Source organism: Methylobacterium phyllostachyos (assembly GCF_900103445.1).
Lineage (GTDB): Bacteria > Pseudomonadota > Alphaproteobacteria > Rhizobiales > Beijerinckiaceae > Methylobacterium > Methylobacterium phyllostachyos.
This window is the reverse complement of sequence record NZ_FNHS01000009.1, coordinates 67310-121355: the sequence shown is the minus strand read 5'-3', so window position 1 is coordinate 121355 and position 54046 is coordinate 67310. Positions and strand designations below refer to the sequence as shown.

Below are 54046 nucleotides of genomic sequence, written 5' to 3'. Positions count from 1 at the left end.
GGACGCCTGCCCTGCGCCGCACCGTCTTGCATCCCGGCCGGCGGCGGGACACATCCCCGGACCTACGCGCCTTGCACCACACGCCGAGGCCCGGACCTGACGGGAGACACGATGTCGGAGATCGGCCACGGCCTGTTCGCTCACTCGACCGGGGCGCCCGTCGCCGAAATCCGGCCCCGGCGCTTCAGCGTACACGGGCAGGAGATCACGGATCCCTATGCCTGGCTGAAGGCCGAGAACTGGCAGACGGTTCTCAAGGACCCGGCCGCGCTCCCTGAGGACATCGCCGCCTACCTGGAGGCCGAGAATGCTTTCGCGGAGGCAGCCTTCGCCGGGACTGCGGACCTGCGCCAGCGGCTGGCCGCCGAGATGCGCGGGCGGATTCAGGAGGATGAGAGCGACGTCCCGGAGCCCGACGGGCCCTTCGCCTACTACACGCGCCATCGGGAGGGCGGGCAGCACCTGCTGATCTGCCGGCGGCCGGCGACGGCACCGGATGTACCCGAATCGCGCCCGGACCCGGACGAGACGATCCTGATCGACGGCGACCGCGAGAGTGAGGGACTGCCCTTCTTCGAGATTGCCGCCGCGGTCCATTCCGACGACCATACGCGCCTCGCCTGGAGCGCCGACACCAAGGGGTCGGAACTCCACACGATTCGGGTGCGCGACATCGCCACCGGCCTCGACCGCGACGACCGGGTCGAGGCGACCTCCGGCGAGGCGGTCTGGGCCGCGGACGGGGAGAGCTTCTGGTACGTGGCGCTCGACGCCAATCACCGCCCCGCCAAGGTCATGCGCCACCGCCTGGGCACTCCGCAGAGCGCGGACGAGACGGTCTATACCGAGCCCGATGCCGGCTACTTCGTCCATATCGGCAAGACCCAGTCCGGCGCCTTCCTCGACGTCACGGCGAGCGACCACGAGACCTCCGAGGTCCGCCTGCTCGACCGGCACGCGGAGGCGGCCCCCTTGCGCCTCGTACATCCGCGGGAGCCGCTGCTGATCTACGGGGTGGAGCACCGGGGCGACCGGCTGTTCATCCGCACCAACGCGGATGGCGCCGAGGATTTCAAGATCGTCACCGCGCCCCTCGACGATCCGGGCCGCGCCAACTGGACCGACCTCGTGCCCCATCGGCCGGGGGTGATGATCCGCCACCTGCACCTGCTCGCCGATCATTTGGTCCGGCTGGAGATCGAGAACGCGAGGCCGCGGATCGTCGTGCGCGACATCGAGGGTGGCAGCGAGCACAGCGTGGCGTTCGAGGAGGAGGCCTATTCCCTCGGCTTGGGCACCGGCTACGCCTTCGACACGGCGACGATCCGCTTCGTCTACTCGTCGATGACGACCCCGTCGGAAACCTGGGACTATGATTGCGCGAGCCGGGCGCGATCGCTGCGCAAGCGGCAGGCGGTGCCGAGCGGCCACGATCCGGCCGCGTACGTGACGCGGCGGCTCTTCGCGGCAGCGCCAGACGGCGAGCAGGTGCCGATCTCCCTGCTGCACCGGCGCGATCTGCCCCTCGACGGCAGCGCGCCACTGCTGCTCTACGGCTATGGGTCCTACGGCACGCTGATGCCGGCGTCGTTCCGGACCAACCCGCTGAGCCTCGTCGACCGCGGCTTCGTCTATGCCATCGCGCATATCCGCGGCGGCACCGAGAAGGGCTGGCGCTGGTACCTCGACGGCAAGCGCGAGAAGAAGCCCAACACCTTCACGGATTTCATCGCCTGCGCGCGGTCGCTGATCGCGGCGCGCTACACCGCCGAGAAGCGCATCGTCGCCTATGGCGGCTCGGCGGGCGGCATGCTGATGGGAGCGGTGGCCAACATGGCCCCCGAGCTGTTCGCCGGGATCGTGGCCGACGTGCCCTTCGTCGACGTGCTCAACACGATGATGGATGCGGAGCTGCCGCTCACCCCGCCGGAATGGCCCGAATGGGGCAATCCGGCGGAGAGCGAGACCGCCTTCCGCACGATTCTGTCCTATTCCCCGTACGACAACGTCGCGGCGAAGGATTACCCGGCGATCCTGGCGCTCGGCGGCCTCACCGATCCGCGGGTGACCTACTGGGAGCCGGCCAAATGGGTCGCGCGGCTGCGCGCCACCATGACGGGGGGGGGCCCGGTTCTCCTGCGGATCAACATGGAAGCCGGCCACGGCGGCGCCGCCGGACGGTTCGACCGGCTGGAGGAGGTGGCGTTGATCTATGCGTTCGCGCTGATGGCGGTGGGAAAGGCGTAGGCGCCGCCGTCTTTTTGAGCGTAGCGAAGCAACCCAAATGCGCCACGCGACCGAAGTCGCGCTACCCTGGGTCGCTACGCTCGCGATGACGGGGCGGGCTGCATCAAGCCTGGGCCTACATGAGAGGCCCGACGGAAATGCTTCCGTTCAGGGCTGCCCCTCGGCCGGCGCCGGTGGTTGAGCCGCCCCCTCCCCCGGAACCCGTACCCGGCGCGCCGCCTCCTCGCCGGCGGCCTTCTCCGCAGCAGCTTTCTCCGCGGCGGCCTTGTCGGCTGCTGCCTTCAGCGCCGCAGCCCGCGCCTTGTCCATCTCGATCCGGGCGCGCCGCCGCTGCCGCTCCACCTGATCGGCCTCCGTCAGCTCGATCGTCTCCAGCTCACGCTGGAGCACGAAGGCGGCGAGCCCGTTCGACAGGGTGCCGACATCGAGCACCTGCTCGGGGGCGGCGAGCGGCCCAGCAAGGCCAAGCTGGATCGTCGGCGGACCGGCACTCCAACCCCGGGGCACGGGGCCGCCCCTCAGCGTCCCGCGCGCGTCGAGGCGGGCGTTTCGCAGGTCGTAGCCGATCGTGCCGGCCCAGCGGGCGGGCCCGAAATCGATGTCGAGGGGGCCGGCCCGCAGAATCCCGCCCACGATCGTGGCGGCGGCGCGCGCGGGCCCGGCGGCCTGGGCGGCCGCCTTGCCCAGCTCTTCCGCGACCAGGGCCTGAAGGCGCCCCTCACGCAGCGGGTCGTCGATCTCCACCGCCCGAGCGAGGGCACGTCCCGCCGCCCCCGGATCGGCCGCCGGGATGCGCAGATCCTTGAGGGTCAGCGTGCCGCTGCCCGAAAGGCCGTCGCCGAGACCCGACAGCGTCTCGGCCGCGGTGGAGAAGCGCAGATCGGCATCCAGGCGACCGCCGATCGGACCACCGCCGAGCGCGGCGATCGCCACGTCTTCCAGATTGCCGGAGCCCGAGATCGCCGCACCAGCGCCGGCCCGGGTGATCGTGGCCGAGCCCGCGATCCGCCCGCCGCCGAGCTTGGCCGTCAGGTCGCGCAGGGTCAGGCTGGAATCCGACAGGCCGAGGGCTACCGCCGCGTCCGTACCCAAAAGGCCGCGTCCGAGATCCAGCTTGGCGATCCGGGCGTCGAGGGTGATGGCCAGGGGATGGGCAGGCGCCCCGAACCGTCCGTTCTCCTGCGGCGGGAGCAGGAGAGCCTCCGTCAATTGCGGCAGCGACAGCCGGTCGAGGGTGAGGCGACCGCGCAGGACGCCGCCTGGCACGTGCAGCAGCGTGCCGTTGACGGTGGAGCCCGCGATCTGCCCGGTGAGCGCGGCAGCGCTGGCGCCCGCCTCCTGAGAGAGCGTAACGGTCAGGTCAGCGGGCCATGCACCGGGCTGCAGGCGCGCGGCGCCGGCCAGAATCAGGAACGGCGCGAGGTCCGCCGTATCGGCCCGGATCACGCCGCCGGTCGGCAGCGCATCGGCATCGATCGGGATCGGCCGGGCCGTCGCCACACGCAACCCGGCCACGGCCCCGTTGGCGGTGACGGTCAGCGCCGCTCCATCTGGCCGCTCGGCACTCAGGTGTAGTTCGGCGGGCTGCTGCAGGCCCGGGATGTCGGTCCGCCCGAACCACGTTCCGGCCCGGGCCGTGCTCAGCGCGGCCGTGCCGCCTTCAATGCGTGTCCCGCGGCTCGCCAGCGTCAGATCGAGGGTGCCGCCGCCGGCGCTGCCCTTCGCCTGCGTCCGCAGGGCCTCGGCGGCGCCCCCCGCCCGGTCGAGGGTGACGGCAAGGTCGAGGGGGGCATCCTTCAGAAAGGCCGGCAACAGGCGCAGCTCGCCGACCCAGACCCGTTCGAGCAGGCCGAGCAGCGGCGCCGCCACGGGGGCCTTCAGGCGGCCCGAGACGCGCCCGGTGCCGTCCGCGCCGATCCGGCCGGACAGCGTGGCGCTCGCCCCCGCGAGGTCGGTCACCGCGAGGCTGTCGACCACGACGCTGGCGCCGTCGGTCTGGATGCTGGCCGCGATGGTGCCGTTTCCGGAGCCGACGGTCCCGAACCGGACGTCCCGGGCTTCCAGGGTGAGGGCGAAGTCGAGGTCGCGCAGCGTCCCGAGGGCCGTTCCGAGGGGCGGGAGAGCCGCGATGTCGATGCTGTCCGCACGGATCTGCGCGTTGAACCGGCCCCGCGCGCCCGCCTCGGCCACCGTGTAGCGGGCATTCCCGGTAATCCGGGCGCTGCCGAGTCCGACGCGGAGGTTGCGCAGCGACAGGCTCGTGGGATCGGCGGAGAGGTCGGCAGACGCCTCGATCCGGCGCCCGTCGAGCAGCGCAATCAGCGGCCCCTCCACGCCCAGGCGGCGCAGGTAGCGGCCCAGCGCGTCCGAATCGGGGGCGGTGAGCGCTACAGGGCCGGTCAGGCGGAACGGCGCCGTCTCGACCTGCCCGCTGACGCTCAGGGTCGAGTCCGCCGGGCCGGTGACCGAGAGACGCCGCAGCAGCAGGCCGCCCGCCCGCTCCAGGGTGCCGGTGAGCACGAAGTTCGACCACTCGTCGCCCCCGAGCACGGCACTGCCCACCGCGAGGTCGAGGTCGAGCATCGCCGGCAGATTGCCGCCCCAGTTGGGCAGGCCCCGGGCGATCAGGTTCTGCCCCTCGGGCGACATCAGGAAAGCGTCGAGATCGAGGCGGCGGGCCTCCAGGCTCAGGCCGGCGCGCCACTGGCGCAGATCGAGCCGGCCGGTCCCGCCGAGGCGGAGGGTGCGTCCCCCGGGATCGACGGCGAGGTCCACCCCCTCGAACCGCACCTGCGCCCCGCGGGCCTTGAACGCCCCGCTCAGCGAGAACGGCAGGTAGGCTCCAGCAGCCTGAGTCGGGGGACCGACGACGAGGCGAGCGTTGCCCTCGGATTCCACCTGGACGGCCCCGCCGCCCTCCTGGGGGACGAGCCCGAACCGCGCATCCGCCTCGAACCGGGGATGGGCATCGCCGCCCCCCGAGATCTTGACAGCGAGCCGCCCATCCGGCCCCGGCGTGCCGCTGACCGCCCGGAACGGGACGCCGCCGCTTGAGCCTTCCACGCGCCAGGGTCCGACCAAAGCCGGCGCCTGGAGGGTCAGATCCTGGGCGTAGAACTGATCGGTCCGGCCTGTCGCTGGGACCTGGGTGGTCACGAGGAATTGCTGGACGTGCAGCGCCTCGATGGCGAAGTCGCGCCCGCGCAGGGAGGCGCCGAGATCGGACGGCAGCTTCAGGGCGTCGGGACCGGCGAGTGGAAGCTTGACCTCGGCCCGGCCGATCCGGGTCTCTGTGAAGCGGAACTCGCCCTTCAGGAGCGGCGCCAGCGCAACCTCGGCCTTGACGAACCGGGCATCGAGGGTCGGGCGCTCCGGGTCGGTGCCGAGATGCAGGCGATCGACGCGCAGCCGCGGCGAAGGAAGGAGCCGGACCTCGATCCGCCCGTCGGTCCGGGCTGGAACGCCGAGCGACCGGGTGATCGCCCGGTCGACCAGGGCGCGATAGGCCTGCCAATCCACGAAGGGCGGGACGGCGAGCGCCGCCACGAGAACCAGGATGACGGCGCCCGCCAGCGCGGTCAGAAGATCACGCAATGGTCCCGTTCCGCACTCGTGTCCGCGCGGGACACCCCCCCGCGTGCCCCCGCGGGCAAACCGTCAGGGCCATAGCACGATAAGGGGCTGGGGGCGCCAGCGGAGATCACGCGCGGGCGCGGGCTGCTTGGCGGGGGAGCCGTACTGAATGCCGGAATCGGTCCGGCTTTGGTCTACCTGTCTCGGTAAAGTCTTGCGCCGGTACCGGACTGCCCCATCAGTTGTAGATTTCGTTTCAAGTTCAATTGAAAAACGAAAGCAGTTTCGCGAAGCGGCGTTGGAACCGGCGTGCTACGCTATGGCAACGGGCAGTGGATTGCTGACAGGGACGGATTGTCCTGCCGATAGGACAAGCCATGTGGCCATGCGCTCGGCTGTCGAATCCTGGGTGTCACGCCACCGTGCAATCTGTCTCTTCGAGCACGCTTGTATCTCATCCGAGCCGGTCAGTCGCGTCAGCCGGCGCTGACGCAACGCATCGGCAGCGAGGAGCGAGCGCGCCAACGCCACGCCGTTCCCATCCACGGCCGCCTGAAGGGAGCTGCCGATGTCTCGGAAGCGGACCGCCTCATGACCAGGGTCACCCTGCAACCAAGTCGCCCAGGACCATTCCCGTCCCGTCTCATCCCCCCTGCGTCCCTTCGCGAGCAGCGGCAGCGCTCGCCAATCCTGGCCGGGGCAAAGAGTACTCAGTAGCCCCGGCGCAACCACGGGGAAGACGCTCTCGATTGGGAACGGCAGTGCGCACGCGCCCTCCACTCCGTTGGCATACGGCAACCAGAGCAGGGCCAGATCGACATCGACACGCGCGGCCTCGGCGGCCTTATCCCAAGTCACGACCTCGATAGACAGGTCCGGAAAGCCGCCGCAGAGGGCGGGCAAGCGGGGCGACAGCCACCAAGCCAGGAGGGGTGTGCTGAGACCAAGCCGAAAGGCGCGCAGTCCTGTTCGCCCGACGATTCGCCGATGCATGCCCGCGAGCGTTCCGAGCAACGGGCCAAGTTCCTGGGCGAGTCGCCCACCCGCCTCGGTCACGCGCAGGCCCGGGTTGAGCCGTTCAAGCAGGGCGACGCCGAAGAAATCCTCCAGGGCTCGGATGCGGTGGCTGACGGCGCTCTGTGTGAGACCCAGTTCATCGCCGGCCAACGTCATGCTGCCGTGTCGCAGCACAGCCTCGAAGGCGAGGAGGCCCGCAAATGGGGGCATGCGCGACGGGATCCGGGACACGCCGCATTAAATCGCTTCATGCGTTGCGGAGCAATACTCATTTGCCGTGATGCTGCTTGCAGCTCATTTCGAGGCCATGCAGTACACTGTTGAGCACGATGCCTGGTCTGGTCGGGCCCGCCTGACTGCGGTCACCCTCGGCTTCGCCGCCGCCCTGACGAATTTTGACGTGACATCGGTCGTAGTCGTCCTGCCGTCGATCGGCACGACGCTCGGCATCCATGCGGCGCAGTGGGCCTGGATTATCGACGCCTACAGCATCGCCTTCACCGCGACCCTCCTCGTCGCGGGTGCCGTCGCCGATCGCTTCGGCAAGCGACACACCCTCCTCGCCGGCAACGTCGGGTTTCTGGTAACATCCCTCGCCTGCGGCCTTGCCTGGAACAGCCTCCTTTTTCTGATCGCCCGCGCCGCACAAGGCGCCACCGCGGCTTTCCTTGTGACCGGGGGTTTCGCGTCGATCGCCACCGCCTTTCCGGCCGCAGAATCGCGGGCTCGCGCCTTCGGTGTCGCCGGTATGGCATCCGGAGTTGCCATGGCGCTGGGGCCGAGCCTCGGCGGCGTCATCGGCGCCGGCCTGGGTTGGCGCTGGATTTTCTTCTTCAACCTGCCGCTGTGCATGCTGATCGCGCTGATGGTGCCGCGCCTCGTGGCAGAAGAGCGCGACGGCACGGACAAGCCGTTGGACTGGCTCGGCATTGCGCTTCTGACCATCGCACTGGCGTTGCTTATCGAAACCATATTGGAAGCCCATGATGCGCCAGTTCCCCTAGCGTTCGGGCTCGGCACCGGGGGTCGGACTTGCTGCATTGTTCGCCATCCGGCAGCGCAGGCAGCCACGGCCGATGCTCGATCCGGCGGTCTTTGCAAGCCGACCCATGATGGGCGTGACAGCCCTGCTCTTCGCCGTCTCGGTCGGCTACTGGGCCGTTCTCGTTTACCTCCCCCTCTTTCTGAGCATTGCCTTCGGCTGGACGGCCGAGACAGCCGGGCTGGCAATGCTGGTGGCCACGCTTCCCATGCTCGCCATGCCTCCGCTCATTGGTAGCCTCGTGCCGCGCCTGGGATGGCGGCGGCTCTTCGCGACGGCACTGGCGCTGATTGCAGTTGGTGGGGCCGCCCTAGCGCTCTCATCGCTTGTCGAGGCCACGACAGCCTGTGCCTGTGCCTTCGCCGGAATGGCGCTGATCGGGATGGGAGCCGCGCTGTCCCACCCACAACTCTCCGGTGCCGTGATTGCCCTCGCGCCGCCGGAGGCGAGCGGCATGGCCTCGGCTCTGACGGTGATCGCCAGACAAGCTGGTTTCGCGCTCGGTGTCGCAGTTCTGGGTGCTCTCACGGCGTCACGTCTCGATGTTACCGGTTTCGCATGGCCTTTCGGAGTTGCTTCGGCTGCGGCGACCATCGGTGTGCTGGCCTGTCTTCTGCTGCCACCCTCATCGAGGGCGAGGAACAGGCCCTGATCGCGGCCTCCTGCGACGACATATTCCTGTCCACCAAGCGTAGATCGCGACCGATCAAACCATCCCCGAACCGACAGCGCGCCCCGAGGTGCGCGCGGATGGGACGGCCCCCACCCCACACCCTCCGGTCGCATCCCGCCCGAACCACCTCGACGCCGTTCGCGATTTGGTCCAGGGAAGCGGGATGCAGAACCGCCCGCATGCGCAGCCCGCCGGGGACGGCGCTCCGTCCTCCTCCATCGCCGCCCGCGCCATGGGCGCACTCCGCCGCGACGCCGCCGGCTACCTGGACGGCCTCAACCCGGAGCAGCGCCGCGCCGTCGAGACCACGGAGGGTCCGGTCCTCGTGCTGGCTGGGGCCGGCACCGGCAAGACCCGGGTGCTCACCACCCGCATCGCTCACCTGATCGCCACGAACCGGGCGCGGCCCTTCGATATCCTGGCGGTGACCTTCACCAACAAGGCCGCCCGGGAGATGAAGCACCGGATCGGCGCCCTGATCGGCCCCGCCGGCGAGGGTATGCCCTGGCTCGGCACCTTCCACGCCATCGGCACCAAGATCCTGCGCCGCCATGCCGAGCTAGTCGGGCTGAAATCCGACTTCACCATCCTCGGCACCGACGACCAGCTCCGGCTGATGAAGCAGGTGATCGCCGACCAGAACGTGGACGAGAAGCGCTGGCCTGCCCGGGCGCTCGCCTCCGCCATCGACGGCTGGAAGAACCGCGGCCTCGGCCCCGAGCAGGTGCCCCCGGGCGAGGCTTCGGCCTTCGCGTTCGGCAAGGGCGGGACGCTCTACACCGCCTATGAGGCGCGGCTGGCGACGCTGAACGCCGTCGATTTCGGAGATCTTCTGCTGCTGTGCCTTAAGCTGTGGCGCGAGAATCCCGATGTGCTTGCCAACTATCAGGACCGCTTCCGCTACATCCTGGTGGACGAGTACCAAGATACCAACGTCGCCCAGTACCTCTGGCTAAGATTGCTGGCACAATCCCGAAAAAACATCGCCTGCGTGGGTGACGACGACCAATCGATCTATGGCTGGCGCGGCGCCGAGGTCGACAACATCCTGCGCTTCGAGCACGATTTTCCTGGCGCGGTGGTGGTGCGCCTGGAGCGCAACTACCGCTCCACCGGCCACATCCTGGCGGCCGCCTCCGGCCTGATCGCGAAGAACGAGAGCCGGCTCGGCAAGACCCTGCGTACCGACGACGAGCCGGGCGAGCGCGTCACCGTCACGGGCGCCTGGGATTCCGAGGAGGAGGCGCGGATGCTCGCCGAGTCGATCGAATCCCTCCAGTCCAAGCAGCATCCCCTGTCCGAGATCGCCGTGCTGGTGCGGATCTCCGCCCAGATGCGCGAGATCGAGGATCGCTTCGTCCAGCTCGGGCTGCCCTATCGGGTCATCGGCGGCCCGCGCTTTTACGAGCGGGCCGAGATCCGCGACGCGTTGGCGTATCTGCGTGCCACCGTGAACGTCAGCGACGACCTCGCCTTCGAGCGGATCGTGAACACCCCGAAGCGCGGCCTCGGCGACGCGACGCTCCAGCAGCTCCACACCTACGGACGCGCCAACCGGCTGCCCCTGCGGATCGCCGCCGAGCGCCTGTGCGAGACCGACGAGCTGAAGCCCCGGGTCCGCTCCACCCTGCGGGCACTGACCGAGAGCTTTTCCCGCTGGGCGCGCCTCGCGGAATCGCAGCCCCACAGCGAGGTGGCGCAGACCATCCTCGAGGAGTCCGGCTACACCGAGATGTGGCAGAAGGACCGCTCGGCCGACGCCGCCGGGCGCCTGGAGAACCTGAAGGAATTCGTCCGCTCCATGGAGGAATTCCCCGACCTGGCGGCCTTCCTGGAGCACGTCTCTCTGGTCATGGAGGCCTCCGAGACCGAGGGCGCCGACCGGGTCTCGCTCATGACGCTCCACGCCGCCAAGGGGCTGGAATTCGATACCGTGTTCCTCCCCGGCTGGGAGGACGGCCTGTTCCCCAGCCAGCGGGCGCTCGACGAGAGCGGCCGGGCGGGCCTGGAAGAGGAGCGGCGCCTCGCCCATGTCGGGCTGACCCGGGCGCGCAAGCGGGCCAAGCTGTCGTTTGCAGTGAACCGGCGCATCCACGGCCTCTGGTCCTCGACCATCCCGTCCCGGTTCATCGACGAGTTGCCGGAATCGGCCGTCGACGTGGTCGAGGCCCCCGCGCATTTCTCTGCCGGCGCCTCGCGGTTCGACCGAAACCCGACGCCGTTCGGGTCGAGCTACGGCACGCCCGGCTGGCAGCGGGCGCAGGCCAACACGGCGCCCCAGGGCGGCCGCGGATTCAACGCCGCACCGGGCGGGCGTTCGGGCGGACAGCGCGGTGGCCCGCGCCAGATCGAGGGCGAGCTGATCGCCAAGTCCACGGGCGCGCCCTCCGCGTTTGAGAACGGCCAGCGGGTCTTCCACACCAAGTTCGGCCCCGGAACGATCGCCGGCGTGGACGGCAACAAGCTGACCGTTGACTTCGACAAGGCCGGCCGGAAGATGGTCCTCGACAGCTTCATCCAGGCCGGGTGAGGCGCGTCCCGCCGATCAAGCCCAGACGTTTCAGGGCGGCAGGATCGGCGGCTTCGCCCCTGCGGGCGGGGAGGATCGTGCCGGATGCCGCGTCATCGCGCTTCCCCCATCCCGAGCCCGATGCCAGCCCTGATGCATCCGCGCCAGCACGGCGCCTTTTTCCGAACCGGCCGAGTCCATCGTCACCCCCTGGTCACACCCTGCGCGCAATCGTGGGGCACGAATCACGCTGGTGCGGCAGTTGCATTGCGTATTCGGCCGCGCACGGCATGTCGTGACGCTCTCCACAGGCGGACGAGCGCGGCGCGGAACCTTTGGGAAGGGGCCCGTATTAGTTCCGCAAAACGAGTAGATCCGGGAGCAAATAGGTAAACGGCAGTTCAGCGACAAATCCAGGTTGGCAAGTCCCGTTGGAGTGTACATCCATGAAGAGACGCCGCGCACGCCTTGAATTGGTTGAAGACCGCACGTCCCGCATTCACCGCACACGCTTCGACGAAGAACGCAACCTCAGCCCGATCCAGCCCCTCACCGAACGCCAAGCCGAGTATCTCGACGCCCTCGCCCGCTCCCCGCAGGTCATCGTCCTGGGGCCTGCCGGCACCGGCAAGACCTTCATCGCCGGGACCCGTGCCGCGGATCAGCTCCGCCAGCGCCGTATCGCCAAAGTGGTCATCACCCGCCCGAACGTGCCCTCGGGCCGCTCGCTCGGCTTCTTCCCCGGAACCCTCGAAGAGAAGATCGCCCCCTGGGTCGCTCCGCTGACCGAGGCCATGAAGGAGCGGATGGGCGCCGCCGCCTTCGAGATCGCGCTCAAGGCCGGCGATATCGAGATCGTCCCGTTCGAAGTGATGCGCGGGCGCACCTTCAAGAACTGCCTCGTGATCCTCGACGAGGCACAGAACACCACCACCGCCGAGATCAAGATGTTCCTGACCCGGATCGGCGACGATTGCCAGGTCATCATCAATGGCGACGTCTCGCAGACCGACCTGCGCGAGACCTCAGGGCTCCGCACCGTGATGCACCTCGTCAAAAGCCGGATGATGCCGATACCGGTGGTTGAGTTTACCCGGAACGACATTGTCCGCTCCGGCATCTGCGCCGAATGGGTGAAGGCGTTCGAGGAAACGAATCTCTAAGTTAGAAGTTGATGGCGGCGGGCCCTCGACGGCCCGCCGTGCCGCCCGCGGCACGAGACGACTCTCCGCACCTCCCGTCCGGGAGGATGAACCGGGCCTCATACCCGGCCATCAGAGAATTGGAGTCTCCTCGTGAGGAAACTGACCTTCGCCTTCGCCGTGCTGGCCTCGCTGGGCGGTGCCGCCCTCGTGCAGCCCGCCTCCGCAGCCCCTGCCATGCCGGGTGCCGTCGCGGCCCCCGATGCCGTGACCCAGGTGCGGATGACGCCCATGGAGCGGCGCATGATGCACCATCGGATGGAGCGCCGCATGATGCACCACCGCATGCACCGTCGGATGGAGCGGCGGATGATGCATCACCGCATGCACCGTATGAATCGCATGCACCGCATGTGATTTCGGGGCGGAGCGGGGTCCGATCGGGCCTCGCTTCGCTCCCGACGATCCGGGCGTTGCCCGACTCCTCGAAGATTCCTATCTCGTCAGCTCGAATCGCGCCGTCAGGCGGCCGTCGCGGCAGCCGGCCGATCCGGGAGACCCTGATGCCCCCCTCCAATCGCCTGTTCGATGACCTCGCCCGCCTGATGACCGACGCCGCTGGCGCCGCGCAGGGCGTGCGCCGCGAGGCCGAGACTGTGGTCCGGGCTCAGCTCGAGCGCGTCATCCGCGACCTCGATATTGCCTCCCGGGAAGAACTCGACGTCCTGCGCGATCTCGTGACCAGCCTGCAGGCGCAGAACGAGGCCCTCACGGCCCGTGTCGCGGCCCTGGAGGCGAAAGCCGGCCCGGCCGCCGCGGGGGGCGCGGCCGGCCTCAGCGAGGTGGTCTGAGCCACGGCCTGAGTCCCCGCGGCAACGCCCGGGGCTTTTACACAGGAAGCCGCAGCGATGATCCGGTTTCCTGTTCACCGATTATGGGCTGCACTTTGTGTCGCGAGTCACGGCCGGTTTATAGTGGGCATAGGGTGATTCGGGGGCTGCGGGGCGATGTCCGCGGAGCTTCGACAGTCGATCGCATCACCCCCGGCGCAGATCGGCCGGCTGTTCAAGGTCTCGGAGTGTTCTCGACACTCCGGTTTCGCATCACCGCTCACGGTGGGCCGGACTTTTCGTCCGGGCCGTCCTTTTGGATCGTCATGCCGCTGCTCAACGTCGACTTTCACGATCCGGACAGAAACGAGCATCCGCTCGACGTCGTCGAACGTCTGGCGTCCCTGCGCGATTGGATCTTCGACCGGGCCGAAACCGACGAGATGTCGGTGACGAGCCCAGGCCGCTGGACCGATTACAATGTCGCCTTCACCTGGATCGAGGACGTGGAGGCGCTGCACGTGGCCTGCGCGTTCGATCTCAAGGTTCAAGAGAGGCAGCGGACCGAGGTGATGCGCCTCGTTGCGCTGATCAACGAGCAGCTCTGGGTCGGGCATTTCGACCTGTGGTCGAGCGACAGCGTGGTGATGTTCCGTCACGCGCACCTGCTGACGGGCGGCGCGGTTCCGACCCACCCGCAATGCGCCACCATGATGAAGACCGCGGTGGATGCCTGCGAGCGCTACTATCAGGCCTTCCAGTTCGTGCTCTGGGCCGGCAAGAGCGCCCGCGAGGCGCTGGACGCCGTGCTGTTCGAGACCGAAGGCGAGGCGTGACCGCCCCGGGGGCGAACGCCGCCTCGATGCCCGCCTCGCTGGTCCTGGCCGGGGCCGGCAAGATGGGCGGAGCGATGCTGGCGGGCTGGCTCGCGGCGGGCCTCGATCCGGGCCGCACGACCCTCATCGACCCCGTGCCGAGCCGGGAAATCGTCGATCTGTGCGCGGAACGGGGGCTCGCCCTCAATCCGCCAGCCGCCGAGCCCGGTGCCGTGCTGGTCTTAGGGATCAAGCCGCAGGGGCTCGAAGCGGCGTCCTCCGGCCTCGACCGGCTGATCGGCCGCGACACGCTTGTGGTCTCGATCCTGGCCGGCAAGACCGTCGCGAACCTGCGCGAGCGGCTTCCCCGCGCGCGGGCCGTGGTCCGGGCGATGCCGAACCTACCCGCCAGCATCGGCCGGGGCGCCACGGGCGCCTATGCGAATCCAGAGGTCAGCCCTGAGCAGCGCGCCTCCGCGGACGGCCTGCTGGCGGCGAACGGCACCGTCGCATGGCTTCCCGACGAGGCGCAGATCGACGCTGTGACGGCCCTCTCGGGATCCGGGCCGGCCTATGTTTTCCTCATGGTCGAGGCGCTGGCCGAGGCGGGGATCGCGGCCGGGCTCGACCCGGAGGTGGCACACCGTCTCGCCCGGGCGACAGTTTCGGGGGCTGGCGCGCTCCTCGACGCGAATCCCGCCGAGGCGGCGGAGCTGCGCCGCAACGTGACATCCCCCGGCGGCACGACGGCGGCGGCCCTCGACGTGCTGATGCGCCTGGACGGCCTTGGCGCCCTAATGCGGGAGGCCGTCGTGGCGGCCCGGCGGCGGGCCCAGGAGCTCGCCGGCTGACCTCCGGCCGGCCCCGTGCGGCATGGCCGCGCGAAACCCCTGCCCTTCCGCCACCGACTGCCTACATCAGGTGAGACGACCGACAGGAGCGGGCGACGACCCATGACTGAAAGCAAAGGCCCCGCAAAGCGCCCCCGCAAGGCCGTGAGCCCGGCTCAGGCGAGCAGCGGATCGGAGAGTATCGTGCAGGAGAACGTTGCACCCGAGACTGCCGCTCGGACAGGCGCAGCGCCGAGCGACAGCCCGCCCAAGCTGCCACCCCGGGAGGCCGCCGTCGAGGCGTTGATGCGGCTCGCCGCCGAGCAGCCCTGGAACGACATCGAGATCGGCGACATCGCCCAGGAGGCGGGACTGACGCTCGCCGAACTGCGTGATCTGTTTCCGTCGAAGGGCGCGATCCTCGGCGGGCTGACCCGAATCATCGATCGCAAGGTCCTGGATGGCGACCTCACGGGCCTTGAGGAGGAGCCGACCCGCGAGCGCCTGTTCGACGTGCTGATGCGCCGCCTCGACGCGATGGAACCCTACAAGCCGGCGCTCCGCCGGATCGCCTATGCGCTGCGCGGCGAGCCCCTGTCGATGCTGGCACTGAACGGCGTCATGCTGAACTCCCACCGCTACATGCTGGCGGCGGCGGGGATCGACACCGAGGGTCCGCTCGGCCAGTTCAAGCTCCAGGGCGTCGTGATCGCCTTCGCCCGCGTGACGCAGGTCTGGCTCGACGACGACGATCCGGCGCTCGCCCGGACGATGGCACGGCTCGACAAGGAGATCCGCAACGGCGAGCGCATCATGGAGCGCGCCGAGGATGCCCGGCGGCTTGCGGCTCCCCTGCGGGCCCTGGGTCGATCCCTTCTCGATCGCCGCCCGCGCGCGCGGCGCAGCCGCGACGGCGACGAGACGGATCCCGCCGCCGCGATCTGACGCCACGCGGCGGCCGGCCGCCGCGTGGACTCACACGGTCTGAATGTTACGCAGGAAGCCGTCGACCTCCTGCTTGACGGCAAGCGACTGCTTGGCGAGCTCGGCCGCCGCGCTCAGCACCTGCGCGGCGGCGCTGCCGGTCTCGCCAGCGGCCGCCAGTACCCGCGCGACGTTGGATGAGACGTCCTGCGTCCCCTTCGCGGCTTCGCCGGCATTGCGCGAGATCTCGCTGGTCGCCGCCGTCTGCTCCACCACCGTCGAGGCGATGGCCCCGCTGATCTCGTTCACGCTCGTGATCGTGTGCGCGATCTGCTGCATCGCCGCCGCAGACTGAGCCGTGGCAGCCTGGATTGCCGCGATCAGTCCACCGATCTCGTCGGTCGCCTTGGCGGTCTGGCCAGCCAGCTCCTTCACCTCGGCGGCGACCACCGCGAAGCCGCGCCCCGCCTCGCCGGCCCGGGCCGCCTCGATCGTGGCGTTGAGCGCCAGGAGGTTGGTCTGGGCGGCGATCCCGGAAATCGTCGTCACCACGGCACCGATCTGCTCGGACGCGGCGCGCAGGCTCGCCATGGCGGCCTCGCTCGCCTCGGCCTCGTGGGCCGCAAGACCAGCAGCCTCGTTAGCGCGCAGTACCTGCCGCTCGATTTCTTGGAGTGAGGACACCATCTCCTCGGCGGCGGCCGCCACGGTTTCCACGTTCATGGAAGCGAGGTCGGCGGCCGTGCTGGAGGCGACTGCCTGATTGTTGGCGTCGTCGGCGATCTGCGTCATCGAGCGGGCCGTGGCATCGAGCTCGTTGGTAGCCAGGGTGACGATCTCCAGGGAGGCGGCGACCTTCTGGTCGAAGATCTCGACCAGCTTCTCGCGACGCTCGGCCCGGCTCAGGCGGGCTGCCTGCTCGGCGGCCTGCGCGGCCTCCAGCTCGGCCCGGACGATGGCGTTCTTCCGGAAGATCTCCACGGCCTTGGCCATGGCGCCCAGCTCGCCCGCGGCATCCTGCGAGGGAACGACGAGATCCGTGTCGCCATCGGCGAGGCGCGCCATGGCCTTCACCATGCCGTCGATGGGTCGGATGATGCTGCGCGCGATGATGAAGGCCAGCGCCACGCCGATGACCAGGGCAAGCGCGCCGAGGCCGACCAAGACGCGCCAGGCCTGCAGCGCCATCTCGGCCGCCGAGTCCTTGAGCCGCGTCACCGCCGTCAGAATCCGCTGACGGAGCGCGGCACAATCCGCCGCGATGGCATCCGTATGCGGCTTGATGCCGGTCTCGAACGTCATCTTCGACTTGACCACCGCGTCGTGGTAGCCGCTGAGATCAGCCTCGTAGGTGGCAAGTGCCTCAGCGAGGTCCTTGATCGGCCCGTTGAGGGACTGAAGCACGGCGCGGGCCTGCTGGATCTTGCCCCGGAACTCGTCTCGATAGATCGGGTCGTGGTCGATCATGGTGCGGGCGGCGGCGACGCGCGCGGCCAGGATGGCATTCTCCACGCGGCTGGCCTGCAGCTTCACTGCGTCGCTGCTGCCCTGGTCTATGTTCGAGAGCGTTTTCTCGCGGAGGTGCGTCAGGTTGTTGCCGTCCTTGATGATGCGCAGCCGCGCCGCGTCGAGCTGGGCGCCGGCCTCCGCGAGACGGGCGAGATCAGCCTCCAACGAAGCCGCGCTGCCGACGATGGCGCGATAGAGCTGTTGTCCATTCTCGGTCAGGGCCTTGGCCGTGCGCTGGTTGGCGGTCTCCTCGATCAAACGCCGCAACCCCTGCATGGCGGTGATCTGTGCGGCATCCGGCGCCACGCGGTAAAGCTCGGCTTTGGCGGAGAGTTGGGCGGCGAGGCCGTCCATGGCGATGATTTCCTGAGCGCTCTCCCCCACGAAGCTCAGCGCTTCATATTCCCGGTTGAGCTTGTTCTGTTGGTAACTCGCGAAGGCGCCGATGACAGCGGCGATCACGACGAGCAGGGTAAACCCGGCATAGAGACGGATACGTATTCCGATCTTCACGATAGCCATCCCTCTGGCTGAAGAGATCTTTGCGCGATCAAACTTGGCCAGAAGGCGAGTTGCCCGTGACACTCTTGTGTCAAATCGAGATCGTAACCTTAAGTTATTCGTATTTATACAGTATAGATTGGAGTTTGCGAGTTCTATAGTTCTGGAATATACTCATACGCGGGGCTGCATGAGGGTTGAAGGAAAATTTTCCCGACTAAACGATTGGAGGGAAAAACTTTTTACACCGTCGGAGATACGATGCTCTACAACCTGAGCGAGCCAATTACGGAGCGATTTCGACGTTTCGAGCTTCGCACTTTTCGGCCGCGCGATGATCCGGTCTTCGCCGGAATAGCCGGCTAGGCATCGGTCTCGGGTCCGGACCCGGACTTGATCGACCAATGCTTCACCCGGGTCTTCCGCGCGAGACAGCTGAACCGTATGGAGGCGAATCAGCCCTGTGCGGGCGCCGGGCGATTCGCGACGGGCGCCCACGCGCCAAGTTCGGCACAGGTCATCTCGTCGGCCGGTCCGAAGTACACAGGCAGGGGGCGTGCCTTCAGGAGGCGACGCGTCCGGTCAGGCGGCGCGATCGGCCAGGGCTTCCCGCATCAGCGTGGCCACCATCGCGCTCAGGAGTTGGTCGTGCCGGACGCGCAACGCGTCGGGGATCTGGGCCGGTGCCTCCGGCTTCGGATCGTCGAGTGCATCGCCTGCCAGCACGATGCGCAGCCCCGGGCGCAGGGTCCGGGCTTCGACCGCAAGCTGTGCACAGCACAATCCGCCCTGCAGGCCGGAATCCACCACCATCACGTCCACCGGCAGGCCCAGCGCCAGGACCGTCATGGCGTCGACGCCGCGGTCGCAGGCGGTGACCTGATAACCCAGCCGGCGCACCTGCGCGGCCACCTCGTCGCGCCAGCGCTTGAGGCGGCCGACGACCAGGACCTGTATCCGGTAGCAGCCGCCCTGAGGCAGCTGGCTTGAGGCAGTCCCGACGTCGGCTGTGGACATTCCGCACTCGACTTCGCGATGGCTTTGCGATGCAGCATGCTATGCCGGGTTGCAATCCCGACGCAAGCCTTCAGCCGCGAAGGCGCCGCATTCCGCGCCGTCGTCGCCTAATCGGGCGGCAGTCGGGATTCCTGATCATAGGACGGGCATACGGTTGACGCAGCCGGGGTCCCGCGGGCAACAACCGGGCCGCCCGCGAACCACCACCGCGCGCTGCCGGAGCCCGAGCCGATGTCGTCCGCGAAATCCCCGCCCGTCTCCCCGCTGGCCCCTACCGCTCTGCCGGAGCTGCCCCTCCTGCCGGGGGTGCGAATCGCCACCGCCCAGGCCGGTATCCGCTACAGCGGCCGCACCGATGTGCTCTTCGTGGCGCTTGAGGCCGGGACCCAGGCGGCCGGCGTCTTCACCCGTTCGAAATGCCCGTCCGCACCGGTCGACTGGTGCCGGGAGGCCCTGGCCGATGGTTCGGCGCGGGCGCTGGTCGTCAATTCCGGCAACGCTAACGCCTTCACGGGCCGGCTCGGCCGGGAGGCGGTGGCCCGCACCGTCGAGATCGCCGCGCAGGCGGCGGGCTGCGGCGCCCGCGAGGTCTACGTCGCCTCGACCGGCGTGATCGGCGAGCCGCTGCCGGCCGAGCGCTTCGAGGGCGTGCTGGCCGATTGCGCGGCCCGGGCCACGGACGGCTCGGCAGCCTGGACCGAGGCGGCGCGCGCCATCATGACCACCGACACGTTCCCGAAGCTCGCGACCCGCACGGCCACGATCGACGGCGTGACGGTGACGATCAACGGCATCGCCAAGGGCGCCGGCATGATCGCCCCCGACATGGCGACGATGCTGTCCTTCGTGTTCACCGACGCTGCCCTGCCCCAGGCGGTGCTTCAGGCGCTCCTATCCGCGGGGACGAAGACCAGCTTCAATTGCGTGACGGTCGACGGCGACACCTCCACCTCCGACACGCTGATGCTGTTCGCGACCGGGAAGGCCGGCAACGCGCCGGTGTCGGACCCGGCCGATCCGCGGCTTTCGGGCTTCCGCGACGCCCTGGACAGCCTGCTGATCGAGCTGGCGCAGCTCGTCGCCAAGGATGGCGAGGGCGCGCGCAAGTTCGTCACCGTGCGGGTCACGGGGGCCGAGAGCGATGCGTCCGCCCACCGCATCGCCATGTCGATCGCCAATTCACCGCTGGTGAAGACCGCGGTCGCGGGGGAGGACGCCAATTGGGGCCGGGTCGTGATGGCGGTCGGCAAGGCCGGCGAGCCGGCCGACCGGGACCGGCTGGCCATCTGGTTCGGTGACGTGCGGGTGGCCGTCCAGGGCGCCCGGGATCCGGATTACAGCGAGGCGGCCGCGAGCGCCGTGATGCGCGAGCCGGAGATCGAGATCCGGGTGGATCTCGGCCTGGGCGACGGCCAAGCCCGGGTTTGGACCTGCGACCTGACCAAGGCCTATATCGAGATCAACGGGGATTACCGCTCGTGAGGGCGGCTCTCGCCGGCGCGATCCTGATTCTGGCACTGGCCTCCGGGGTGCGGGCCGACGATGCGTCCTGCCTGCGCAAGATCAGCGTCACCGGCCAGGCGCACGTAAGCCGCACACCGGATTTCGCCCAGGTATCGGTCGGCGTCGACACCAAGGCGCAGGATCCGGCCGAAGCCGTGGATGCCGCCTCGAAGGCCGTCAAGGCGATCCTCGATCAGGCGCACGAGTTCGGCGTCGATGCCGCCGACATTGGCACGGCCTCGCTCTCCCTGGTCGAGGAGACCCAGCAGGTCAGGCGGCCCAACGGCGAGATCGCCGCGGAGCCCGCGGGCTACCGCGCGGTCAACCTGCTCACCATCCGCCTCGCCGACATGAACCGCCTCGGCGAGCTGCTGCGACGGGTCCTCTCGGTCGGAGCCAATAAGATTCACGGTATCAGCTTCGGCATCAAGGACGCCGACAAGGTCACCGAGGAACTGGAGACCGCCGCCGCACGGAACGCGCAGGAGCGTGCGCGTGCGCTGGCGACGGCCGTCGGCGTCAAGCTCGGCGATCTGTGCGCGCTCTCGACGGAGCACGGCCCCTCACCGGTCGCGGCCCAGGCGTTCCGTTTCAGCGGCGCGAGCCGCTTCGACGGCCCGTCCGTTCCGATCGCGGCCGGGATACTCGAGTACCGCGCGGACGTCTCGGCCACCTTCGCGGTGGCACAGTGAACGCGCCCGAGGGGACCCCTCTTCGCCTCCTGTTGGTCGTCGCCGTGGCCCTCGTCGATGTCGATGGCCGCGTGCTGGTGAGCGAGCGCCCGGCGGGCAAGCAGCTCGCCGGATTTTGGGAGTTCCCCGGCGGCAAGGTCGAGCCCGGCGAGCGGCCGGAGGAGACGCTGATCCGGGAACTTGCGGAGGAACTCGGCATCCGGGTCGAGGAGCCGTGCCTCGCGCCCCTGACCTTCGCGAGCCACGCCTATCCGGATTTCCACCTCCTGATGCCGCTCTACGTCTGCCGACGCTGGTCGGGCACGCCCCGCTCAATGGAGGGGCAGGCGCTGAAATGGGTCCGGCCGAAGGCCCTGCGCGACCTCGCCATGCCCCCCGCCGACGCGCCGCTGATCCCGTTCCTGGTCGATCTTCTGGAAGTCTGACTCCGCCCGCCGTGCCGGCCATCCGGTCGCCGTAGCACCCCGTCACAGGGCCAGGATCGTCTCCACCGCCTCCTGTACGGCGAGCGCCTCCGCGAAGGTGGCGAGACGGTGCGGCTCGCCGCGCGCCATCCGGACGACGCCCTCCAGCTGGCGCCGCAGCGTGATGGGGCGCAACCGCTCGTTCGGGATCGCGTCGGGTTCCGGCTCGAAGCGCCCGTCCGAGCCAAGGCGCTCGGCGATGGCCCAGTCGCGCAATCGTACAGCCCCTGCCTCGCCCGCGAGCGTCCACGTGTTGTGGTCATCGGCGTCGGTGTCGCCGACCCGGCCTGTGAGCGTGACAGGGATACCGCCTGCCTTCAGCGTGACGGCGATCGCCCGCTCGGAGCGGCCGGACACCGGGAAATCGATGCGGCCCGCGATCCCCTCCAGGGGACCGAGCAGGCGTCGGGCCAGGAACAGGAAGTGCGAGACCACCTCGCGGGTGAAACCGCCCTCGGCCCGCGCGTCGAGCCAGCGCGCCGCGTCCGCCTGCCAGGGGCGCGGCCAGCGGGCGAACTCCACCGCGATGGTGAGGCGCCGCATCGTCCCGACCGCGCCCTCGGCGATCCAGCGCTCGAGCGTCGCCACCCCAGGCGATGAGGCGAAGGGGAAGTTCACCGCGCCCGCCGCCCCGGCCTGCGCCACGAAGTGGCGCGCCTCGGCGAGGTCGATCGCCAGCGGCTTCTCGCAGAAGACGCTCCGCCCCTCCGCCAGCGCCGCCCGGGCGTAACCCAGATGCGAGGCCGGCGGGGAGGCCACGTAGACGCAAGCGCTGGCCGCCACGACGGCCCCGGCATCGGCGACACGCGGCACCGCCGGGAACGCCGCGCCGATGCGGGCCAGGGCCTCCGGCGCCGGATCCCAGATGGCCGAGACCCGGACGGGAGAATCCGGTGCCCCGTTGATGGCGCCGAGCAGGCGCTCGCCCATGATCCCCGCACCGATGATCCCGAGGGCGAGCGTAGCGTCGGTGGCCGGCATGAGGGATCCCGCGTATCGGACGGGCAGGATGCGCGTCCCGGACCAGCCTTACGGATCCGAACCGATGCGGGAAAGACCACCTGCTGAGTTCAACGCGGACGGGTGCGGCAACGCTCGGCGCGGGGGGAGATCGCGCCGGTCATGAGGGTCGCCGGTTCGGATGGCCCGGGCCAGGCCTCAGGCGGCGACCTGAGGCGCGCGGGCGTGAAGCCAGTCTGTTGCGAGACCGATCTCGGCCTGCGACAGCCCGTGGCCGGCGGGCAGGATCCGGTGCTCCACCTGGGCGCCGGCGGCGATGAGCTGCGCGGCGAGGCGGCGGGCATTCTCGACCGGTACGATCGGGTCCATGGCCCCGGAGAGCATCAGGATCGGCCGCCCCGTGAGGTCGGTGGCGGGGGGCCCTGCGAAGGGCACCATCGGGCGGATCAGCACGGCGCCGGCCAGGGCGTCCGGCCGCAGCATCAGGAGCGCGGCGGCGATGTTGGCGCCGTTCGAGAAGCCCAGCGCGACGGGGGCGGGGAGACCGTAATGCGCGCGCGCCGCCGCCACGAAGGCGGCGAGGTCTTCGGTCCGGCGGCGCAGGTCAGCCTCGTCGAACACACCCTCGGCGAGGCGCCGGAAGAAGCGCGGCATGCCGTTCTCGAGGACCTGCCCGCGTGGTGCGAGGAGCGCGGCCCTCGGAGCGACCAGCCGGCCGAGCGGCAGGAGGTCGTTCTCGTCGCCACCGGTCCCGTGCAGGAGCAGCAGCGGGGGCACATCCTCCGCGCCGGGCTCGAAGCGGTGGACAAAACCGATTGTGTCCTGGGTCATGACGACCTCCTGGTTCGGCGTTGGATGTCCCGCCCCGTGGGGGGGACCGGGGTTCAGGCGACCTTGGGCAGCACCGCCTCGATCTCGGCCCGGTGTGGCTCCAGCCCGGCGGGAAGCTTCAGGGCGGACCCGAGGGCCTCGATCGGCTCGTCCACCGCGAAGCCGGGGGTGTCGGTGGCGATCTCGAACAGCACGCCGCCGGGCTCGCGGAAGTAAATCGAGCGGAAGTACTGACGGTCACGCTGCTCGGTGACGTGGAGGCCCCGGGCGACGAGCGCCTCGCCCATCGCGGCCTGCGCGGCGTCGTCCGCCGCCCGGAACGCGATGTGATGGACGGAACCCGCACCGGGCCGGGCGGGGAGGAAGCCGCCCACCGCCCGCAGGGTCACGAGACCGCCGATCGCCGCGCTGCCCGCGAAGCGGATCAGGTTGCCCTCGCGGCCGGCCGCGTGCAGGCCCAGCACATCCGTGAGGATCGCGGCCGTGGGTTCCGCCCGCTCGAGGAGCAGCGTGACCCCGTGCAGGCCGCGGATGGCGTGTTCGGCCGGGACCTCGCCGGAGGCCCAGGCCTCATCCCCGGCATCGTCGACGCCGACCAGCGCCAGCATCATCCCGTCCGGGTCCCGGAAGCGCAGGGTCGGCTCGCCGAACACCTGGACCAGCGGCTCGTGGGCGACGCCCTTCTCGATCAGGCGGTGGGTCCACCAGCCGATGGAGGCGCGGGGGATCCGGAAGGCGGTCTCCTGTGTCTCGCCGACCCCGACCCGGCCGGGCGCCGCGCGCTCGATGGGGAAGAAGGTCAGGATCGTGCCCGGCCGCCCGGCCGCGTCGCCGTAATAGAGGTGGTAGGTGCCTGGATCGTCGAAATTGACGGTCTTCTTGACCAGCCGCAGCCCGAGCACGCGGGTGTGGAAATCGAGGTTGCGCGGGGCGGGGCCCGAGAAGGCCGTGACGTGGTGGAGGCCGGTCTGAACCATGGCGATGTCTCCGGGGGCGGCCGCGTCGGGGGCGGCGCGTGTCCGATGACCGCAATGTGCCCCTTGCCATCGCTCCGGAAAATAGAAACGCTGGAAACGCATCGTTTCCGGATCTGACCCATGCGACTGCCCGATTTCGAGGCCTGGGCGGTATTCGCCAAGGTGGTGGAGACCGGCTCCTTCGGCCGGGCCGCGGACGATCTCGGCCTCTCGAAGGGTACGGTCTCCAAGGCGGTCGGGCGGCTCGAGGCCCGGATCGGCGCGCGGCTTTTCAACCGGACCTCGCGCAAGCTCGCGCTGACCGAGGCCGGGCAGAACGCCCGGGCGAGCGCCGCGCGCATCCTGGCGGAGGGCGAGGCGGCCGAGGCGCTGGCCATCGCGGGCGCTGCGGAGCCGCGCGGGCTGGTCCGGCTCGCCGCGCCGATGACCTTCGGGGTGATGCACGTGGCGCCGCTGCTACCGGACTTCCTCCGCACCCACCCGGCCGTCTCGGTGGACCTGCATCTTTCGGATGCGGTCGTCGATCTCGTGGGCGGGGGCTTCGATATCGGGCTGCGCATCGCGGCACTGCCGGATTCGTCGCTGCGGGCCCGGCGGCTTTGCGCCATCCGCCGCTCCCTGGTGGCCACGCCCGCCTATCTCGACCGGCACGGCCGGCCGGACCATCCGGACGACCTCGCCCGGCACAACTGCCTCGGCTACGCCTACCTGCCGACGCCGGACCGCTGGCGGTTTCGGGATGCGGCCGGCACCGAAGCCATCATCGTCCCCGGGGGACCGTTGCGAGCCAACAACGCCGAGGCCCTGGCGCCGGCGCTCCGCGCCGGGCTCGGCCTCGCGCTGCAGCCCGATTTTATGATCTGGGACGACCTGCAAGCCGGTCGGCTCGAACGGTGCCTGCCCGATTGGTCACCACCCCCGATCGCCCTGCATCTGGTGACACCCCCCGGCGATCCGCGCCCGGCACGCGTCACCACCCTCATGGCGCATCTTGTGCAGAGTCTCGCCCATGCACCCTGGTCGGATCCCTACAACTCCCACGAGCAGCATCCTACGCTCACTGCAGAGACAACCTAACGTGCTTTAGGGCGAGGACGACGCCTGTGGATTAGACCCTCGCATGAGACCGTTACAGCCGTGAAAGACTCGGAATGAGGCATAGTTTGTCCTGCGTTCATATCGGCACGACCATAAATGACCTGCCAGAACGCGTTTTCAGCATCCCGATTATCCCCGCCCATTCCCATAAAATAGAGAATCAGGCGCGAGCTGCGCCCCCTGAGGTTCAACTTGCGCGACTGCGACAACCTGACGTTTCCGCGTACGAAGGTTCAAGTTGCAGTAGCGAGACTTTCTTGCAGTGAGATGCTACGTATAAATGTATACCATCTAACCGAGGCTTCGATGTTCGCTGCGGTCCCTGGACGTCGTGTGCCTGACCGGTTGCGCCACAAGACGGTGGCGGCGGCCGTGGCCGACTCCCTGCGGCAGCGGATCCTCAACGGGGAACTGCGCCCGGGCGTGCAGCTCCGTCAGGATGCGCTGGCCGAGGAATTCGGGATCAGCCGGATCCCGGTCCGGGAAGCGCTCCTGCAACTCGAAGCCGCCAACTTGGTCAAGATCGTGCCCCATCGCGGGGCTGTGGTGTCGGGTCTCTCCCTTGAGGAGGTGGAAGATATCTTCCGGTTGCGCGTTCAGCTCGAGCCGCAGCTTCTGGCTTTGTCGGCGCCCCACCTGACGGATGATGATTTTCAGGATCTCGCCGACCTGCTGAAAACGTATGGCGAGGCGCTGAGCGATGGCGAAATCCTGCGCTGGGGCGAGTTGAACCGCCGCTTCCACTACGACCTGCTGCGGCACGCGGACCGGCCGCGCTCGCTCACGATCGTGTCGGGGCTGCTACAGGATTGCGACCGTCCGACGCGCCTCCAGCTCACGGCCTCCGGCGACATCGCGCGCGCGCAGCGGGAGCACACGGAGATCCTGCACCTGTGCAAATTGGGGAAGATCGACGCGGCCGTGGCGGTCCTGCGTGCCCATATCGAGCATGTCGGAGTGAGCCTCGTAACCCTTTACCGGGACGGGTTGGCCCAAGCCCGATTCTGATCGCGGGACGATCCGAGCCGGAGAATCAGTCCCGGCACCACGGAATCGGGCACCTCAGTCGCGCTTGTCGCCCCGGCCTCCGAGGCGGGTCAGCCGATCCTTCATCTCCAGCACCTTCTGGACCTTCGCGCCGAGGGTGAGGAGCTGGATGAGACGGTCGGTCTCAAGCCGGCGCATGTCGTCGTACCAGCCGGTGAACAGCTCGAACAAGTCGTGCATCTCCCCGAGGCGCGCCTGGGCGTGACGCTCGGCCTCGGTCCCGACCTCCTGCATCAGCAGCTCGCGCAGGAGCGTCAAAGTCGGGTCGATCTCGCGCTTCTTGCGCTCCTCGACCAGGGTGCGGACGATCTGCCAGACATCCTCGGGGGTGGCGAAGTAGTCCCGCCGGTCCCCGGGCCTGTGCTGCAGGCGCACGAGGTTCCAGGCCTGCAGCTCCTTCAGGCCCATGCTCACATTGGAGCGCGACACGCCGAGCCGCTCGACGATCTCGTCGGCGTTGAGCGGTCGCTCCGCCACGAACAGCACGGCGTAGATCTGCCCCACCGTCCGGTTGATGCCCCACCGGGAGCCCATCTCGCCGAAATGGAGCACGAAGGTCTGGACGAGGGGGGGCAGTTGCACGGGGCGTTCCGACGGGGCCTGGATCCGGCGGGGCCGGAGTTGTCCGGATATCTATCAGGTCCTGAGCCAGAACCGGAGCAGCGTCGCGACCAGTCCAAGGGCCACGATGCTGAGCGCCCAGATCGCCACGAACCAGGCGAGGCGCTTCCACAGGAGCAGCGGCGAGGCGGGGGCCATCAGTGATACCCGTGCGTGTCGACCTTACCCCGAAACACCCAGTACGAGTAGGCGGTGTAGGCCAGGATGATCGGGACCAGCACCACGGCGCCGACCAGCATGAAGATCTGGCTCGCCTCGGGGGCGGCGGCCTGCCAGATGGTGATCCGCCCCGGCACGATATCGGGGAAGATGCTGATACCGAGCCCTAAGAACGACAGGGCGAACAGTCCGAGCGCGATCAGGAAGGGGGCCCGCTCGGCGCCGTCCCGCAGGGTCCGCCACAGGGCATAGGCGGCGAGCGCCACGAGGAGCGGCACCTGCGCGGTGACGAGCACGTTCGGCATCGCGAGCCAGCGCTCGAAATAGCGCCCCTGGAGGAACAGGGTGGCGGCACTCACCAGAGCGATCGCCGCGACGGTCCCGACGGTGAGGCGTTGGGCGAGGCGCCGGGCCTGAAGCTGGAGCAGGCCCTCGGTGCGCATCACCAGCCACGTGGCCCCGAGCAGCGCGTAGGCGACCGCGAGGCTCACGCCGACCAGCAGGCTGAATGGCGTCAGCCAGTCCCACCAGCCGCCGGCATAGGCCCGGCCTTCGACAGTGATGCCCTGAAGCAGCGCCCCCAGGGTAATCCCCTGGGCCAGGGCCGCCACCACCGAGCCGACCGTGAAGGCCACGTCCCAGACGGCCCGGTGGCCGGGATCGCGCCAGCGGAACTCGAAGGCCACGCCCCGGAAGATCAGCCCGAGCAGCATCGCGGTGATCGGCGCGTAAAGGGCCGGCAGGATGACCGCGTAGGCGAGCGGGAAGGCCGCGAACAGCCCGCCCCCGCCCATCACCAGCCAGGTCTCGTTGCCGTCCCAGACCGGGGCGATGGAGTTCATGGCGGTGTCGCGCTCGGGCCCCGGCCGCAGGGTCGGGAACAGGATGCCGATGCCGAGATCGAAGCCATCCATGACGATGTAGGCGAAGACCGCGAAGGCGATCACGAACGCCCAGACCACGGTCAGATCGACGCTGTACAGCATGGCTGCCTCACTCGGCCGGCTGGAGATGGCGGTCGGGATCGACCGCGGGGGCGGGCGTGATGCCCGCGGTGCGGATCGGCGCGCCCGGCTGGAGCCCGGGCTCACCGGCCTCCGGGGGCTTGGCCATGAGGCGCAGGATGTAGAGCGTCCCCATGGCGAACACCGAGAAGTAGATCACCACGAAGGCGGTCAGCGAGGCGGCGACCGCCGGCCCGGCGAGCGGCGAGGCCGAGTCCGCCGTGCGCAGCAGGCCGTAGACCGTGTAGGGCTGGCGCCCGACCTCGGTGGTGATCCAGCCGGCCAGCACCGCCACGAAGCCGGCCGGTCCCATGGCGACGGCGAAGCGGTGCAGGGGCGCCCAGGCGTAGAGCCGGCCCTTGAAGCGGGCGAGCAGGCTGAGGCAGCCCAGCAGGAGCATCAGCATCCCCAGGCCGACCATCACCCGGAACGACCAGAACACGATCGGCACCGGCGGCCAGTCCTTCCGCGGCAGGCTGTCGAGGCCGGCGAGCGGCGCGTCGAGGGCGTGCTTCAGCACCAGCGAAGACAGCTTCGGGATCTCCACCGCGTAGCGGACCGTGCCGGCCTCCTGATCGGGCAGGCCGAACAGGACGAGCGGTGCCCCGTCGGGGTGGCTCTGGTAATGGCCCTCCATGGCCATGACCTTGGCGGGCTGGTGCTCCAGGGTGTTGAGCCCGTGCGCGTCGCCGGCCAGGATCTGGGCGGGGGCCACCAGGGCCGCCATCCACATCGCCATCGAGAACATCGTCCGGGCGGCCGGGTTGGTCCGGTCGCGCAGCAGGTGCCACGCGCCGACCGCGCCGACCACCAGGGACGTCGTGAGGTAGGCGGCCAGCACCATGTGGACGAGGCGGAACGGGAAGGACGGGTTGAACACCACCGCCCACCAGTCGAGCGGCACGAACTGGCCTTGTGGGTTGGTGCCGTAGCCGGCGGGCGTCTGCATCCACGAGTTCACCGACAGGATCCAGAAGGCCGAGAAGAAGGTGCCGAGCGCCACCATCAGGGTCGCGGCGAAGTGGAGCCGCGGGCCGACCTTCGTCATGCCGAACAGCATCACCCCGAGGAATCCGGCCTCCAGGAAGAAGGCCGACAGCACCTCGTAGGCCATCATGGGCCCAAGCACCGGCCCGGTCTTGTCGGAGAAGACCGACCAGTTGGTCCCGAACTGGTAGGACATCACCAGCCCCGACACGACACCCATCGCGAAGGCGATGGCGAAGATCTTCAGCCAGTAGCGAAACAGGTCCATGTAGACCTGCCGTCCGGTGGCGAGCCACAGGCCCTCCAGCACAGCGAGGTAGCTCGCCAGCCCGATCGAGAAGGACGGGAACACGATGTGGAACGCCACCGTGAACCCGAACTGCATGCGGGCGAGGATCAGCGGATCGAGATGGGCGAGCACGGCAGGCCTCCAGCCAAGCGTTGGCGATTCGCTGTATAGTAATTTCAGAAATTTCTGAAAAGACGATAACTTCTACGTGTCGGCCTGGGCCGCTGGGCTACGCAGGGTCAACCGAAGGTCTGGACGCGTGGTCCGGAACGCGGCAGGGTCAGCCCCTACCCCACGATCGGGACGCTGCCGGCACGGCGCCGCATCGGGCCAAAGGGCTGCGATGCGCCCCGCGTCGCCCGCGCCCGGACACCACGAGAGCCCCCGCGCCCCATGGCCGATTCCCCTGTTGAAGCCGCTCCGGTCGATCTCGCCGCGCTCCTGTCGGACCGCATCCGCGGTATCGGGACGAGCCAGATCGGCCTCGTGGCGGATCGCGGGCGCGACGACCCGGAGGTGGTGAAGCTCTGGATCGGCGAGGGCGACCTGCCGACGCCGCCCTTCATCATCGAGGCCGCGCACCGGGCGATGCTGGCCGGGCATACCCGCTACACGACCTCGCTCGGCCTGCCGGCCCTGCGCGAGGCGCTCGGCGCCTATCACGCCCGCCATTGGGGCGTTGAGATCCCGCCCGACCGGTTCGCCGTCACGGCCGGCGGCATGAACGCGATCATGCAGGCCGCCCAGGTGCTGCTGGAGCCGGGCGACGAGATCATCATCCCCTCCCCGGCCTGGCCGAACCTGCGCGAGGCCGTGCGCATCGCCGGCGGCGTGCCGGTGGCGGTGCCCTACCGGCGGCAGGCGGACGGGCGCTTCGCCCTGCCGCTCGCCGATATCGAGGCGGCGCTGACGCCCCGCACGCGGGTGATCATGATCAACTCGCCCTCGAACCCGACGGGCTGGACCATGCCGCTCGCCGAGATGACGGCCCTGCGCGACCTCGCCCGCGCCCGGGGCCTCTGGATCCTGTCGGACGAGGTCTACGCGCACTTCACCTACGGCAACCGGATCGCCCCATCGTTCCTGCAGATCTGCGAGCCGGACGATCGGCTGATCGTGACCAACACCTTCTCGAAGAACTGGGCCATGACCGGCTGGCGGGCCGGTTGGGTCATCTATCCGCGCGGGTTGGCGCCGACCTTCGCCAAACTCGGGCAGTATAGCACCACCTCGATCTCGACCTTCGTGCAGCACGCCTGCATCGCGGCGCTGAACGAGGGCGACGGCTTCATCCGCACCATGGTCGACCGCTGCGCCGAGGCCCGGGCGATCCTGGTGGACGGCCTGTCCCGGCTGCCCGGCGTCACCGTGGCGCCGCCCGACGGGGCCTTCTACCTGATGGCCCGGATGGGCGGCGACGAGCCGAGCCTCGACCTCGCACTCCGCCTGCTGCGGGAGGCCAAGGTCGGGGTCGCCCCCGGCACCGCCTTCGGGCCGGAGGGCGAAGGGCTGGTGCGGATCTGCTTCGCCATCAGCCCGGCTTTGGCCCGGGAGGCGGTGGAGCGCCTGTCGGCCGTGTTGGGTTGAAAAGGGCGAACCGACCGGAGCTCAGGCACGGCGTGAGAGCAGGGCTCCCCTCGCCCCGCTTGTAGGGCTTGTAGATCCACACATCTCCATCGTGAACGGGCACGAAGGGCTCCGTATCTCCCCCTCCCTCTGAGCTACGGATGCACACATCTCCAGCGAACATCGACGCTGGCGACAGCGCGCAACAGGCCCCCTCTCCCGAGCGGGAGAGGGTTGGGGTGAGGGACGAGAACGCTCAGGATGGAGCGCGCCATCGATGCGCCGACAGGGCGAGCTTAATCCTGAAAGACCTGATCCCTCACCCTGTCCCTCTCCCGCACGGGAGAGGGGACCCGCGCTCCGTCCTGCGGCCGAGTTGCAGCGCACGATCTGTGAAACCGCAAGCTTCTCCGGGGGAGATTGGCCCCTGCGTCAGCAGGGGTCGGGAGAGGGGACGCGGCTTTCGAATGTGGCGCGACCTTCATGGAGGGTAGAGCTTGGTTCTGCACCGTCGCTCCCCTCTCCCGCCCCCCTTTCGGGGGCCACCCTCCCCCGCAGAGGGGGAGGGAGCGCCGCATCCAGCAATGTTGCGGGATGATAGTGAGGAGAAAGCGGCGCGCCTGTCAGGCCGCTGCGCGTCCGCCATCAATGAATCTCACCGCCCCCAGCGCAGCACCAGCGCGTCGTTCCGCCGGGCGAGCTCGATCAAGCCGGCGCGGGTCGCCGGGTGGAGCGGCTGGAGCGGCAGGCGCGCCGTCTCGTGGGCGATCACGCCGCCCTCCTGCATCAGCGCCTTGCAGGCGAGCAGCCCGCATTGCCGGTTCTCGTAGTTGATCAGAGGCAGCCAGCGCGCGTAGGCGTCCAGCGCCTCCTCCCGGCGGCCGGCCGCGTAGGCGTCGGTGATCTGGCGTATCCCGTCCGGATAGGCACCGCCGGTCATCGCCCCGGTGGCGCCGGCATCGAGATCGGCCATCAGCGTGATCGCCTCCTCGCCGTCCCAGGGGCCGACCACGGCATCGCCGCCGAGCGCGATCAGCTCGCGCAGCTTCGCGGCTGCCTGGGCGGTCTCGATCTTGAAATACGAGACGTTGGCGATCTCCCGCGCCATCCGCGCCAGGAACGCGGCCGAGAGCGGCGTGCCCGAAACCGGCGCGTCCTGGATCATGATCGGGATCGAGATCGCGTCCGAGACGGCGCGGAAGAAGTCGTAGATGCCGATCTCCGGCACGCGGATCGTGGCGCCGTGATAGGGCGGCATGATCATGACCATGCTGGCCCCGGCTGCCTCCGCCCGGCGCGAGCGCTCGGCGCAGACCTGCGTGGCGAAGTGCGTGGTGGTGACGATCACCGCCACGCGACCGGCCACGTGGTCCAGCACGGCGTGCATGACGCGCTCGCGCTCGTCGTCGGTGAGCACGAACTGCTCGGAGAAGTTCGCGAGGATGCAGATGCCGGTGCTGCCCGCATCGATCATGAAGTCGATCGCCCGGCGCTGACCGTCGAGGTCGAGGGCGCCGGAGGCGTCGAACACCGTGGGGGCGACCGGGAAGACACCGCGGTAGGGTTGGGCGAACGAGGTCATGGGCGGTCCTTCTGCCGGGAAGCCAGGGGCTCCGCCCCGCGAATCATCAGACAATCGGAGCGGGCCGCCTCCTATCACGACCGCCGCGCGACATCGTCGTGGGGCGGAGCCGCCGATGTAACAGGATGACCCGCTTAGTTTCAGCCTATGACCCAGAACAATGCCGTCACGACCGGAGGAGACGGACGCAACGGAACGTGGATTCGTGGCGATTGATCCGTTCCCTTGCCTTGACGCCCCGACTCGATTCATTGACGAAATGCGCATGCGGAGCCGGGATCGACTTCGGCGACCGCATGAGAACATTGTTATCGGCGTGAGGTAGTTTCGGATGCGACTTTTCTCGACCGGTCTGGCCGCGGTGCTGGCGGTCTCGGCTCTCCTTCTGGGCGCCCCCGCCCGGGCCGACGATCTCGACACGATCCGGGCCGCCAAGACCCTGCGCATCGGCACCGAGGGCACCTACGCGCCCTTCACCTTCCACGATGCCTCCGGGGCGCTGACTGGCTTCGACGTGGAAATCGGCCGCAAGGTCGCCGAGAAGCTCGGCGTCACGCCGCAATTCCTCGAAGGCAAGTGGGACGGGCTGATCGCGGGGCTCGATGGCGGGCGCTACGACGTGGTGATCAACCAAGTCGGCATCACCAAGGAGCGGCAGGCGAAGTTCGACTTCTCGGAGCCCTATATCCGCTCCCGCGCCGTGCTGATCACGAAGGCCGACCGGACCGACATCAAATCCTTCGCCGACCTGAAGGGCAAGAAGGCCGCCCAGAGCCTGACCAGCAACTTCGCCCGCTTGGCCGAGCAGTCCGGGGCGCAGCTCATCGGCACGGACGGGTTCGACCAGTCGGTGCAGCTGGTGATCACCGGGCGGGCCGACGCCACGGTCAACGACAGCCTGTCGTTCCTCGACTTCCGCAAGCAGAAGCCGAACGCCCCGGTGAAGATCGCCGCCGAGCAGGCCGATGCGGACGCCTCCGGGATCATCCTGCGCAAGAACAACCCCGCGCTAAAGGCCGCCCTCGACAAGGCCCTCGCGGAGATCAAGGCCGACGGCAGCTACGCGACAATCGCGCAGAAGTATTTCGGGGCGGACGTGTCGAAATAGACTTTCCGAGAGGGAGGGCCGCCCGCATCGGGTCACGCCGCCTCGGGCCGCCGATAATAAGGCGGAAGCATCAGTGCTTCTCCCTCTCCCGCAAAAGGTACCGGGTTCACGCCTCGTGCGGGGGCAACGGCGGCAGGATAAGGCGCGGGACCCCTCTCCTGAGCGGGAGAGGGACAGGGTGAGGGATCAGGTCTTTGAGGATCAGGCGCGCCCTGTTGGTGCGTCGATGGCGGGCTCAATCCTGAACCTTCTCGTCCCTCACCCCAACCCTCTCCCGCTCGGGAGAGGGGGCCGGTCGCGCTCGGTCATCAATCGCGTGCCTCGAACCTGTGTCGCCCCGATGCGGAGGGGGGTGACACGCGGTTCCGGCCCTTTCTCCGATACACCTGTGTAAAGAACCCCGTTCCCCCGAAAGGAGACGCCGACCCGTGCCGCATTGGCTCGACCTCATGCTCCAGTCGCTCGAGCCGCTGCTCGTCGCGGGCTTGCGCTTCACCGTTCCGCTGACGCTGATCGCCTTCGCGCTGGGGCTGGCCCTCGGGCTCGGGACCGCCCTTGTGCGCCTGTTCGCCCCCCGCCCCCTGGCGGCGCTGGCGTGGCTCTACGTGTGGATTTTTCGCGGGACCCCGCTCCTCGTCCAGCTCTTCGTGATCTTCTACGGCCTGCCGAGCGCCGGCATCCTGATCGACGCCTTCCCGGCCGCGGTAATCGGGTTCACGCTCAACGTCGGCGCCTACACGTCCGAGATCATCCGCGCCGCCATCGCCTCCATCCCGAAGGGCCAGTGGGAGGCCTCCTACGCGATCGGCATGGACCCGACCCAGACCCTGCGCCGCACGATCCTGCCGCAGGCGGCGCGGGTGGCGGTGCCGTCGCTGGCCAACACCTTCATCGCCCTCGTGAAGGATACCTCCCTCGCCGCCGCCATCACGGTGCCCGAGCTGTTCCAGGCGGCCCAGCGCATCGTCGCGGTCACCTACGAGCCGCTGATCCTCTACACCGAGGCCGCCCTGATCTATCTCGTCCTGTCCACGCTCCTGTCCGGTCTCCAGACGCTTCTGGAACGGCGCCTCGGGCGCTACGGCGGCTATCTGGAGGCGCGCGCGTGATCGCCCTGTCGGCCATCGAGAAAAGTTTTGGCGCCAACCCGGTGCTGCGGGCCATCGACCTCGACATTCCGGAAGGGCAGGTGACGGCGCTGATCGGCCCGTCGGGCTCGGGCAAGTCCACGCTCCTGCGCTGCGCGAACCTGCTGGAGGTCCCGCAGGCCGGCACGCTCACCCTGGGCGAGACCCACCTCGCCTTCCGACCGGGACATCCGCCCGCCCGGCGGGACGTGCTCGCCGTGCGGCGCCAGACCGGCATGGTGTTCCAGAACTTCCAGCTCTTTCCCCACCGCACCGTGGTCGAGAACGTCATGGAGGGGCTCGTCACCGTGGCGAAATGGCCGCCGGCCAAGGCACGCACCCGGGCGCTGGACCTGCTGGAGCGCGTCGGCCTCGCCCACAAGGCGGCGGACTGGCCCGCCAGCCTGTCGGGCGGCCAGCAGCAGCGGGTCGCCATCGCCCGGGCGCTCGCGCCCTCCCCGCGCCTGCTGCTCTGCGACGAGCCGACCTCGGCCCTCGATCCGGAACTCGCCGCCGAGGTGGTGGACGTGCTGGCCGGGCTGGCGGGCGAGGGCATGACCATGCTGATGGCCACCCACGATTTACGCCTCGCGCGCCGCGTCGCCGATACCGTGGTGTTCCTGGAGGCCGGCACGATCGTGGAGCGGGGATCGCCCGCCGATCTCTTCGGCCGGCCGGAGGATCCGCGGACCCGGCGCTTCACCCGGACGCTGCTCGGTGAGGGCGAGGACGCGGTCCGCGCCTGACAGCGCTGCGCCGGGATCCGCGGACGTTGTCGCACGGGCATTCGTCTGATGTCTGACTTAAGCGGCCTTATTATCAGTTCAGTAAGCGGCGGGAGCAAATATAGGGGAAATCGCCCGAACGAAATTTCACCGGTCATATCCCGTAACTACCGCGACATTACGCCCTATGCGCTTTCGAACGTCTCTTGACTGCCTTCGACGCTGTCGATCGGGTGCGCTCGGATCGGGAGGCGCCGCATGTCGATTCCGGCGCTGAACGCCGACGAGGAAGCCCGACTTCAGGCGCTGGCCGAGCTCGACATGCTCGATGCCGAGCCCGACGCGACGATCTCCTACATGGTCGAGATCACCGCCCGCGTGCTCGGAACGCCCACAGCGTTCGCCTCCTTCCTCGATCGCGATCGCCAAGTTTTCCACGCCCGGTTCGGGCTGGACCTCGACGAGACCGCCCGCTCGATCGCCCTCTGCGATTGGACGATCAGGCAGGACGCCCCCTTCGTCGTCTGCGACACGCAGCGCGACGTGCGTTTCTGCGACAACCCCCTGGTCCTCGGGCCGCCCTTCATCCGTTTCTACGCCGGCGTCGCGCTCCGCACCCGCGCGGGTCATGCCGTAGGCACGCTCTGTGTCACGGCGCCCGAGCCACGGGCGGCCTTCACCGATCAGGACCAGCAGATCCTCAGCGATTTCGCGCGCTTCATGAGCGGCCAAATCGAGTTGCGCCGCGCCGAGGCCGGGCGCCGGGCCTTCCAGGCCCGGTTCGAGCGCATCGCCGATACCTCCCCCGACGCCATCGTCTGCGCGGACGCGCAGGGCCTGGTGCGCTTCTGGAGCGCGGGGGCCGAGCGGATGTTCGGGCATACCGGGCCGCAGATCCTGGGGCAGCCCATCGCCACCCTGATCCCGGACCGCATGGCCGGCGGCAGCGAAGGTCTGCTGCGCCGGCTCGCGCACGGGTCGGCAGAGCGCCTGACCGGGCGCACCGTGGAGCTGACCGCGGAGCATCGCGACGGCCGGGAATTCCCGGTGGAGCTGTCTCTGTCCACGTGGCACGAGAACGGCCAGCCGGCCTACGGCGCGATCATGCGCGACGTCAGCCAGCGCTGGGCCATCGAGGAGCGGCTGTTCCGCCTCGCCCATCTCGATCCGCTGACCGAGTTGCCCAACCGGCTGGTGCTGCGCGGCCGGATCGAGGCGGCCCTGACGCAGGCCGAGCCGGCGGCCGTGCTGATGTTCGATCTCGACGGCTTCAAGGAGGTCAACGACGCGCACGGCCACGCCGTGGGCGACGCGGTGCTCAAGATGACGGCGGAGCGCCTGCGGGCCTGTGCCGGTCTGGACGGCACCGCGGCCCGGTTCGGAGGCGACGAGTTCGCCATCGTGCTGCCCGGCCTCGGCGACCCGCTCATGGCGGTCGCAGCGGCCGAGGCGGCGTTGCGCGTCCTGGCCGAGCCCTACCGGATCGACGGGCTGGTGATGCATCTCGGCGCCAGCGCCGGTATCGCGCTCAGCCCCTCGCACGCGACCGAGGAGGGCGAACTCCTGGCCTGCGCGGACGCCGCCCTTTATGACGCAAAGGCCCGTGGGCGGGGGCAGCACCGCCTGTTCACCCCGGAGCTGCGCGAAGCCCTCCAGCGCGAGCGCGCCTGCCGCGAGGGACTGCGCCGTGCGGTCCTGCGGGAGGAGTTCGTCCTTCACTACCAGCCGCAGGTGCGCCTCTCCGACGGCGCGCTCGTGGGGGCCGAGGCGCTGATCCGCTGGCAGCATCCCGAGCACGGGCTGATGCCGCCGGCCGCGTTCCTGGACGTGCTCGACAACAGCCCCGACGCGGCCGGAATCGGCGACTGGGTGCTGCGCACGGCCTGCGCCCAGGCCCAGGCCTGGCGGGCCCGCGGCCTGCACCCGTTCCGGATCGGCGTGAACCTGTTTGCGGCGCAGTTCCGCGGCGGGGATCTCGCCGCCCGGGTCGCGACGGTTCTCGCCCAGACCGGTCTGCCGCCGGAGGCCCTGGAGCTTGAGATCACCGAGACCATCATCCTGCGCCATGATCCGCAGGTGGACACCGCCCTCCAGGCGCTGCGGACCATGGGGGTGGGCATCGCCTTCGACGATTACGGCACGGGCTACGCCTCCCTCAGCCTGCTCAAGAACTTCCCCCTGACGCGGCTGAAGATCGACCGGGGTTTCGTGAACGGCCTGTGCGAGGATCCGCGGGACGCGGCGATCGTGCGGGCGGTGATCGCCCTCGGCCGCAGCTTCGGCCTGACGGTGATCGCCGAGGGCGTTGAGACCCAGGAGCAGCAGCGCCGGCTGCTCGCCAAGGGCTGCCAGGAGGCGCAGGGCTACCTGTTCGGCCGGCCGATGGCCGCCGAAGACTTCGCAGCACGCTACGGTCTCGCCGGTCAGGCGGCCTCGCCCGTCACCAGGGCCGGCAGCGCAGGCTGAGGAGATCGTCGAGCGTCAGGGCGGTGCCGAAGATCAGCGGCCCCCAGGCCGGCAGGGTGGCGCAGATCAGGCCGGCCGCCAGGACCAGCCAGGGCAGGACCGGCCGAAGACCCGTGCCCGACCTCACGCCAGGATCCGGGCGGCCTGTTCCGCCCGGCCAGCCCGGACCAGCAGCCAGCCGACGGCCAGCATGGCGGCGCCCCACAGCAGGAAGCCGAGATCCCAGTAGATCCACTGATCCCGCGGCATCGGCTCGTTGACGTGGTGGACGCCCAGGATCTCGTGGTCGATCAGACCCTCGACCGTATTGAACAGGCCCCAGCCGATCAGCAGAGATCCGGCGAGCAGCTTGCTCGACCAGAACAGATGCCCGCGATGGGCCGCGCGCCACAGGATGAACAGCCCGAGCACGACGAACACGTAGGTCGTGCTGTGGAAGATCCCGTCCCACAGGGTGTTGAGCTCGAGATTCGCCATCGAGTCGATCGGGTACCAGCTGCTTACCATGTGGTGCCATTGCAGGATCTGATGCAGCACGATCCCGTCGAAGAAGCCGCCGAGGCCGAGCCCGAACAGGATTCCGGCGCTCAGGGGAAATCGTCGGTCCTGGGGCGCGTCCATGCTCACGTCTCTGGCCGAGGACGGCCGGGGGTCGAGACCAGCCGCAGGTAGACCGCGAGGGCGCCCAAGAAGACCGCGAGGCCGAGTCCGGTCGCGTAGGGGGCGAAACCCTTGCCGGCGATGGCGAGCGCCGCGCTGTGCCCGGCCAGGAGATCGGCGCCGGCGAGCAGCACGCCGACGCAGCTCTCTCCCACGAGGAAGCCCGAGGCCAGCAGGACGCCGCGGCGCCGGGCGGCGCCGACCGCTCGATCGACATCCCGGCCGCCCACCCGGGCACGCAGCCGGCGCTCGGCCACCCAGCCGAGGATGCCGCCGATGGCGATCGTCATCTCGACGGAGAGCGGCAAGTACATGCCGATCCCGACGGTCAGCGCCGGGAAGGTGAAGTCGCGCCGCTTCAGCCATGTCTCGGCGGCGACCAGCACCACGCCGAGCCCGGCCCCGATCAGCACCATGCGCCAGGGCAACGCGCTGTGGACGATGCCGCTGGCGATCTGGGTCATCAGGGCAGCCTGGGGCGCCGGCATGGCGCTCGCGGCATCCTGCCCCTCGCGCAAAGGCGCCCCGACGAAGCCGTAGGCCTCGTAGAGCAGCGACAGGATCGGGGCGATCACCACGGCCCCGATCCCGACGCCGAGGATCAGCGCGACCTGCTGGTGCCAGGGCGTGGCCCCGAGCACCTGCCCGGTCTTCAGATCCTGCAGGTTGTCGTTGGCGATCGAGGAGGTGGTTACGATGACGGAGGTCAGCAGCAGGGTCATGCCGGTGACGAACCGGTCGCCCTCCGGCCCGGCGGAATGGTCGAGGATCAGCGGCAGCAGCAAAGCGGTCGCCATCGTGGTCAGGATCCCGATCCCGGAGATCGGGCTCGACGACGAGCCGAGGAGACCCGCGAGGTAACCGCAGGCCGCTGCCATCAGGAAGCCGAACAGCACCGTGAACAGCGTCGCGGCCAGAGCCAGCACGATCAGCAGGCCGCCGAGATCGGCCGGCTTGGCAAAGAACCAGAACAAGCCCGCCAGCGGCACGCCGAGCGCCAGCGTGGCGGCGGCGACCCAGGTGATCGGCAGGTCGCGTTCCTCGCGGGGATGATCCTTGCCGAGGCCGCCGGCGCCGGAGAGGGCCGCACGGATGCTGCCCAGGATCGGCTTCGCGAGCGATCCCACCGTCCACAGGCCGCCCACCGCGATGATGCCGGCCCCCATCAGCCGGACCTGATCGGACCAGACCGCCTCGGCGGCCGCCCCGGCCGACTTGGCAGGGTCGGGCGACAGCGCCGTCAGCACCGGCACCGCGATCCCCCAGGCGATCACGACGCCCGTGAGCAGCGCGAGGCAGGCGCCGATGCCCACGAGGTAGCCGACGCCGACCAGCGCCAGCGAGAAGCCTGTGCCGGTGCGAAACGCGGCCCCGCCGAGGCTGATCGCGCCGTTCAGGCCGTCGCCCAAAACCTTCAGCCCCGTGGTGGCGAATCCGATCGCACCGGCGACGCCTGCAGACGCCAGCAAGTCGCGCAGGCCGTGGCCGCCCTCCTCCTCCTGGCCGGTCCGAAGCACCTCGGCCGCCGCGATCCCCTCCGGATAGGGAAGGTCGCTGCCAGCCACGAGGGCGCGGCGCAGGGGGATCGAGAAGGCGACGCCGAGCAGGCCGCCAAGCAGGCACACGGCGGTGGTCTGCCAGAATGGGAAGCCGTGCCAGTGCCCGACGAGGACGAGGCCCGGAAGCGCCAGGATGACGTTGCACAGCGTGCCCGCGGCCGAGGCCTGCGTCTGCACGATGTTGTTCTCGAGGATGCCGGCGCCGCCCATCAGCCGGAACGCGCCCATCGAGATCATCGCAGCCGGGATCGACGACGAGAACGTCATCCCGGTCTTCAACCCCATGTAGAGGTTGGCCGCCATGAAGACGATCGTGATCGCCGCACCGAGGGCGATGCCACGCAGCGTCAGCTCCGCCGGATGATCCTGCGATCTCAGCGACGTTGTCGGGCTGCGAGCGTCCATCCGGTCCCCTGGCTGTCATACGCAAACACCATGAGGGCGCAAAACTTTCCCGAGACGACTATTCGCGTTCTACATCAGACATCACTGACGGCCTGAGGCGATCTGTCCCGGGTCATGCGGCGGATGTGATGCAGTCATCCGCCAACCCGGCGGGTTTGGCAGCAGACCGTCCGCGCCGGCGGCTCCTCTCCGCGACAACCCGGACGCCGCCATGTGGTATCTCTACGGCCTTGCCTTGCTGGCCGGCGTCGCGAACGCCATCGAGCCCGGCCAGAACGCAACGCTGGCCAAGGCCACGGGGCAGCCGATGCTGGCCGGGATCTTCTGCTTCGTCCTCGCGATCGTCTGCCTCTTCGGCGTCATGGTGGTCGTTCGGCTGCGGAGCCAGTCGACCAGCGAACAGGCCACCCCCGTCCCCTGGTGGGCTTGGCCCGGGGGCATCCTCGGCGCCGCCGTCGTGTTGGCGCAGCTCTACGTATCGGAACAGATCGGCGCCGCGCCCTTCCTGGGCTGCGTGATCACGGCGGGCGTGGTCGGCTCGATCGCCCTCGATCACTACGGACTCGTCGGCTTCGAGCGCCATCCGGTCGGTCGCTGGCGCATCGCGGGCGGTGTCCTGATGCTCGTCGGCGTCGCCCTGGTGGCGGCGTTCTGACCGCCCGCACGCCCCTCCCCGTTCGATTCAGGATCGTCGCATGCTGTTCCTCTATGGTTTCGCGCTGCTCGCCGGCCTCGCCAGCGCGGTCGAGCCGGGCCAGAACGCGGGCCTCGCCAAGTCCTTCGGGCGGCCGCTCCTGGCCGGCGTGGTCAGCCTGCTGGTCAGCATCGTCACCATCGCGGTGATCATGGTGGTGAGCGGCACGTTCGGGCTTCCCGGGATGGACCGCCTCGCCGAGGTTCCCTGGTGGGCCTGGCTCGGCGGCCTGATGAGCGCGGGCCTGACGGCGGCGCAGCTCTACCTGTCCAAGCGGATCGGCGCCGCGGCCTTCCTCGGCCTGATCGTGACCGCGGGCGTGGTCACCTCGATCCTGCTCGACAACTTTGGCCTTGTCGGCTTCAAGGTCCACCCGGCGAGCCTGTGGCGCATCCTCGGCGGCGCCCTCATGATCGGCGGCGTCGGTCTCGTGGCCCGGTTCTGATGGCCGTCCCGGCAGCGGGATCCGTCTCGACCACTGCGGCGTTTTCCCGGATCGCCACCCCAGCCCGGAGGCCCGCCATGGGGCTCGCCGCTTTCGCCTTCTTCGTGATCCCGTGGATGGCCGTCGCTGTCTGGCTGTTCCTGAGGCCCGGTGGCTTCCGTCAGGGCGTCCCGGCGGCCCCCTGGCGCTCGCTTGCGGATTACCCGCCGCCGGCGCGGGATCAGCAGCACGCGGCCGAGACGCGGAGCCTCGAATCCGGGTCCGCGCACGACGGCAAGCACGCGCCGATCGAGATGGCCTGACGTCAGGATCAGGCCTCGGCCTGCAACAGATGCAGGTTGAAGCTCCCGCCCTCCGCCTGCCAGAGGGCGCGTGGTTGCCAGCCAGCCGCACGCGCGAGCGCCTGGAACGCCTCGGCCGTGTACTTGTGCGAGGTGTCGGTCCGGATGCTCTCGGAGGCCGCGACTTCGATGGTCTGCCCGCCCAGCCGGTAAGTACCGGGCTGGGTCGCCACCAGATGCGCCTCCACGCGGAACGGATCCGACAGCAGCCGGATCTCGTGCCGGAAGTTATCGCAGTCGAAATCCGCCCCGCATTCGCGGTTGAGCCGGATCAGAATGTTGCGGTGGAACGCCGCCATCAGCCCGTCGGCGGCACCGTAGGCGCGGTGTAGGCGCTCGGGATCGGTCGTCCCGTCGGCCCCCACGAGGAACAGGCTAGGCCCGAGCGTGGCCCGCGCCCGCTCCAGGAACAGGCCGGCTTCGGTGGGATCGAAATTGCCGATGCTCGTGCCCGGATAGAAGCCCAGGATCCCGCCTGGACCGGCCTGGACCGGCAACGCCACCGGCTTCGAATAATCGGCGCAGACCGGCACCATGGCGATGCCCGGATAATCCGGTGCGAGCCGCCGGATCGCCGCCTCCAGATACGCCCCCGAGATGTCGATGGCGACATAGGCGGCGGGCTCGGGCAGCGCGTCGAGGAGGGTTCGGATCTTGCGGCTCGCGCCGCTGCCGAACTCGACCACGGTGACGCCCGGCTCGACCGTGCGTGCCACCTCGGCGGCAGCCCGGGGCAGGAGCGCCGTCTCCTGCGCGGTCGGGTAGTAATCGGCGCTGTGGCAGATCTGGTCGAAGAGGTCCGAGCCGGTCTCGTCCCAGAGGTATTTTCCGGGCAGCGTCTTCGGGATCGCGGTCAGGCCCGCCAGGGCATCGTGCAGCAGCGCGTCGCTCATGGCCGCATCCCCGGGCGCGTGGCGGTGAGAACGACCAGGGCGAGGCGCTCCACCGCGTCGTAGGCCTCGGTCGCCAGTTCCTCGCCGTACTCGTCCGGATCGAACTCGCGGTAGGTCCAGTCGAGGCCCGTCCGGGCGCAGAGGTCGGCCACGGCATCGCGGAACGGATCCTCGCCCTCGACGATCGCCGCGCCGGTGAACAGGACGAGGCTGCCGCCCGGGGCGAGGCGTTCCACCGCCTGCTCGGCCACGGCGAGCGACAGGCCGGCCCCGAGCGGGCCGCCACCGTGGCGGTAGGCCCGGGCCGCGGTGTCGATCATGAAGGGCGGGTTCGACACGATGAGATCGAATAGGCCCTCGACGTCGCGCAGCATGTCGCTGCGGCGGACGGCGACGCCGTCGGTCCCGGCGAGCCGAGCGTTCACCCGGGCCGCCCGCATGGCGGCGGGGTTGATGTCGACGAGCACCACCTCGGCCCCTGGCGCCCGCTTGGCGATGCAGATCCCGGCAGCGCCCGAGCCGCAACCGAGGTCGACGGCCCGGCGCACCGGGCTCGTCCGGCCTTCGAGGTGGGCGATCACCGCGTTGGCGAAGCGCATCGTGTCGGGGCCGAAGAACACCGCATCGGCGGCGCTGGGCGGGTAGGCGGAGTGGGTGAAGAGTTCGCCGTCCAAGCTGGAGAAGCGGAGCTTGGGCCGCAGCAACGGACCGTCCTCCACGACGGCGCCGGCCTTTCGCATGAGGTGCAGGATCGGCTCGGGGAGCAATCCAGCCCGGAACGGCCGGCTCCAGCCGAACACGTCGCGCAGGCTCTTCGCCTCGGCGTTGGGCGGCCGCGCGTTGACATGGGCGTGGGTGGCCGGCGTCACCGTGGTGAAGCTGTAGCCGGTCTCGCGGACGGCGCGCGCGAGCGCCAGGACCGCCGCTTCGTCCTCCGGGAACACGGATTGGGGGAATGGTTCGGAGCGTGTCATCGGCCGATCCTCAGCAATCCATCTGCCGTGCCACGAAGGCGCCATAGGCGAGATCCTTCGACACCTGCTGCGCGTCCCAGGGGGCGTCCCCGGAACCGCGCCGGTACGCGTACGTCCAGCCGTCGGGCACCGCGCCCGCTGAACGGGCGGGCCGCCGACTGCTCGCCGTGCTGGGCAAGCATCGGGTCAAGCGAACCGGCCCAGGCGACGGCGCGATCGACGATCGAGGCACGCAGGCGCGCGAACTGATCGAGCAGGCTGAAGACGAGGGCCGGGGTTTCGAAGCGCCGGGCACGACGCCTCGCGGCGGGATGCAGCCCCACGACAAAGAAGGCGTCGCCGCCGGGGCTCAAGGAGAAGTGGGGATCTTCCGGATCCAGGGCGAACCGTGGGTCGTAGCCCTGACCGAGGCACCGGTCCTTGTCGGGGAACGATTGGACGCGCACCCAGAGCGCCGTTTCGAAGGCCTCTGCGAAGAGACTGCACGCCCCTTCGAACAGGACCACGAAGCTCTGGAACAGGTTCGGCCGCGCGCGGTAGCGGCAGATGAAGGCCAGCAGCGCCGGGAAGATACGGGTGTCGTCCCAACCGGAAGTAATGTCGTTAGCGACCATCATCCTCATCTGCCCGTGTGACGGGGCGGGTTTGGCGCCCGCACAGGGGAACGGCGCGTGCTGGATGACGTCCCGGAAGCGTTCCGCCACGGGAGGCGGGTCGTCGTTCGTCGGAAGCCGCATGAGGTGATCAGGTCACGCCACAGAATATCGGGTCCACACGCGCGCAGAACGGCCCGACCGACCGCGGCGGCGCCCGCTTGATGCCCCGAAAACCGGTCGCCACGGGCAATGTTCCCCGTATTCAACGCCGGTCTAGTCATTGATGTATGTTAATACATGAACAATTGGATGAAAACAGGAAGTACTTTCTGTCTTGTATGGTGTGATACCGGCGCGGGTCTGATGGTGCTCCACCGCGTCGCGACGGAGTGCCTGCTCATCGGATCGGGCAGGCGAAGGGCTCGCGCGCCGCCCGCTCTTACCCCGGCGAAATGGGGCCTGCACACAGCCGAGCTGCCTTCCCGTGGAACGCCCATCGGCAGGACGGCCACGGTGACACCCTCCTGTGCGGCATCCGCAACGCCGTTAACGATTTGATGACCATGCGAACCTAGCGCCTTCGACAGAAACGGCGCCCCCCGCGCCGGTCGAGCGCTGACGATGAACCCGGTCGAGTGTCTGTATTTCTGGTACGTTTCGGCCGCGGCGCATCTCGATCTGTTCGGATCGGCGGGCCTGTGCTTGGGCTTTACAGCTGGCATCATGCCGCGGCGGGACCGGATCCTGCTGGCCTCGGCCGCCTGTGCAACCTGTTTCGGCGCCCACTACGTGGTCCTTGGGGCGCTCACCGGCACGGCAATGTGCGCGATCTCGGTGATGCAAAGCCTTGTTTCGCTGACCTGCATCGGTCGTCCGGGCCGGAGCGGCTGGGTACTCCCGCTGTTCGCGGCGAGCACCTGCGCGGCCGCCTGCCTGACGGTGGCGACGTGGAACGGATGGCCCTCGGCCTGCGCCGCGCTCGGTACGCTGCTCGCGACCGGCGCCCGCCTTCACGCGGCACCGCAGCCCATGCGCCTGCTCTTCCTCGGCGCCTCCCTGTGCTGGGCCGGGCACAACCTGCTGGTCGGCTCGGTCTTCGGCCTGACCTGCGACCTGCTGACGATCTGCGGTCTGTTGATCGCCCTTCTGCGTGCCCTCCCGGCGGGCCCGGTCACGCCGGACGGCCTGCGGGCTTAGCGGGGGCGATACAGCCGGGAACTCGGCCCCTCGGACCCGGCTCCCAAGACTTGGCCCCTGGGATTTGGCCCCTGGCATTTGGCCCCTGGGACCCAACCCATGCGGCGATCCAACCGGGAAACCCTGCGGGGCCCCGGCGTTCCCGTAGCGCCAAATCCGGCGCGCGCGGGCGCCGGCCTGAGACCGGAGATCCCCGCCCTTGTCAGAGGCTACCTATCCCCCGCTCGACGTGCTCAAGCCCGTGGCCGACGGGGTCTGGATCGTGGATAGCGGGCCATTGCGCGCCCTCGGCATCCCCCTCCCGGTGCGGATGACAGTCATCCGCCTTCGGGACGGATCGATCTGGCTGCACTCGCCGACGCGCTACGAGCCGCGCTTGCACCGGGACATCGCAGCCCTGGGGCCGATCCGCCATCTGGTCGCGCCGAACATCGCCCACTGGACCTACCTGAAGGCGTGGCAGGACCGTTGCCCGGAGGCGCTGACCTGGGCGGCGCCGAACCTGCGCCAGCGCGGGCAAGTCCGCCGCTCCGGCCTGCGGATCGACCGCGTGCTGGAGGACAGGCCCCCCCCGGACTGGGCCGCGGATCTACGCCAGACCGTCGTGCCGGGCGGCCTCTCCTTCCGCGAGGTGGGATTCTTCCACGGGGCGAGCCGGACGTTGATCCTGACCGATCTCGTCCTCAACCTGGAGCCCGCGAAGATGCCGGTGCTGCTGCGCCCACTCCTGCGGCTTGCCCGCATGACCACCCCCCACGGGCAGCCGCCGCCCTATCTGCGCCTCGTGATCAAGCTGCGCCGGCGCATGGCCGCGGATGCGGCGGCGCAGCTCGTCGCGCTGAAGCCCGATCGAGTCATCTTCGCGCACGGCTTGTGGTTTGCGGGTGACGCCACCGCGCGCTTGCGCCACTCCCTGCGCTGGCTCGGCAATTTCAACTGATGGTTGCGAACAGCGTCTGACCCGCTCACGGATCAACCGTGAGCTGCCGCAGGATCCAGTTCCGTGCCGCGCCGAGATCCGGGAAAACCGGCGGGCAGACGGGTTCCACCGGGCCGAAGCCGGCTTCGAGGAACCACTTCCCCGCATCCAGGCCGTGCTGATCCGAGAGGCGGACGAGCACGGCCACGAGGAAACCATCCGCGAAGACGAGCTGGCTCTCGGCATCGTCGCTGTTCGTCGCGACCTGCACGGGCTGCAGGTTCAGGATCATAGAGGCGCTCGGGCTTCCAACGCTCTTGCGGTCAGAGGGTGAATCGCCGCCTTGCGGTGAGGCAGATTCGCGTCCGCACCTGTCTGCCCAATCAGCCCCCGTACGACGAAGTTCCGGGCCGGAACAGGAGTGGGACCGCCCGGTTGGCCCACTGTGGACCGGGGGTGCGGAGCAGGGTTTTCCATGGATGATCGCATGATGGCCCGCGGGCTGGCCTGGTTCGGGATCGGCCTCGGCCTCGCCGAGACCCTTGCCCCGCGCCGCGTCGCCTGGGCGACGGGGCTGCAGGGCCACGAGGGCACCCTCCAGCTCTACGGGCTGCGCGAGATCGCCACGGGCGTGGCCATCCTGGCCGCCGCGGAGCCGGAGCGACATCTCGGCCTGCGCGTGGCGGGCGACCTGCTCGACGCCGGTCTGCTGGGCCTGCGCGCCATGCCTGCGAACCCGCGGCGCGGCCGCACCCTTGCGGCAGCCCTGGCGGTCGCGCCGGTGGTCATCCTCGATACCGCCATCTGGCTGAAGGCCCGCGACCGCGCGCGCTTCGTCCCGCCGAACCCGGCCGACCTCCCCTATGTTCGCTACCGCGCCACCGTCGAGACGGTCGGGCCGGACGAGGAGGCGACGATCGACCGGATCATCGCCTCGCAGACGCGGCTGCACGCCCGCAACCTGGAGATCTTCGGCCGGCCGGTGCGGGCCTCGCACGGCAAGATGCACGGCGCCGCTATCGGCGAACTGGAGGTCCTGCCGAACCTGCCGCCCTGGCTGCGGCAGGGCCTGTTCGCGGAGCAGGCGCGCTATCCCGTGGTGGCCCGGCTCGCCAACGTGCCCGGCGAGATCGCCTCCGACGCGGTCGCCACCCAGCGCGGATTCGCGTTCAAGGTGATCGGCGTGCCCGGCACGATGCTGCCGGAGCATGCGAGGGAGCGGACCCAGGACTTCGTGCTCGACAGCGGCGACCGCTTCGCCGCCGGGACCGCCGCGCAGTTCCTGGCGAACCACCGCGCGCTCGAGCACGGCTCGCAGATCCCGGATGGGGTCAAGGCGGCGATCTCAAGCGTGTCGCGGGCCGGGAACGCGGCGCTCGACGCCGTGGGCGCGGGGAGCGCCCTGCTCGACTTCTTCGGCCACCCCCGGGTCCATCCCCTGGCGGAGGCCTACTTCTCGCAGGCGCCGCTCCGCTTCGGCGACTACATCGCCAAGCTCGCCGTGGTCCCTATGGGACCTGCCCAGCGCGCCCTCGCGGACGCTCCGGTGGAGATCGGCACGGATCCCGACGCGCTGCGCACGGCGACGGTGGGGTACCTTCGGGACCACGACGCGACGTTCGACGTGCGTGTCCAGCTTTGCACCGATCTCGACCGGATGCCGGTCGAGGATGCCAGCGCGGAATGGCGCGAGAACGAGAGCCCCTACCAGACGGTGGCCCGGCTGCGGTTCCCCCGGCAGGAGGCCTTCAGCCCGGAGCGCCGGGCCCATGTCGACGAGGCCCTGTCGTTCTGCGTCTCGCACAGCCTTGCGGCGCATCGCCCCCTCGGCTCGATCAACCGGGCGCGGCTGCGGGCCTATCCCGCGCTGGCACGCCTGCGCCGCCAGGCCGGCAATCGGCCCGTCCAGGAGCCGCGCTCCATCGCGGAGATCCCGGCCTAGACCGCCGACGTTCCCATCGCGCCGGGCGGCCCCACCACCACGGTGCCATCCGCCCGGTTGAAGGCGGTCACCCGGGGCCCGCGGATCTCCGGGCTGCGCTGCTCGAGGGCATCGAGAGCGGCGTTCGCCGCCGCGATGATCGCGCCGGGGGAGCCGCCCGGGATCTCCGGCCGGATCGCCTCGATCAGCCGGGCGAGCAAGGTCTGCTCGGTCTGCGGGTGGTCCGACCCTCGCGCCTGGCGCCAGTAGGCCGCGTAGACGTTCTCGGCGATCGTGCGGGCGGTTCGATCGACCGCCGGGGTGTCCTGCTCCATCGCGCTCTGCCTCGTCCCACCGCTGTTATAGACAAGCGTGGTTCTCGGCGCCGCGCCTTCAAGGGCCGACGCCCTGCGCGGCTGGATCAGGCCCGTCGAGGGACTTGGCCAGCTCGGTCAGCACCTCCTCGACCATGGGCGGCCACGGGGCGTTCTCCGCGTCCAGCAGGCGCGCGGCGCCGACGAGGGCGGCGATCTGCTCCTCGTAGACTGGCCGGCCGACGAGTTGCGCATAGCGGACCCGGGCCGCAAGCGCCGTCGCGAGGCGCTGGACCTCCGCGACCTTCGCATGCGGCGGGTGGGTACCGTCGCCGTTGCCCATCCCTGCGCCCCTTCTCCGATCCTCGCCCATCCTCATAGGCCATGGCCGCCGCGCCGTCAGGATGCGGTACGGGCTGCGATTCGGCGGGAACTTCAACCGTTCGCAGGCGTCGATTCCACAGACAAACGCTCGCCGTCCCAGGAGCTTCCCATGCGTATGCCGACGATCTTCGCGATGACCGCCGCCCTCGCCCTCGTGTCACTGCCGGCCTTTGCGGACCCGGTGAGCGAGACCGGCACGGGCGGCGGCCCGGCCTCGACCGCCAAGGCCCCCCATACCACCACGACGGGCCAGACGGTGCCGAACCCCGGTGCCCTCGGTCCCCGGGAGACCGGCAGCATCGATCGGCGCAGCACCAACGAGGAGCACAACGACGCAATCACCCGCGGCATCTGCATCGGCTGTTCGCGCTGAGGCCATCGGCCGGACCTGGATCGCGCGAGACGCTCCGGGTCCGGCCCTCTAGCAAGGCAGCGATCGCGCAAGGTGTCTTGAACGGCCGCGCAGTATCGGCCACATCAGCCATCCCCAACGCACCCACGAACAGGAGCGAACGCGTGGCGAACGAGGCTGTCGATCAGACGACAGAGAAGACGTACTTCGGCCTTACGCTTTCACAGCATGCGGAGCGGATCCGGAAACTCGCAGCCGAGCGGGGCCTGACCGGCGACGTCTTCGAGCGTGTGACCAAGAAGGCGGTCGAGATGATCCCGAGCATCCGGCTGAACGAGAACGCCCACCGGTAGCACCGGACAGGGTCGGCTCAGCGCTCGGCCCGCAGGCTCTTGATGATGCGGCTTGCGATCTTGCGCACGGCCGCATCGTCCCGCGCCTCGCCCTCAACCGTGTCCCAGAGGTGGTCGAGGCTGCCGTCGAGCTCATCCAGCAGCTCCGGGTGGCGCTGAGCGAGGAAGCGGATCGTCCCGAACAGCAGGTGCTCGGTCGCCATCTCGCGGCGGCGGGCCTCGACGAGCGGATCGATGTGCGGCGAAGTGTTGGTATCGGTCATGCGGGCCCAACGATCAGCCCGCCTTCCGGTTCGGCACGACCGACGCGGTGCGACGCCGCGGCGGGTGGCCCACCGGGTTCCGGCCGGAACAGCGCCAGACGGGGGTGGTTGTCGTCGGAAATCAGGGAGGGTCCCGATGACCGACGTTGCACAGATTCAGGAACACGCCGAAGTGGTCGGCTCGGACGGAGCCCATGTCGGCACCGTCGATCACGTCGACAAGGGCGAGATCAAGCTCACCAAGAGCGATGCCGCCTCGGGCGGCTTGCACCACTACATTCCCGTCGACTTCGTGCATGCGGTCAAGGACGGCAAGGTTCACCTCGACCGGCCGGCCGATGAGGTCAAGCGCGAGTGGTCGACCTCCTGACCGGGAGAGCCCGGCGTTCAGCGCCGCAGCGCGCCGATCCAGGCCGTCAACGGTTCCACGAAGGCAGCCCAGGTCCGCGACCAGACCGTCCCGGTCCGGTCGTCCTCGGCGTGGTGCCCCGCCATCAGCGCCGCCACCAGCGCATCCTCCCGGGTCTTACATTCGTCCAGGGCGTTGCGCTCGTCGCCAGCGCGGCTCTGCCCCGCCGGCTGGTGCGCGGAAGCGTCCCGCAGGCAGCGATGCCAGGCGCGTTCCAGCACGCGGGGATCGGCCGGATCGGCCGCCGGGCCCGCCTGCGCCGGGCCGGCGACCAGGGCAAGGGTCACACACAGGCCGAGCCCGAGTCCCGGGCGCCTCTCATGCCGCGCCGCCGCCCGCCGAACCGGGCTCGGCGCAGAGGGACAGGACTCGTGCAGCGGCATGCGCATCGCCGCTCTATGGCCCAAGACCATAACGGTTGGATAGAACGGATCGGCAACAGTACGGTGCCCTCGGCGCTCAGCTGCCACGGCGCGGGCGGATTGCCCGGCAGGCGTGATCCATCAGTTCCTCGGCGCTCGCCTCCGGCATCCTGTAGGCCAGGACGATCATGCCGGCCCGGGGATCATCCGGATCGGCCGCCACCGCGGCGAAGCTCGCATCGTGCAGCGTTCCGTTCCAACCCGGCACGCCGGCGAGCGCCGCGAACGGGTTGAAGCGCTCCACCGCCTCCGCCGGCACCCGCAGGGCGAGGTATTGCTCCTCCCCCAACGGAACCGGGAACGGGGCCCAGCGCTCGCCGACCGCCGCACCATGCGCCTTCAGGGCCGCCATGACGCCGCGATGCATGCAGTCGAGGTGGATGTGCAGCTGATCCTGGCTGCGCCCGCCAACGGAGTTCACCTCCAGCCCCACGGCGGCCACCGGCAGGCGGCCCTGAAGGGCGTCCGACACGAAATGCCGCGCCTCGAGGGCTGCCCGCCAATAGGCGGCGCCGGACGGCCCCTGAAGCACGGAGGCTTCGATCCCCGACACGTTGTCGGTGGGCATCACGACCGTGTGGGTCGGCTGGCCCGGCGCCCGCAGCACCGCTGTCCCCGGCCGCTCGCCGTCGCCGAGATCGACCGACAGGCAGGGGAAGCTCCGGCCGGCGGCCTTCTTAGCGAGGACGCAGCCCTGCAGCGCGACCCACAGCACGTCCCGCGCCGGATTGCCTGCGTCGGCGGGGGGTATCATCAGGACCGCGAACAGCGTCGTGGCGACCAGGAGACCGCGCATGATCAGGCTTTCCGATCCTCGGTAGCCGTTAAGCGACAGGCAACGGCCGGCAGACATTGTAGACCCGAGCCGTCAGCGCGAGGTTACGGAGGGGAGATGCTTCAATCGGACACGCGGCACGGCCTGGTACGCATCGCGGCCTGGCTCCTGGTGGCTCTCATCGTGGCCGTCACGCTCGTGCCGATCGGCCTTCGGCCGGTGGTCACCGCCAACCCGAGCATCGAGCGGATCGCGGCCTACGCGCTCGCCGGCCTCCTCATGATGGTGGGCTACCCGCGGTATCGGTTCCCGATTCTGATCGGCAGCGTCCTCCTCGCCGGGGGCCTGGAGGCGGCGCAGACCCTGACCAGCACGCGCCATGGCCGGTTCGACGATTTCCTCGTGAAGGCCGGCGCGGCGCTGGCCGGCGCGGTGGCGGGCCTGGCGGTCACGATCGTGGCGCGCCGACGCCCGGATGCACGGGCAAGCGCACGCCTCTAAGCCTTCGGGCCGGGTGCCCTCCTTCGCCGGCCCGATATCCCCCGGCGGAAAGCGCTCCGAGCACGGCGGAATGACCCACGTGGGGCGCAGCCGGATTTTTGGCGCGCCCCCCCGCGCCGTGCGGAAACCGCCCCGCTCCCTGCGCATTGTTTGAGCGGGGCATTTCGGGGGCATGCACGCGAGGGTTTCATGTTCGGCGCGACCAAGCTCACGGGACGGTTCTGGTTTCGCAAGACGTGGACGGGCAAGTTGGTCCTGCTCGTCGAGGAGGAGAGGCCGCGGTGGCTGCGCCGCGGCGGTCTGACCAAACTGCGCTGGCGCGACGCGCGCCTGCTCGATCTGGCCGAGGCGCCGATGCGCGCGCTGATGACCCTGGAGCGGACCTATCGGGCGGATTACAGCTCGAGCCCCGGCCGGGTGCTTCAGGCGATAGCCCCATCAGGGACGCGGGGCGCCATCGCGCAGCAGCAGGGAACGGCCGCCAGCGCCTGAAGCCGAGGCGCCCCCAGCGCGGCGACGCCGTCCCGTGCACGACACGCCATCCCGGCGTTCCACCATCGGTGTGACGCCGGCATCGGTGCTACGCGGCCGACCGCACCGCCAAACCCCACCACATTGTAACTGAAGTTATCCAGCAGCCGCGTGCCTCTTGATCTATGTTGGCATCTGCCGCGCAACCGGTAGATAACGACCATGATTGGTTATATTCAATCAGATTAGCCCTTGACTGCCGGCAAAGAACGCCACGTTCATGGCGCATCCCCGCGTGAGAGGCGCAGATGGACGACAGCACATCAATCCCGAACCAAGACCAGATCGATTTCGTCGAGCTGGCTGCGGATATCGTCTCGGCTTATGTAGCCAACAATTCCGTTCCGATGCCCGATCTGCCGTCGCTTCTGTCAGGCGTGCATGCTGCGCTGACGGGGCTTGGCCAGAGCTCGACACCGACCGAGCCGGATTTCAAGAAGGCAACGCCCGCTCAGATCAAGAAATCGATTACGCCGGACGCGCTGATCAGCTTCATCGACGGCAAGCCGTACAAGACGTTGAAGCGCCACCTGACCGGCAACGGCATGACGATCGAGCAGTACCGGCAGCGCTACGGCCTGCCGCCGGACTACCCGACGACCGCATCGACCTACTCGGCGATGCGGGCCGAATTCGCCCGCAATGCCGGCCTCGGCCACAAGCGCCGGAGCCCGGCGGCGAAGCAGGCCGAGGCGTCCGAGGCCGTCACGGCATCGTCGGAGCGGGGTGAGACTGCCAAGCCCGCCAAGGGCCGCAAGGCCAAGAAGGCCGACGCGTAGGCCTGACCCCGCCGATCCGCTGGTTCCGGACGGTGCGCCCGCCCGGAACCGGAACGACGCGGGCGACCGGCGGTTGCCCATGGTACACCCGGGAGCCGCCCTTGAACCGATCGATCCTCGCCTGTCTCGCCGCTACGACCCTCGCCGGCCTCCCGGCGACAGCCTGGGCACAGGAGCGGACCGGAGCAGCGCCGAAGACCGAGACTGCGCCCAAGCCCGCGGCCGACACCAAGGAGCCGGGCAAGACGGCGACGGAGGCCGTGACCGATCCGGCCGCCGTGCCGCCGACCGAGGGCTCCGTCGGCAGCGGCAAACCGCCCTCTGCCGGTGCGCCGCCCGCCTCGGGCCGATAACACGCCCGTTCACGGCTGCATCGTCCGCCGCCGAACCATTGCGGTTGCTGCGCGTCTGTCTCGTGCGGCCACGTATCGGCCGTGCCGAGCAGAACCGGATGATACCTCCCGCGCGGGTCGCTGAAGCCCAATCCCGGCCCACCGTCCTCTCCCGGCTGCGCGGCTTGCGCC

The 54046-nt window shown here is 69.6% G+C and carries 58 protein-coding genes (1 of these 58 only partly in view); 34 read left to right on the top strand and 24 right to left on the bottom strand.

What is annotated here, in order from left to right; all coding sequences use genetic code 11:
* Positions 1-111 precede the first annotated feature (111 nt).
* Positions 112-2247 carry a S9 family peptidase gene (locus tag BLQ49_RS15810; protein WP_091717260.1) on the top strand — a complete coding sequence of 712 codons (2136 nt, stop codon included), beginning with the start codon at positions 112-114 and terminating at the stop codon, positions 2245-2247.
* Positions 2248-2394: 147 nt separating this feature from the next.
* Here BLQ49_RS15810 and BLQ49_RS15805 read toward each other — a convergent pair whose 3' ends face one another.
* Together BLQ49_RS15805 and BLQ49_RS15800 are read right to left on the bottom strand one after the other, a co-directional pair.
* Positions 2395-5841, bottom strand: a complete 3447-nt coding sequence (locus BLQ49_RS15805) for an AsmA family protein (protein WP_091717258.1) — start codon at positions 5839-5841, stop codon at positions 2395-2397.
* Between the two features lie 291 nt (positions 5842-6132).
* Positions 6133-7047: a LysR family transcriptional regulator gene (locus BLQ49_RS15800; protein WP_091717256.1), complete on the bottom strand. Its 915-nt coding sequence runs from the start codon at positions 7045-7047 to the stop codon at positions 6133-6135.
* A 70-nt stretch (positions 7048-7117) separates the two neighbouring features.
* On the opposite strand from BLQ49_RS15800, the gene BLQ49_RS15795 reads away from it, so the two are divergent.
* From BLQ49_RS15795 to BLQ49_RS15755, 9 genes are all read left to right on the top strand, one after another.
* A complete protein-coding gene (locus BLQ49_RS15795; protein WP_091717254.1) occupies positions 7118-8116 on the top strand; it encodes an MFS transporter in 999 nt (332 codons plus the stop codon).
* Positions 8022-8531, top strand: a complete 510-nt coding sequence (locus tag BLQ49_RS30885; protein ID WP_425284009.1) for an MFS transporter — start codon at positions 8022-8024, stop codon at positions 8529-8531. Before BLQ49_RS15795 ends, BLQ49_RS30885 begins: the two co-directional genes overlap by 95 nt.
* 184 nt (positions 8532-8715) lie before the next feature.
* The gene (locus BLQ49_RS15785; protein ID WP_091717250.1) at positions 8716-11082 is read left to right on the top strand and encodes an ATP-dependent helicase; all 2367 of its coding nucleotides are present in this window, start codon (positions 8716-8718) and stop codon (positions 11080-11082) included.
* Between the two features lie 425 nt (positions 11083-11507).
* On the top strand, positions 11508-12224 hold the full coding sequence (locus tag BLQ49_RS15780; protein WP_091717248.1) for a PhoH family protein: 717 nt from the start codon (positions 11508-11510) through the stop codon (positions 12222-12224).
* A gap of 132 nt (positions 12225-12356) precedes the next feature.
* Positions 12357-12620 carry a hypothetical protein gene (locus tag BLQ49_RS15775; protein WP_091717246.1) on the top strand — a complete coding sequence of 88 codons (264 nt, stop codon included), beginning with the start codon at positions 12357-12359 and terminating at the stop codon, positions 12618-12620.
* 146 nt (positions 12621-12766) lie between these two features.
* Positions 12767-13054: an accessory factor UbiK family protein gene (locus BLQ49_RS15770; RefSeq protein ID WP_091717244.1), complete on the top strand. Its 288-nt coding sequence runs from the start codon at positions 12767-12769 to the stop codon at positions 13052-13054.
* Between the two features lie 305 nt (positions 13055-13359).
* Positions 13360-13869, top strand: coding sequence for a type III secretion system chaperone family protein (locus BLQ49_RS15765; protein ID WP_091717242.1), 510 nt, complete (start codon positions 13360-13362; stop codon positions 13867-13869).
* Between the two features lie 26 nt (positions 13870-13895).
* Complete coding sequence (proC, locus tag BLQ49_RS15760) at positions 13896-14699, top strand: pyrroline-5-carboxylate reductase (RefSeq protein WP_091717543.1); 804 nt, start codon at positions 13896-13898, stop codon at positions 14697-14699.
* Positions 14700-14801: 102 nt separating this feature from the next.
* Positions 14802-15623 (top strand): TetR/AcrR family transcriptional regulator, encoded by an 822-nt coding sequence (locus BLQ49_RS15755; RefSeq protein ID WP_208859065.1) that lies wholly within the window; start codon positions 14802-14804, stop codon positions 15621-15623.
* Between the two features lie 30 nt (positions 15624-15653).
* Here BLQ49_RS15755 and BLQ49_RS15750 read toward each other — a convergent pair whose 3' ends face one another.
* Both BLQ49_RS15750 and BLQ49_RS15745 read right to left on the bottom strand, forming a co-directional pair.
* Entirely contained in the window at positions 15654-17624 is a 1971-nt protein-coding gene (locus BLQ49_RS15750; RefSeq protein WP_244507618.1) for a methyl-accepting chemotaxis protein, read from the bottom strand.
* Between the two features lie 570 nt (positions 17625-18194).
* Positions 18195-18629: a response regulator gene (locus BLQ49_RS15745; RefSeq protein ID WP_091717237.1), complete on the bottom strand. Its 435-nt coding sequence runs from the start codon at positions 18627-18629 to the stop codon at positions 18195-18197.
* A 231-nt stretch (positions 18630-18860) separates the two neighbouring features.
* Here BLQ49_RS15745 and argJ point away from each other — a divergent pair, with 231 nt between their 5' ends.
* Genes argJ through BLQ49_RS15730 form a run of 3 tightly spaced genes read left to right on the top strand, consistent with a single transcriptional unit; the run spans position 18861 to position 21249 of the window.
* Positions 18861-20111: a bifunctional glutamate N-acetyltransferase/amino-acid acetyltransferase ArgJ gene (gene argJ, locus BLQ49_RS15740; RefSeq protein ID WP_091717235.1), complete on the top strand. Its 1251-nt coding sequence runs from the start codon at positions 18861-18863 to the stop codon at positions 20109-20111.
* Positions 20108-20824 (top strand): SIMPL domain-containing protein, encoded by a 717-nt coding sequence (locus BLQ49_RS15735; RefSeq protein ID WP_091717233.1) that lies wholly within the window; start codon positions 20108-20110, stop codon positions 20822-20824. The genes argJ and BLQ49_RS15735 overlap by 4 nt, the downstream gene beginning before the upstream one ends.
* Positions 20821-21249 (top strand): (deoxy)nucleoside triphosphate pyrophosphohydrolase, encoded by a 429-nt coding sequence (locus BLQ49_RS15730; protein ID WP_091717231.1) that lies wholly within the window; start codon positions 20821-20823, stop codon positions 21247-21249. The genes BLQ49_RS15735 and BLQ49_RS15730 overlap by 4 nt, the downstream gene beginning before the upstream one ends.
* Positions 21250-21291: 42 nt before the next feature.
* Here the strand turns inward: BLQ49_RS15730 and BLQ49_RS15725 are convergent, their stop codons facing one another.
* From BLQ49_RS15725 to BLQ49_RS15715, 3 genes are all read right to left on the bottom strand, one after another.
* Positions 21292-22269, bottom strand: a complete 978-nt coding sequence (locus BLQ49_RS15725; protein WP_091717229.1) for a Gfo/Idh/MocA family protein — start codon at positions 22267-22269, stop codon at positions 21292-21294.
* 177 nt (positions 22270-22446) lie between these two features.
* On the bottom strand, positions 22447-23079 hold the full coding sequence (locus BLQ49_RS15720) for an alpha/beta hydrolase (RefSeq protein ID WP_091717227.1): 633 nt from the start codon (positions 23077-23079) through the stop codon (positions 22447-22449).
* Positions 23080-23132: 53 nt separating this feature from the next.
* A complete protein-coding gene (locus BLQ49_RS15715) occupies positions 23133-24056 on the bottom strand; it encodes a ring-cleaving dioxygenase (protein ID WP_091717225.1) in 924 nt (307 codons plus the stop codon).
* Positions 24057-24176: 120 nt separating this feature from the next.
* On the opposite strand from BLQ49_RS15715, the gene BLQ49_RS15710 reads away from it, so the two are divergent.
* Both BLQ49_RS15710 and BLQ49_RS15705 read left to right on the top strand, forming a co-directional pair.
* On the top strand, positions 24177-25133 hold the full coding sequence (locus BLQ49_RS15710) for a LysR family transcriptional regulator (RefSeq protein ID WP_091717223.1): 957 nt from the start codon (positions 24177-24179) through the stop codon (positions 25131-25133).
* 327 nt (positions 25134-25460) lie between these two features.
* On the top strand, positions 25461-26162 hold the full coding sequence (locus BLQ49_RS15705) for a GntR family transcriptional regulator (protein WP_091717221.1): 702 nt from the start codon (positions 25461-25463) through the stop codon (positions 26160-26162).
* Positions 26163-26216: 54 nt separating this feature from the next.
* Here BLQ49_RS15705 and BLQ49_RS15700 read toward each other — a convergent pair whose 3' ends face one another.
* From BLQ49_RS15700 to BLQ49_RS15685, 4 genes are read right to left on the bottom strand one after another with little or no spacing between them, the layout of a single operon-like run.
* Positions 26217-26783, bottom strand: a complete 567-nt coding sequence (locus BLQ49_RS15700; protein WP_091717219.1) for a GbsR/MarR family transcriptional regulator — start codon at positions 26781-26783, stop codon at positions 26217-26219.
* A 54-nt stretch (positions 26784-26837) separates the two neighbouring features.
* Positions 26838-26960 (bottom strand): DUF2474 family protein, encoded by a 123-nt coding sequence (locus tag BLQ49_RS15695; protein WP_091717217.1) that lies wholly within the window; start codon positions 26958-26960, stop codon positions 26838-26840.
* A complete protein-coding gene (cydB, locus tag BLQ49_RS15690) occupies positions 26960-27967 on the bottom strand; it encodes a cytochrome d ubiquinol oxidase subunit II (protein WP_091717215.1) in 1008 nt (335 codons plus the stop codon). The genes BLQ49_RS15695 and cydB overlap by 1 nt, the downstream gene beginning before the upstream one ends.
* Positions 27968-27974: 7 nt before the next feature.
* On the bottom strand, positions 27975-29393 hold the full coding sequence (locus BLQ49_RS15685) for a cytochrome ubiquinol oxidase subunit I (RefSeq protein ID WP_091717213.1): 1419 nt from the start codon (positions 29391-29393) through the stop codon (positions 27975-27977).
* Positions 29394-29654: 261 nt separating this feature from the next.
* Here BLQ49_RS15685 and BLQ49_RS15680 point away from each other — a divergent pair, with 261 nt between their 5' ends.
* Positions 29655-30848 (top strand): pyridoxal phosphate-dependent aminotransferase, encoded by a 1194-nt coding sequence (locus BLQ49_RS15680; RefSeq protein ID WP_091717211.1) that lies wholly within the window; start codon positions 29655-29657, stop codon positions 30846-30848.
* Positions 30849-31482: 634 nt separating this feature from the next.
* Here BLQ49_RS15680 and BLQ49_RS15675 read toward each other — a convergent pair.
* On the bottom strand, positions 31483-32409 hold the full coding sequence (locus BLQ49_RS15675) for a dihydrodipicolinate synthase family protein (protein WP_091717209.1): 927 nt from the start codon (positions 32407-32409) through the stop codon (positions 31483-31485).
* 331 nt (positions 32410-32740) lie between these two features.
* Here BLQ49_RS15675 and BLQ49_RS15670 point away from each other — a divergent pair, with 331 nt between their 5' ends.
* The 4 genes from BLQ49_RS15670 (at position 32741) to BLQ49_RS15655 (ending at position 37835) form a co-directional block, all read left to right on the top strand.
* On the top strand, positions 32741-33517 hold the full coding sequence (locus BLQ49_RS15670) for an amino acid ABC transporter substrate-binding protein (RefSeq protein WP_091717207.1): 777 nt from the start codon (positions 32741-32743) through the stop codon (positions 33515-33517).
* Positions 33518-33945: 428 nt separating this feature from the next.
* Complete coding sequence (locus BLQ49_RS15665; RefSeq protein ID WP_091717205.1) at positions 33946-34626, top strand: amino acid ABC transporter permease; 681 nt, start codon at positions 33946-33948, stop codon at positions 34624-34626.
* Positions 34623-35390 (top strand): amino acid ABC transporter ATP-binding protein, encoded by a 768-nt coding sequence (locus tag BLQ49_RS15660; RefSeq protein WP_091717203.1) that lies wholly within the window; start codon positions 34623-34625, stop codon positions 35388-35390. Before BLQ49_RS15665 ends, BLQ49_RS15660 begins: the two co-directional genes overlap by 4 nt.
* Positions 35391-35627: 237 nt before the next feature.
* Entirely contained in the window at positions 35628-37835 is a 2208-nt protein-coding gene (locus BLQ49_RS15655) for a putative bifunctional diguanylate cyclase/phosphodiesterase (RefSeq protein WP_091717201.1), read from the top strand.
* On the opposite strand, the gene BLQ49_RS29725 is transcribed toward BLQ49_RS15655, so the two are convergent.
* From BLQ49_RS29725 to BLQ49_RS15645, 3 genes are read right to left on the bottom strand one after another with little or no spacing between them, the layout of a single operon-like run.
* On the bottom strand, positions 37810-37962 hold the full coding sequence (locus BLQ49_RS29725) for a hypothetical protein (protein ID WP_167627717.1): 153 nt from the start codon (positions 37960-37962) through the stop codon (positions 37810-37812). The genes BLQ49_RS15655 and BLQ49_RS29725 overlap by 26 nt on opposite strands.
* Positions 37959-38456 (bottom strand): DUF2243 domain-containing protein, encoded by a 498-nt coding sequence (locus BLQ49_RS15650; RefSeq protein ID WP_091717199.1) that lies wholly within the window; start codon positions 38454-38456, stop codon positions 37959-37961. Before BLQ49_RS15650 ends, BLQ49_RS29725 begins: the two co-directional genes overlap by 4 nt.
* A 2-nt stretch (positions 38457-38458) precedes the next feature.
* Complete coding sequence (locus BLQ49_RS15645; protein WP_091717197.1) at positions 38459-40459, bottom strand: OPT family oligopeptide transporter; 2001 nt, start codon at positions 40457-40459, stop codon at positions 38459-38461.
* A 211-nt stretch (positions 40460-40670) separates the two neighbouring features.
* Here BLQ49_RS15645 and BLQ49_RS15640 point away from each other — a divergent pair, with 211 nt between their 5' ends.
* The 3 genes from BLQ49_RS15640 (at position 40671) to BLQ49_RS15630 (ending at position 41900) form a co-directional block, all read left to right on the top strand.
* Positions 40671-41114: a DMT family transporter gene (locus tag BLQ49_RS15640; RefSeq protein WP_091717195.1), complete on the top strand. Its 444-nt coding sequence runs from the start codon at positions 40671-40673 to the stop codon at positions 41112-41114.
* A 40-nt stretch (positions 41115-41154) separates the two neighbouring features.
* Positions 41155-41598, top strand: coding sequence for a DMT family transporter (locus BLQ49_RS15635; RefSeq protein WP_091717193.1), 444 nt, complete (start codon positions 41155-41157; stop codon positions 41596-41598).
* A 77-nt stretch (positions 41599-41675) separates the two neighbouring features.
* A complete protein-coding gene (locus BLQ49_RS15630) occupies positions 41676-41900 on the top strand; it encodes a hypothetical protein (RefSeq protein ID WP_091717191.1) in 225 nt (74 codons plus the stop codon).
* Positions 41901-41908: 8 nt separating this feature from the next.
* Here BLQ49_RS15630 and egtD read toward each other — a convergent pair whose 3' ends face one another.
* Genes egtD through BLQ49_RS15615 form a run of 3 tightly spaced genes read right to left on the bottom strand, consistent with a single transcriptional unit; the run spans position 41909 to position 44510 of the window.
* On the bottom strand, positions 41909-42832 hold the full coding sequence (egtD, locus tag BLQ49_RS15625) for an L-histidine N(alpha)-methyltransferase (protein ID WP_091717188.1): 924 nt from the start codon (positions 42830-42832) through the stop codon (positions 41909-41911).
* Entirely contained in the window at positions 42829-43806 is a 978-nt protein-coding gene (locus BLQ49_RS15620; RefSeq protein WP_091717186.1) for a methyltransferase, read from the bottom strand. The genes egtD and BLQ49_RS15620 overlap by 4 nt, the downstream gene beginning before the upstream one ends.
* On the bottom strand, positions 43803-44510 hold the full coding sequence (locus tag BLQ49_RS15615) for a YqcI/YcgG family protein (RefSeq protein ID WP_425284006.1): 708 nt from the start codon (positions 44508-44510) through the stop codon (positions 43803-43805). The genes BLQ49_RS15620 and BLQ49_RS15615 overlap by 4 nt, the downstream gene beginning before the upstream one ends.
* Positions 44511-45023: 513 nt before the next feature.
* Between BLQ49_RS15615 and BLQ49_RS15610 the strand changes: the two genes are divergently transcribed.
* Both BLQ49_RS15610 and BLQ49_RS15605 read left to right on the top strand, forming a co-directional pair.
* The gene (locus BLQ49_RS15610) at positions 45024-45599 is read left to right on the top strand and encodes a YgjV family protein (protein WP_091717184.1); all 576 of its coding nucleotides are present in this window, start codon (positions 45024-45026) and stop codon (positions 45597-45599) included.
* Positions 45600-45798: 199 nt separating this feature from the next.
* The gene (locus BLQ49_RS15605) at positions 45799-46539 is read left to right on the top strand and encodes a DUF4336 domain-containing protein (RefSeq protein ID WP_091717182.1); all 741 of its coding nucleotides are present in this window, start codon (positions 45799-45801) and stop codon (positions 46537-46539) included.
* A 25-nt stretch (positions 46540-46564) separates the two neighbouring features.
* Here BLQ49_RS15605 and BLQ49_RS15600 read toward each other — a convergent pair whose 3' ends face one another.
* Positions 46565-46810 (bottom strand): hypothetical protein, encoded by a 246-nt coding sequence (locus BLQ49_RS15600; protein WP_091717180.1) that lies wholly within the window; start codon positions 46808-46810, stop codon positions 46565-46567.
* Between the two features lie 183 nt (positions 46811-46993).
* Here BLQ49_RS15600 and BLQ49_RS15595 point away from each other — a divergent pair, with 183 nt between their 5' ends.
* The gene (locus tag BLQ49_RS15595; protein WP_244507616.1) at positions 46994-48460 is read left to right on the top strand and encodes a catalase family protein; all 1467 of its coding nucleotides are present in this window, start codon (positions 46994-46996) and stop codon (positions 48458-48460) included.
* Here BLQ49_RS15595 and BLQ49_RS15590 read toward each other — a convergent pair.
* Complete coding sequence (locus BLQ49_RS15590; RefSeq protein WP_091717178.1) at positions 48457-48774, bottom strand: hypothetical protein; 318 nt, start codon at positions 48772-48774, stop codon at positions 48457-48459. The two genes, BLQ49_RS15595 and BLQ49_RS15590, sit on opposite strands and share 4 nt — an antisense overlap.
* Positions 48775-48832: 58 nt before the next feature.
* A complete protein-coding gene (locus BLQ49_RS15585) occupies positions 48833-49096 on the bottom strand; it encodes a hypothetical protein (protein ID WP_091717176.1) in 264 nt (87 codons plus the stop codon).
* 150 nt (positions 49097-49246) lie between these two features.
* On the opposite strand from BLQ49_RS15585, the gene BLQ49_RS15580 reads away from it, so the two are divergent.
* Together BLQ49_RS15580 and BLQ49_RS15575 are read left to right on the top strand one after the other, a co-directional pair.
* The gene (locus tag BLQ49_RS15580) at positions 49247-49510 is read left to right on the top strand and encodes a hypothetical protein (RefSeq protein ID WP_244507615.1); all 264 of its coding nucleotides are present in this window, start codon (positions 49247-49249) and stop codon (positions 49508-49510) included.
* 143 nt (positions 49511-49653) lie between these two features.
* Positions 49654-49842: a hypothetical protein gene (locus BLQ49_RS15575; protein WP_091717174.1), complete on the top strand. Its 189-nt coding sequence runs from the start codon at positions 49654-49656 to the stop codon at positions 49840-49842.
* Between the two features lie 17 nt (positions 49843-49859).
* On the opposite strand, the gene BLQ49_RS15570 is transcribed toward BLQ49_RS15575, so the two are convergent.
* A complete protein-coding gene (locus BLQ49_RS15570) occupies positions 49860-50105 on the bottom strand; it encodes a hypothetical protein (protein WP_208859064.1) in 246 nt (81 codons plus the stop codon).
* A 136-nt stretch (positions 50106-50241) separates the two neighbouring features.
* Between BLQ49_RS15570 and BLQ49_RS15565 the strand changes: the two genes are divergently transcribed.
* Positions 50242-50475: a DUF2171 domain-containing protein gene (locus tag BLQ49_RS15565; RefSeq protein WP_091717172.1), complete on the top strand. Its 234-nt coding sequence runs from the start codon at positions 50242-50244 to the stop codon at positions 50473-50475.
* Positions 50476-50492: 17 nt separating this feature from the next.
* Here the strand turns inward: BLQ49_RS15565 and BLQ49_RS15560 are convergent, their stop codons facing one another.
* The gene (locus BLQ49_RS15560; RefSeq protein ID WP_244507614.1) at positions 50493-50801 is read right to left on the bottom strand and encodes a hypothetical protein; all 309 of its coding nucleotides are present in this window, start codon (positions 50799-50801) and stop codon (positions 50493-50495) included.
* Positions 50802-50973: 172 nt separating this feature from the next.
* Entirely contained in the window at positions 50974-51732 is a 759-nt protein-coding gene (locus tag BLQ49_RS15555) for a CDP-diacylglycerol diphosphatase (protein ID WP_091717170.1), read from the bottom strand.
* A gap of 96 nt (positions 51733-51828) precedes the next feature.
* On the opposite strand from BLQ49_RS15555, the gene BLQ49_RS15550 reads away from it, so the two are divergent.
* From BLQ49_RS15550 to BLQ49_RS15530, 5 genes are all read left to right on the top strand, one after another.
* Positions 51829-52212 (top strand): hypothetical protein, encoded by a 384-nt coding sequence (locus BLQ49_RS15550; protein WP_091717168.1) that lies wholly within the window; start codon positions 51829-51831, stop codon positions 52210-52212.
* 189 nt (positions 52213-52401) lie between these two features.
* Positions 52402-52704 (top strand): hypothetical protein, encoded by a 303-nt coding sequence (locus BLQ49_RS15545; protein ID WP_091717166.1) that lies wholly within the window; start codon positions 52402-52404, stop codon positions 52702-52704.
* A gap of 287 nt (positions 52705-52991) precedes the next feature.
* The gene (locus BLQ49_RS15540) at positions 52992-53522 is read left to right on the top strand and encodes a Ros/MucR family transcriptional regulator (RefSeq protein WP_091717164.1); all 531 of its coding nucleotides are present in this window, start codon (positions 52992-52994) and stop codon (positions 53520-53522) included.
* Between the two features lie 101 nt (positions 53523-53623).
* The gene (locus BLQ49_RS15535) at positions 53624-53875 is read left to right on the top strand and encodes a hypothetical protein (protein WP_091717163.1); all 252 of its coding nucleotides are present in this window, start codon (positions 53624-53626) and stop codon (positions 53873-53875) included.
* 98 nt (positions 53876-53973) lie between these two features.
* Positions 53974-54046, top strand: partial view of a phosphatase PAP2 family protein gene (locus BLQ49_RS15530; RefSeq protein WP_091717530.1) — the start only. It continues 959 nt past the right edge of the window; only the first 73 of its 1032 coding nucleotides appear in the window; it begins with the start codon at positions 53974-53976; the stop codon falls past the right edge of the window.

What these genes read in the sequence shown, in the direction of transcription:
- BLQ49_RS15810 (WP_091717260.1), top strand. Translation starts at nt 112, where the DNA reads ATGTCGGAGATCGGCCACGGCCTGTTCGCTCACTCGACCGGGGCGCCC.
- BLQ49_RS15800 (WP_091717256.1), bottom strand. Translation starts at nt 7,047, where the DNA reads ATGCCCCCATTTGCGGGCCTCCTCGCCTTCGAGGCTGTGCTGCGACAC.
- BLQ49_RS15795 (WP_091717254.1), top strand. Translation starts at nt 7,118, where the DNA reads ATGCTGCTTGCAGCTCATTTCGAGGCCATGCAGTACACTGTTGAGCAC.
- BLQ49_RS15785 (WP_091717250.1), top strand. Translation starts at nt 8,716, where the DNA reads ATGCAGAACCGCCCGCATGCGCAGCCCGCCGGGGACGGCGCTCCGTCC.
- BLQ49_RS15780 (WP_091717248.1), top strand. Translation starts at nt 11,508, where the DNA reads ATGAAGAGACGCCGCGCACGCCTTGAATTGGTTGAAGACCGCACGTCC.
- BLQ49_RS15770 (WP_091717244.1), top strand. Translation starts at nt 12,767, where the DNA reads ATGCCCCCCTCCAATCGCCTGTTCGATGACCTCGCCCGCCTGATGACC.
- BLQ49_RS15765 (WP_091717242.1), top strand. Translation starts at nt 13,360, where the DNA reads ATGCCGCTGCTCAACGTCGACTTTCACGATCCGGACAGAAACGAGCAT.
- proC (WP_091717543.1), top strand. Translation starts at nt 13,896, where the DNA reads ATGCCCGCCTCGCTGGTCCTGGCCGGGGCCGGCAAGATGGGCGGAGCG.
- BLQ49_RS15755 (WP_208859065.1), top strand. Translation starts at nt 14,802, where the DNA reads ATGACTGAAAGCAAAGGCCCCGCAAAGCGCCCCCGCAAGGCCGTGAGC.
- BLQ49_RS15745 (WP_091717237.1), bottom strand. Translation starts at nt 18,629, where the DNA reads ATGTCCACAGCCGACGTCGGGACTGCCTCAAGCCAGCTGCCTCAGGGC.
- argJ (WP_091717235.1), top strand. Translation starts at nt 18,861, where the DNA reads ATGTCGTCCGCGAAATCCCCGCCCGTCTCCCCGCTGGCCCCTACCGCT.
- BLQ49_RS15725 (WP_091717229.1), bottom strand. Translation starts at nt 22,269, where the DNA reads ATGCCGGCCACCGACGCTACGCTCGCCCTCGGGATCATCGGTGCGGGG.
- BLQ49_RS15720 (WP_091717227.1), bottom strand. Translation starts at nt 23,079, where the DNA reads ATGACCCAGGACACAATCGGTTTTGTCCACCGCTTCGAGCCCGGCGCG.
- BLQ49_RS15715 (WP_091717225.1), bottom strand. Translation starts at nt 24,056, where the DNA reads ATGGTTCAGACCGGCCTCCACCACGTCACGGCCTTCTCGGGCCCCGCC.
- BLQ49_RS15710 (WP_091717223.1), top strand. Translation starts at nt 24,177, where the DNA reads ATGCGACTGCCCGATTTCGAGGCCTGGGCGGTATTCGCCAAGGTGGTG.
- BLQ49_RS15705 (WP_091717221.1), top strand. Translation starts at nt 25,461, where the DNA reads ATGTTCGCTGCGGTCCCTGGACGTCGTGTGCCTGACCGGTTGCGCCAC.
- BLQ49_RS15695 (WP_091717217.1), bottom strand. Translation starts at nt 26,960, where the DNA reads ATGGCCCCCGCCTCGCCGCTGCTCCTGTGGAAGCGCCTCGCCTGGTTC.
- cydB (WP_091717215.1), bottom strand. Translation starts at nt 27,967, where the DNA reads ATGCTGTACAGCGTCGATCTGACCGTGGTCTGGGCGTTCGTGATCGCC.
- BLQ49_RS15680 (WP_091717211.1), top strand. Translation starts at nt 29,655, where the DNA reads ATGGCCGATTCCCCTGTTGAAGCCGCTCCGGTCGATCTCGCCGCGCTC.
- BLQ49_RS15675 (WP_091717209.1), bottom strand. Translation starts at nt 32,409, where the DNA reads ATGACCTCGTTCGCCCAACCCTACCGCGGTGTCTTCCCGGTCGCCCCC.
- BLQ49_RS15670 (WP_091717207.1), top strand. Translation starts at nt 32,741, where the DNA reads ATGCGACTTTTCTCGACCGGTCTGGCCGCGGTGCTGGCGGTCTCGGCT.
- BLQ49_RS15655 (WP_091717201.1), top strand. Translation starts at nt 35,628, where the DNA reads ATGTCGATTCCGGCGCTGAACGCCGACGAGGAAGCCCGACTTCAGGCG.
- BLQ49_RS15650 (WP_091717199.1), bottom strand. Translation starts at nt 38,456, where the DNA reads ATGGACGCGCCCCAGGACCGACGATTTCCCCTGAGCGCCGGAATCCTG.
- BLQ49_RS15645 (WP_091717197.1), bottom strand. Translation starts at nt 40,459, where the DNA reads ATGGACGCTCGCAGCCCGACAACGTCGCTGAGATCGCAGGATCATCCG.
- BLQ49_RS15640 (WP_091717195.1), top strand. Translation starts at nt 40,671, where the DNA reads ATGTGGTATCTCTACGGCCTTGCCTTGCTGGCCGGCGTCGCGAACGCC.
- BLQ49_RS15635 (WP_091717193.1), top strand. Translation starts at nt 41,155, where the DNA reads ATGCTGTTCCTCTATGGTTTCGCGCTGCTCGCCGGCCTCGCCAGCGCG.
- BLQ49_RS15630 (WP_091717191.1), top strand. Translation starts at nt 41,676, where the DNA reads ATGGGGCTCGCCGCTTTCGCCTTCTTCGTGATCCCGTGGATGGCCGTC.
- egtD (WP_091717188.1), bottom strand. Translation starts at nt 42,832, where the DNA reads ATGAGCGACGCGCTGCTGCACGATGCCCTGGCGGGCCTGACCGCGATC.
- BLQ49_RS15620 (WP_091717186.1), bottom strand. Translation starts at nt 43,806, where the DNA reads ATGACACGCTCCGAACCATTCCCCCAATCCGTGTTCCCGGAGGACGAA.
- BLQ49_RS15610 (WP_091717184.1), top strand. Translation starts at nt 45,024, where the DNA reads ATGAACCCGGTCGAGTGTCTGTATTTCTGGTACGTTTCGGCCGCGGCG.
- BLQ49_RS15600 (WP_091717180.1), bottom strand. Translation starts at nt 46,810, where the DNA reads ATGATCCTGAACCTGCAGCCCGTGCAGGTCGCGACGAACAGCGACGAT.
- BLQ49_RS15595 (WP_244507616.1), top strand. Translation starts at nt 46,994, where the DNA reads ATGGATGATCGCATGATGGCCCGCGGGCTGGCCTGGTTCGGGATCGGC.
- BLQ49_RS15590 (WP_091717178.1), bottom strand. Translation starts at nt 48,774, where the DNA reads ATGGAGCAGGACACCCCGGCGGTCGATCGAACCGCCCGCACGATCGCC.
- BLQ49_RS15585 (WP_091717176.1), bottom strand. Translation starts at nt 49,096, where the DNA reads ATGGGCAACGGCGACGGTACCCACCCGCCGCATGCGAAGGTCGCGGAG.
- BLQ49_RS15580 (WP_244507615.1), top strand. Translation starts at nt 49,247, where the DNA reads ATGCGTATGCCGACGATCTTCGCGATGACCGCCGCCCTCGCCCTCGTG.
- BLQ49_RS15570 (WP_208859064.1), bottom strand. Translation starts at nt 50,105, where the DNA reads ATGACCGATACCAACACTTCGCCGCACATCGATCCGCTCGTCGAGGCC.
- BLQ49_RS15565 (WP_091717172.1), top strand. Translation starts at nt 50,242, where the DNA reads ATGACCGACGTTGCACAGATTCAGGAACACGCCGAAGTGGTCGGCTCG.
- BLQ49_RS15555 (WP_091717170.1), bottom strand. Translation starts at nt 51,732, where the DNA reads ATGCGCGGTCTCCTGGTCGCCACGACGCTGTTCGCGGTCCTGATGATA.
- BLQ49_RS15550 (WP_091717168.1), top strand. Translation starts at nt 51,829, where the DNA reads ATGCTTCAATCGGACACGCGGCACGGCCTGGTACGCATCGCGGCCTGG.
- BLQ49_RS15545 (WP_091717166.1), top strand. Translation starts at nt 52,402, where the DNA reads ATGTTCGGCGCGACCAAGCTCACGGGACGGTTCTGGTTTCGCAAGACG.
- BLQ49_RS15540 (WP_091717164.1), top strand. Translation starts at nt 52,992, where the DNA reads ATGGACGACAGCACATCAATCCCGAACCAAGACCAGATCGATTTCGTC.